This is a genomic window from Janthinobacterium sp. BCJ23 (genome assembly GCF_059617945.1).
In genome coordinates this window covers 55,911-113,581 of record NZ_JCAQAW010000003.1, presented here as the reverse complement: position 1 = coordinate 113,581, position 57,671 = coordinate 55,911, and the positions used below count along the sequence as shown (strand labels likewise).

The 57,671-nt window shown below is 59.6% G+C and carries 45 protein-coding genes and 1 tRNA gene (2 of these 46 cut by a window edge); 42 read left to right on the top strand and 4 right to left on the bottom strand.

Annotated elements, in window-relative coordinates:
* The 38 genes from AC54AG_RS12090 to AC54AG_RS11905 all read left to right on the top strand — a co-directional run.
* Window positions 1–3,082: the 3' portion of a hybrid sensor histidine kinase/response regulator gene (locus tag AC54AG_RS12090; RefSeq protein ID WP_496630452.1), read on the top strand. It extends 1,100 nt beyond the left edge of the window; the window shows 3,082 of its 4,182 coding nt (coding positions 1,101–4,182); its start codon lies beyond the left edge, outside the window; the stop codon is at window positions 3,080–3,082.
* A gap of 86 nt (window positions 3,083–3,168) precedes the next feature.
* Window positions 3,169–3,879, top strand: coding sequence for a response regulator (locus AC54AG_RS12085; protein WP_072454465.1), 711 nt, complete (start codon window positions 3,169–3,171; stop codon window positions 3,877–3,879).
* A 93-nt stretch (window positions 3,880–3,972) separates the two neighbouring features.
* Complete coding sequence (locus AC54AG_RS12080; RefSeq protein WP_496630451.1) at window positions 3,973–5,589, top strand: AMP-binding protein; 1,617 nt, start codon at window positions 3,973–3,975, stop codon at window positions 5,587–5,589.
* Window positions 5,586–7,961, top strand: coding sequence for a bifunctional salicylyl-CoA 5-hydroxylase/oxidoreductase (locus AC54AG_RS12075; protein ID WP_496630449.1), 2,376 nt, complete (start codon window positions 5,586–5,588; stop codon window positions 7,959–7,961). Before AC54AG_RS12080 ends, AC54AG_RS12075 begins: the two co-directional genes overlap by 4 nt.
* Before the next feature lies 1 nt (window position 7,962).
* Window positions 7,963–8,763, top strand: a complete 801-nt coding sequence (locus AC54AG_RS12070) for an SDR family NAD(P)-dependent oxidoreductase (RefSeq protein ID WP_456131744.1) — start codon at window positions 7,963–7,965, stop codon at window positions 8,761–8,763.
* A 13-nt stretch (window positions 8,764–8,776) separates the two neighbouring features.
* A complete protein-coding gene (locus AC54AG_RS12065) occupies window positions 8,777–9,289 on the top strand; it encodes a MarR family winged helix-turn-helix transcriptional regulator (protein WP_034751704.1) in 513 nt (170 codons plus the stop codon).
* A 2-nt stretch (window positions 9,290–9,291) separates the two neighbouring features.
* Window positions 9,292–10,146, top strand: coding sequence for an enoyl-CoA hydratase family protein (locus AC54AG_RS12060; RefSeq protein WP_072454469.1), 855 nt, complete (start codon window positions 9,292–9,294; stop codon window positions 10,144–10,146).
* A gap of 1 nt (window position 10,147) precedes the next feature.
* Window positions 10,148–11,299, top strand: a complete 1,152-nt coding sequence (locus AC54AG_RS12055; RefSeq protein ID WP_072454470.1) for an acyl-CoA dehydrogenase family protein — start codon at window positions 10,148–10,150, stop codon at window positions 11,297–11,299.
* A 35-nt stretch (window positions 11,300–11,334) separates the two neighbouring features.
* On the top strand, window positions 11,335–11,727 hold the full coding sequence (locus tag AC54AG_RS12050; RefSeq protein WP_070303994.1) for a RidA family protein: 393 nt from the start codon (window positions 11,335–11,337) through the stop codon (window positions 11,725–11,727).
* A 123-nt stretch (window positions 11,728–11,850) separates the two neighbouring features.
* A complete protein-coding gene (locus tag AC54AG_RS12045; RefSeq protein ID WP_331777396.1) occupies window positions 11,851–12,585 on the top strand; it encodes a PEP_CTERM-anchored TLD domain-containing protein in 735 nt (244 codons plus the stop codon).
* 65 nt (window positions 12,586–12,650) lie between these two features.
* Window positions 12,651–12,725: transfer RNA gene (locus AC54AG_RS12040), tRNA-Arg, on the top strand.
* Window positions 12,726–12,897: 172 nt separating this feature from the next.
* Window positions 12,898–14,790: an ATP-binding cassette domain-containing protein gene (locus AC54AG_RS12035; RefSeq protein WP_034751693.1), complete on the top strand. Its 1,893-nt coding sequence runs from the start codon at window positions 12,898–12,900 to the stop codon at window positions 14,788–14,790.
* Window positions 14,791–14,941: 151 nt separating this feature from the next.
* Window positions 14,942–15,631: a CAAX prenyl protease-related protein gene (locus tag AC54AG_RS12030; RefSeq protein ID WP_496630448.1), complete on the top strand. Its 690-nt coding sequence runs from the start codon at window positions 14,942–14,944 to the stop codon at window positions 15,629–15,631.
* A gap of 88 nt (window positions 15,632–15,719) precedes the next feature.
* Window positions 15,720–16,943, top strand: coding sequence for an XrtB/PEP-CTERM-associated polysaccharide biosynthesis outer membrane protein EpsL (epsL, locus tag AC54AG_RS12025; protein WP_072454472.1), 1,224 nt, complete (start codon window positions 15,720–15,722; stop codon window positions 16,941–16,943).
* Between the two features lie 8 nt (window positions 16,944–16,951).
* Window positions 16,952–18,334 carry an undecaprenyl-phosphate glucose phosphotransferase gene (locus tag AC54AG_RS12020; RefSeq protein ID WP_034751688.1) on the top strand — a complete coding sequence of 461 codons (1,383 nt, stop codon included), beginning with the start codon at window positions 16,952–16,954 and terminating at the stop codon, window positions 18,332–18,334.
* Window positions 18,335–18,953: 619 nt separating this feature from the next.
* Window positions 18,954–19,937, top strand: coding sequence for an EpsD family peptidyl-prolyl cis-trans isomerase (locus AC54AG_RS12015; protein ID WP_496630446.1), 984 nt, complete (start codon window positions 18,954–18,956; stop codon window positions 19,935–19,937).
* Window positions 19,938–19,992: 55 nt separating this feature from the next.
* Window positions 19,993–20,781 (top strand): polysaccharide export protein EpsE, encoded by a 789-nt coding sequence (gene epsE / locus AC54AG_RS12010; protein ID WP_034751685.1) that lies wholly within the window; start codon window positions 19,993–19,995, stop codon window positions 20,779–20,781.
* Window positions 20,782–20,840: 59 nt separating this feature from the next.
* On the top strand, window positions 20,841–22,250 hold the full coding sequence (gene epsF / locus AC54AG_RS12005; RefSeq protein WP_034751682.1) for a chain length determinant protein EpsF: 1,410 nt from the start codon (window positions 20,841–20,843) through the stop codon (window positions 22,248–22,250).
* Between the two features lie 14 nt (window positions 22,251–22,264).
* On the top strand, window positions 22,265–23,137 hold the full coding sequence (gene epsG, locus AC54AG_RS12000; protein WP_034751679.1) for a chain length determinant protein tyrosine kinase EpsG: 873 nt from the start codon (window positions 22,265–22,267) through the stop codon (window positions 23,135–23,137).
* A complete protein-coding gene (xrtB, locus tag AC54AG_RS11995; protein ID WP_034751676.1) occupies window positions 23,137–24,033 on the top strand; it encodes an exosortase B in 897 nt (298 codons plus the stop codon). The genes epsG and xrtB overlap by 1 nt, the downstream gene beginning before the upstream one ends.
* Entirely contained in the window at window positions 24,030–24,713 is a 684-nt protein-coding gene (gene epsI / locus AC54AG_RS11990) for an exosortase-associated protein EpsI, B-type (RefSeq protein WP_034751674.1), read from the top strand. The genes xrtB and epsI overlap by 4 nt, the downstream gene beginning before the upstream one ends.
* A 118-nt stretch (window positions 24,714–24,831) precedes the next feature.
* Window positions 24,832–26,427, top strand: coding sequence for a hypothetical protein (locus AC54AG_RS11985; protein WP_331777394.1), 1,596 nt, complete (start codon window positions 24,832–24,834; stop codon window positions 26,425–26,427).
* Window positions 26,424–27,692: a lipopolysaccharide biosynthesis protein gene (locus AC54AG_RS11980; protein ID WP_496630444.1), complete on the top strand. Its 1,269-nt coding sequence runs from the start codon at window positions 26,424–26,426 to the stop codon at window positions 27,690–27,692. Before AC54AG_RS11985 ends, AC54AG_RS11980 begins: the two co-directional genes overlap by 4 nt.
* On the top strand, window positions 27,689–28,435 hold the full coding sequence (locus tag AC54AG_RS11975) for a glycosyltransferase family 32 protein (RefSeq protein ID WP_072454473.1): 747 nt from the start codon (window positions 27,689–27,691) through the stop codon (window positions 28,433–28,435). The genes AC54AG_RS11980 and AC54AG_RS11975 overlap by 4 nt, the downstream gene beginning before the upstream one ends.
* 41 nt (window positions 28,436–28,476) lie before the next feature.
* Entirely contained in the window at window positions 28,477–29,670 is a 1,194-nt protein-coding gene (locus AC54AG_RS11970) for an acyltransferase family protein (protein WP_072454474.1), read from the top strand.
* 202 nt (window positions 29,671–29,872) lie between these two features.
* Window positions 29,873–31,015, top strand: coding sequence for an acyltransferase family protein (locus tag AC54AG_RS11965; RefSeq protein ID WP_081368173.1), 1,143 nt, complete (start codon window positions 29,873–29,875; stop codon window positions 31,013–31,015).
* Between the two features lie 412 nt (window positions 31,016–31,427).
* A complete protein-coding gene (locus AC54AG_RS11960) occupies window positions 31,428–33,686 on the top strand; it encodes a DUF4962 domain-containing protein (protein ID WP_072454476.1) in 2,259 nt (752 codons plus the stop codon).
* 266 nt (window positions 33,687–33,952) lie between these two features.
* On the top strand, window positions 33,953–35,176 hold the full coding sequence (locus AC54AG_RS11955; RefSeq protein WP_496630443.1) for a glycosyltransferase: 1,224 nt from the start codon (window positions 33,953–33,955) through the stop codon (window positions 35,174–35,176).
* A gap of 85 nt (window positions 35,177–35,261) precedes the next feature.
* On the top strand, window positions 35,262–36,251 hold the full coding sequence (locus tag AC54AG_RS11950) for a glycosyltransferase family protein (RefSeq protein WP_139143422.1): 990 nt from the start codon (window positions 35,262–35,264) through the stop codon (window positions 36,249–36,251).
* Between the two features lie 52 nt (window positions 36,252–36,303).
* Window positions 36,304–37,647, top strand: coding sequence for a phenylacetate--CoA ligase family protein (locus AC54AG_RS11945; protein WP_490493583.1), 1,344 nt, complete (start codon window positions 36,304–36,306; stop codon window positions 37,645–37,647).
* Between the two features lie 44 nt (window positions 37,648–37,691).
* Window positions 37,692–38,762: a glycosyltransferase family 4 protein gene (locus tag AC54AG_RS11940; protein WP_034751652.1), complete on the top strand. Its 1,071-nt coding sequence runs from the start codon at window positions 37,692–37,694 to the stop codon at window positions 38,760–38,762.
* The gene (locus AC54AG_RS11935) at window positions 38,759–40,768 is read left to right on the top strand and encodes a heparinase II/III family protein (protein WP_496630441.1); all 2,010 of its coding nucleotides are present in this window, start codon (window positions 38,759–38,761) and stop codon (window positions 40,766–40,768) included. Before AC54AG_RS11940 ends, AC54AG_RS11935 begins: the two co-directional genes overlap by 4 nt.
* Window positions 40,769–40,779: 11 nt before the next feature.
* Window positions 40,780–42,090: a nucleotide sugar dehydrogenase gene (locus AC54AG_RS11930; protein WP_070303892.1), complete on the top strand. Its 1,311-nt coding sequence runs from the start codon at window positions 40,780–40,782 to the stop codon at window positions 42,088–42,090.
* A complete protein-coding gene (locus tag AC54AG_RS11925; protein WP_070303891.1) occupies window positions 42,071–43,333 on the top strand; it encodes a glycosyltransferase family 4 protein in 1,263 nt (420 codons plus the stop codon). Before AC54AG_RS11930 ends, AC54AG_RS11925 begins: the two co-directional genes overlap by 20 nt.
* A 112-nt stretch (window positions 43,334–43,445) precedes the next feature.
* Window positions 43,446–44,900, top strand: coding sequence for a mannose-1-phosphate guanylyltransferase/mannose-6-phosphate isomerase (locus AC54AG_RS11920; RefSeq protein ID WP_070303889.1), 1,455 nt, complete (start codon window positions 43,446–43,448; stop codon window positions 44,898–44,900).
* Between the two features lie 180 nt (window positions 44,901–45,080).
* Window positions 45,081–45,638, top strand: coding sequence for an FxDxF family PEP-CTERM protein (locus tag AC54AG_RS11915; protein ID WP_496630440.1), 558 nt, complete (start codon window positions 45,081–45,083; stop codon window positions 45,636–45,638).
* An 87-nt stretch (window positions 45,639–45,725) separates the two neighbouring features.
* Window positions 45,726–46,304, top strand: coding sequence for an FxDxF family PEP-CTERM protein (locus tag AC54AG_RS11910; protein ID WP_034751637.1), 579 nt, complete (start codon window positions 45,726–45,728; stop codon window positions 46,302–46,304).
* Between the two features lie 132 nt (window positions 46,305–46,436).
* Entirely contained in the window at window positions 46,437–47,465 is a 1,029-nt protein-coding gene (locus AC54AG_RS11905) for a TIGR03790 family protein (protein ID WP_425324031.1), read from the top strand.
* 59 nt (window positions 47,466–47,524) lie between these two features.
* Here AC54AG_RS11905 and AC54AG_RS11900 read toward each other — a convergent pair whose 3' ends face one another.
* Window positions 47,525–48,247, bottom strand: a complete 723-nt coding sequence (locus AC54AG_RS11900) for a PEP-CTERM sorting domain-containing protein (protein WP_070303884.1) — start codon at window positions 48,245–48,247, stop codon at window positions 47,525–47,527.
* Between the two features lie 453 nt (window positions 48,248–48,700).
* On the opposite strand from AC54AG_RS11900, the gene AC54AG_RS11895 reads away from it, so the two are divergent.
* The 4 genes from AC54AG_RS11895 (at window position 48,701) to AC54AG_RS11880 (ending at window position 53,913) form a co-directional block, all read left to right on the top strand.
* A complete protein-coding gene (locus AC54AG_RS11895; RefSeq protein ID WP_496630437.1) occupies window positions 48,701–51,694 on the top strand; it encodes an ExeM/NucH family extracellular endonuclease in 2,994 nt (997 codons plus the stop codon).
* 10 nt (window positions 51,695–51,704) lie between these two features.
* Entirely contained in the window at window positions 51,705–52,343 is a 639-nt protein-coding gene (locus tag AC54AG_RS11890; protein WP_496630435.1) for an NF038129 family PEP-CTERM protein, read from the top strand.
* Window positions 52,344–52,531: 188 nt separating this feature from the next.
* Window positions 52,532–53,245 carry a winged helix-turn-helix domain-containing protein gene (locus AC54AG_RS11885; RefSeq protein WP_219329170.1) on the top strand — a complete coding sequence of 238 codons (714 nt, stop codon included), beginning with the start codon at window positions 52,532–52,534 and terminating at the stop codon, window positions 53,243–53,245.
* Window positions 53,242–53,913 (top strand): LuxR C-terminal-related transcriptional regulator, encoded by a 672-nt coding sequence (locus tag AC54AG_RS11880; protein ID WP_219329169.1) that lies wholly within the window; start codon window positions 53,242–53,244, stop codon window positions 53,911–53,913. Before AC54AG_RS11885 ends, AC54AG_RS11880 begins: the two co-directional genes overlap by 4 nt.
* Here AC54AG_RS11880 and AC54AG_RS11875 read toward each other — a convergent pair.
* The 3 genes from AC54AG_RS11875 to AC54AG_RS11865 form a co-directional block, all read right to left on the bottom strand.
* Window positions 53,910–54,326 (bottom strand): protease inhibitor I9 family protein, encoded by a 417-nt coding sequence (locus tag AC54AG_RS11875; RefSeq protein WP_219329168.1) that lies wholly within the window; start codon window positions 54,324–54,326, stop codon window positions 53,910–53,912. The genes AC54AG_RS11880 and AC54AG_RS11875 overlap by 4 nt on opposite strands.
* Before the next feature lie 76 nt (window positions 54,327–54,402).
* The gene (locus AC54AG_RS11870; protein WP_496630432.1) at window positions 54,403–57,555 is read right to left on the bottom strand and encodes a S8 family serine peptidase; all 3,153 of its coding nucleotides are present in this window, start codon (window positions 57,553–57,555) and stop codon (window positions 54,403–54,405) included.
* 44 nt (window positions 57,556–57,599) lie between these two features.
* Window positions 57,600–57,671: the 3' end of an NF038120 family PEP-CTERM protein gene (locus AC54AG_RS11865; RefSeq protein WP_496630430.1), read on the bottom strand. The gene runs 690 nt beyond the window's last position; 72 of the gene's 762 nt are visible here — the last part of the coding sequence; its start codon lies off the right edge, out of view; it ends in the stop codon at window positions 57,600–57,602.

Sequence of the window (57,671 nt, the reverse complement as noted above, 5' to 3'; positions counted from 1 at the left end):
CAAGCTGTGGCTGGCCACCAAGGGCGGCCTGAAACTGTACGACACGCGCGACGGCAGCTCGCGCCTGTTCGACCTGCGCAGCGCGCCCGGCATGTCGCGCGACGAGCAGGTCACGACCCTGTACAAGGCGCCGGACGGCGTGCTGTGGGTGGGCGGCTCGACGGGCTTGCACCGCTTCGATCCCGCCTTGGGGCGTTTCTTCACCATGCGCTTTGCCGCCGGCGACCCGAACAGCGACACCATCCGCAATATCGTCAGCGACCGCAGCGGCATGCTGTGGGTCTCGACGCGCGGCGGCGTGCACCGCTTCGACCCCGTCAGCAAGCGTTTTACCACATACCGCCACGACCCGGCCGACCCGAACAGCCTGTCCGACAACATGGTGCGGCCCGTGCTGGAAGACGGCAAGGGGCGGCTGTGGATAGGTTCCTTCCACGGCCTGGACTTGCTGGACCGCGCCAGTGGCCGCTTCCGCCATTTCCGCCACGACCCGCAAAACCCGCAGAGCCTGAGTCACGACGAAGTGCATTTCCTGCACGAGGACAAGCGCGGTGTGCTGTGGGTGGGCACGGCCAATGGCTTGAACCGCATGGACGTCGACGCCAAGGGCGAGATTCGTTTTCGGCGCTTCCTGCGCAAGGACGGCATGGCCGACGATGCCGTCGCCAGCATCCTCGGCGACGACAACGAGCAGCTGTGGCTGAGCACGAATAGCGGCATCACGCGGCTCGACATGCGCAGCGGACTGTTTCGCAACTACGACAGCGCCGACGGCACGGTGGAAGGCTCGTACTTCGATGGCGCGGCCCTGCGCGCGTCGGACGGCACCATGTATTTCGGCGGCTTCAACGGCATGACGGCGTTCATGCCGCAGGATATCCACGACAACCGCGTGCCGCCGCTGGTGGCCGTCACGGAACTGCAGATCTTCAACAAGCCGGTGGCCATCGGCCGCGGCGAGTTCGCGCACGTGCTCAAGACGGCCATCGACCATACGCGCGAGCTGGTGCTGACCAGCCGCGAAAGCGTCTTTTCGCTGGAATTCGCGGCCCTGCATTTCGCCGCGCCCCAGCGCAATATGTTCGCCTACCGGCTCGAAGGCTTCGACCAGGACTGGGTCATGACGGATGCGGGACGGCGCTTTGCCACCTACACCAACCTCGATGCGGGCAACTATGTGTTTCGCGTCAAGGCGGCCAACAAGGACGGCGTGTGGAACGAGAGCGGCACCACCCTGGCCATCACGATCTTGCCGCCGTTCTGGAAAACCTGGTGGTTCCGCACCCTGATGGCGGCGCTGCTGCTGGGCGCCGTGTATGGTGCCTACCGCCAGCGCGTGCGTACGCTGCGGCGCCAGCAGAACGAGCTGGAAAAACTGGTCGGCGAACGCACGGCCGAGTTGCAGAGCAAGGAAATCGAAGTGCTGGCCCAGTCGGAAAAGCTGGCACAGGTGAACAGCAGCCTGACGAAAAACGAGGAAAGCCTGCGCCAGGCCAAGCGCAAGGCCGAGGATGCGACGCGCCAGAAGTCGGAATTTTTGGCCAACATGAGCCACGAGATGCGCACGCCGCTGGCCGGCGTGATCGGCATGTTGGGTTTTGCCCTGCGCGACGAGCAGCTGCACGACGCCACGCGCGAGCAGATCCTGCGCGGCCAGGCCAATGCCCAGTCGCTGCTGGTGATCATCAACGACTTGCTCGATTTTTCCAAGATCGAGGCGGGCAAGCTGAGTATCGAAAACATCGACTTCGCGCTCGGCGCGGCGATCGAGACGGTCGTCACCCTGTTCGAAGAGCAGGCGGCCGCGCGCAGCATCGGTTTCTCCATCGATTTCGCGCCCGACCTGCCGCCCTTCGTCGTGGGCGACCCGACCCGTTTGCGCCAGGTGCTGGTCAACCTGGTCGGCAATGCCTTCAAGTTCACCCAGCGCGGCGGCGTCAGCGTGTGCGTCGAGCGGGCCGGCGTGGCCAGCGGCAGGGGCGGGCGCCGTGTCAACCTGATCCGCTTTACCGTCAGCGACAGCGGCATCGGCATCGATGCCGATGCGATGGCGCGCCTGTTCCAGAAGTTCGAGCAGGCCGACGCCAGCACCACGCGGCGCTATGGCGGCACGGGCCTGGGCCTGGCCATCTGCCGCCAGCTGGTCGAACTGATGGATGGCGAAATCGAAGTGGCCAGTACGCCGGGGCAGGGCAGCACGTTTGCCTTCACCTTGCCGCTGGCCGATGGCGTGGCGCCGCCGCTGGTGCCGCAGGTGGCACTGGCGCCGCACAGCCACCAGCTGCGCGTGCTGTGCGCGGAAGACTTCCCCACCAACCAGATCATCATCCGCGTGATGCTTGAGGAACTGGGACACCGGGTCGACGTGGTCGCCAACGGCGTGCTGGCCGTGGCGGCCTGCGTGCATACGCGCTATGACTTGATCCTGATGGACGGGCGCATGCCGGAGATGGACGGCGCCACGGCGACGCGATTGATCCGCGTGGGCGGCTGGCCGGACCAGCCCGTGCGTGACCAGGAGCTGATGATCGTGGCCCTGACGGCGAACGCCAGCGAGGAAGACCGCAGCCGCTATCTTGGCGTCGGCATGGATGATTTCCTCAGCAAGCCGGTGGACGAGGCGGCGCTGCATGGCTTGCTGGCGCGCGCCATCGAGCGCCAGCTGCAGCGCGGTTTCATGCTGCCGCGCATGCCGTCGAATGCGCCGCGCGGCGCCGCGCGGGGGCAGGCCGAACTCGACGCCCTGTTCGGCATCGCGCCGGCAGTTCCTGTTCCGGCGCCTTCCCAGTCCATCCGCAGCGGCGAGCTGCAACGGCGCATCCGTGTCGCCTTCGTCGCCGACCTGGAAGGGCGCTTGCGCGAACTCGACGAAGCCCTGGCGGCGCAGGACCGCGATAACGCCGGGCGCCTGCTGCACGGCTTGAAGGGCAGCGCCGCCTATCTCGATGAAACGCAGCTGCACATGCTGTGCACGGAAATGGAAGAGGCGGCGGACGGGGGGCGCTGGACGCAGGTGGCCCTGCATTTGCCGCAATTGCGCGCACTGTTGGCGCAAATAGCCGTTTCGGGTCAAGAAATGTAAAATAGGCAATGCCGGCCATCGGGCGCGCGGCGAAACTGGGTAGAATACGGCCAGGCACCTTGACGTTGCCGCCAATGGAGAAAGCAATGAAAGTACTGGTGGTTGACGATGATGTCGTGTCGCGCATGGTATTGATGCATCTGATCGACAGCTGCGGCGTTCACGATATCGTGGAAGCCGAAGATGGCGCGGCGGCGTGGGAGCAGCTCGAAGGCGGCTTGCGTCCCTCGCTGTGCTTCTGCGACTTGCGCATGCCGCGCCTGTCCGGCATGGAGCTGCTGCAGAAAATCCGCTCCGACAGCGCGCTCGACGCCATGCCGCTGGTGCTCGTCTCGTCGGCCAATGACCAGGACACGGTACGCGACGCCGTGCAGGCCGGCGCCGCCGGCTACATCGTCAAGCCCTTCCAGCCGGAGCAGGTGCGCCAGCATATCGACGCCTGCTTCGACGTTTCCGCCTTGCCGGCCGAGGCGCCGCGCGACACCTTGCAGCGGCTGGGCATCGACAGCGAACGCCTGCTGGCCTACTTGACGGGCTTTCAGGGGCAGATCGGCGCCGCCAGCGAACAGGTCGACGCCTTGCTGGCACGCGGCGAACCGGCCCAGGCGCGCCAGCAGCTGGAACGGCTGCACCTTGGTTGCCGCACCCTGGGGCTGCATGGCGCGGAAGCGGGCATGAGCGCGCTGCTGCAATCGGCGGTGCTTGACGGCGGCCAGATGCAAACGGCCCTGGCCGCGCTGGCGCGCAGCGTGGCACAGCAGGCGCGTTTGCTGCAGCAACAGGACAGAGACGACTGAATCTGCTGTTTTTCGCTTGCCGGAAAAATACTTTAGGTTTAAAGTATCTGCTTCCGGGCCTTGTGCACGCGCCCGCTACCCGCCAGGATGAGCATGAGCAGCGACCCTTCGCCTACCACAGCATCTCCCCAGGACGACTTTGCGCGCACGCATTTGCCGCCGCGCGCACTCTGGCCGCAGCTGTGCCTTGATTTGCCCGAGCTCCAGTATCCGGCGCGCCTCAATTGCGTCGCCGCGCTGCTCGATGCGGCCGTGGTCAACGGCGGCGAGCGTACCGCCATCCTTGCCGACGGCCAGCGCTGGAGCTACGCCGAGCTGGCGCGGCAAGTCGACCGCATCGCCCACGTGCTGCGCAGCGATTTACGCCTGATCCCCGGCAACCGCGTGCTGCTGCGCGGCGCGAATACGCCCATGATGGCCGCCTGCCTGCTCGCCGTGCTGAAAGCCGGCTGCATCGCCGTGCCCACCATGCCGCTGCTGCGCGCACGCGAACTGTCCATCATCCTGTCCAAAGCTGAAGTGAATGCCGTGCTGTGCGCGCAGAGCTTGCGCGCGGAACTCGATGGCGTGCCCTGCTTGCCGCCCATGCTGTGCTTTGGCGCCGCCGACGCGGAACTGGAACGGCGCATGGCGGCCCACGCTGCGCCATTTTCCGCATGCGACACGGCGGCCGAAGACGTCTGTCTGATCAGCTTTACCTCGGGCACGACGGGCGTCCCCAAAGGCACCATGCACATGCACCGCGACCTGCTGGCCATCTGCGACTGTTTTCCCCGCTCCATGCTGCAGGTGCGCGCCGGCGATATCTTCATCGGCACGCCGCCGCTGGCGTTCACCTTCGGCCTCGGTGGCTTGCTGCTGTTCCCCCTGCGCTTTGGCGCGGCCACCGTGCTGCTGGAAAAACTCACGCCCGACGGCCTGCTGCGCGCCATCGGCGCCTATCAAGCCACGATCTGCTTCACGGCGCCCACCTTTTACCGCCAGATGGCACCCCTGGCAGCCAGCCACGACTTGCGCAGCCTGCGCTTGTCCGTGTCGGCCGGCGAAGCGCTGCCGCTGGCCACGCGCGACGCTTGGCAGGCGGCGACCGGGCTGGCCATGACGGACGGCATCGGCGCGACCGAGATGCTGCACATCTTCATTTCCGCCACGGGCGAGGGCATCCGCCGCGGCGCCATCGGCAAGGCCATTCCCGGCTACCAGGCATGCATCGTCGACGATGCGGGCGTGCCGCAGCCGCCCGGCGTGACGGGCCGCCTGGCCGTGAAAGGCCCCACCGGTTGCCGCTATCTGTCCGACCCGCGCCAGCGCGATTACGTGCAGAACGGCTGGAATCTGACGGGCGACACCTTCGAGATGGATGCGGACGGCTATTTTTATTACCGCTCGCGCAGCGACGACATGATCGTCTCGGCCGGCTACAACATCGCCGGCCCGGAAGTGGAAGAGGCGCTGCTGCGCCACCCTGCCGTGGCCGAATGCGGCGTGGTCGGGCGCGCCGATGCCGAGCGTGGCCAGATCGTCGAGGCGCACGTGGTGCTGAAAGACGACAGCCAGGCCAGCGCTGCGCTGGCGGCCGAACTGCAGGACTTCGTGCGCCAGCAGATCGCCCCGTATAAATATCCGCGCACCATCCGCTTCCTGCCTTCGCTGCCGCGCACGGAAACGGGCAAGCTGCAGCGCTTCAAACTTCGCACGGACACCCCATGAATATTGTCTGCATCGGCGGCGGCCCCGCCGGCCTGTATTTCAGTCTGCTCATGAAAAAGCAGAACCCCGATCACCGCATCACCGTCATCGAGCGCAACCGCCCGTACGACACGTTTGGCTGGGGCGTCGTGTTTTCCGACCAGACTCTGGGCAACCTGGCCAACGCGGACGAGCCGACTGCGCGCGCCATCCTGCAGGCGTTCAACCATTGGGACGATATCGAAATCCACTTCAAGGGCCAGACCGTGCGTTCCGGCGGCCATGGCTTTTGCGGCATCGGCCGCAAGCGCCTGCTCAACATCCTGCAGGCGCGCTGCGAGGAGCTTGGCGTACAGCTGGTGTTCGAGACGGAAGTGCAGGACGATCAGGCCATCGCGAAGCAGTACGGCGCCGACCTGGTGATCGCCAGCGATGGCTTGAACAGCCGCATCCGCATGCGCTATGCGGCCAGCTACCAGCCCGAGATCGACCAGCGCCATTGCCGCTTTATCTGGCTGGGCACGCGCAAGAAATTCGAGGCGTTCACGTTTGCCTTCCGCCAGACGCCGCACGGCTGGTTCCAGGCGCATATCTATCAATACGATGGCGACACTTCCACCTTCATCGTCGAGACGCCCGAACACGTGTGGCGCGCCGCGGGCTTGGACAGCATGAGCCAGGAAGCAGGCATCGCCTTTTGCGAAGCCCTGTTTGCCGAGGAACTCGACGGCCAGGGTTTGCTGAGCAATTCGCCGCACTTGCGCGGCTCGGCGCAGTGGATCACCTTCCCGCGCATCGTCTGCCGGCAATGGGTGCACCGGCAGGATGGCGTACCCGTCGTGCTGATGGGCGACGCTGCCCACACGGCCCATTATTCGATCGGCTCCGGCACCAAGCTGGCGCTGGAAGACGCGATCGAGCTGGCGCGCTGCTTCGGCCAGCATGGGGATAGCGACACTGCGCTAGCCGCCTACCAGCAGCTGCGCGCCATCGAAGTGCTGAAAATCCAGAGCGCGGCGCGCAATTCCATGGAGTGGTTTGAAAACGTCGAGCGTTACAGCGCCATGGAAGCGCCGCAGTTCGCCTATTCCATGCTCACGCGCAGCCAGCGCATTTCGCATGAAAACCTGCGCCTGCGCGACCCCGCGTATGTGGCCGATTATGAACAGTGGCTGGCGCGGCGCGCGGGCGAGCAGGCCGGCGTGGAGATGGGGGCCGAAGCCTTGCCGCCCATGCTCACGCCCTTCCGGCTGCGCGGCGTGCTGCTGAAAAACCGCATCGCCGTCTCGCCGATGGCGCAGTACAGCGCCGTCGATGGCGTGGCGGGCGACTACCATTTGATGCACCTGGGCGCGCGCGCCATGGGCGGTGCGGGCCTCGTGTTTGCCGAGATGACGTGCGTGTCGGCCGATGCGCGCATCACGCCCGCCTGTCCCGGCATGTACAGCGAAGCGCACACGCAGGCGTGGCGCCGCATCGTCGATTTCGTGCATGCGAACAGCGATGCGAAGATCGCCCTGCAACTGGGCCACGCGGGCGCGAAAGGCTCGACGCGGCCCATGTGGGACGGCATCGACCTGCCGCTCAGCGAGGGCAACTGGCCCTTGATCTCGGCCTCGGAACAGCAATACCTGGCCGGTGTGTCGCAGGTGGCGCGCGCGGCCACGGAAAGCGACCTGGCGCGCATCGAGCAGGACTTCGTGCGCGCCACCCTGGCCGCGGCCGTCGCCGGTTTCGACTGGCTGGAACTGCATTGCGCGCACGGCTATCTGCTGTCGAGTTTTATCTCGCCGCTGACGAACCGCCGCACGGACGAATATGGCGGCAGTCTGGAAAACCGCTGCCGTTATCCGCTGCGCGTGTTCCGCGCCATGCGCGCCGCCTGGCCGCAGGATAAACCAATGAGCGTGCGCATCTCGGCCCACGACTGGGTCGAAGGCGGCATCACGCCCGACGATGCAGTCGTCATCGCGCGCCTGTTCAAGCAGGCCGGCGCCGATCTGATTGACTGTTCCTCGGGCCAGGTCAGCAAACTCGAACAACCCGTGTACGGGCGCATGTTCCAGGCGCCGTTCGCCGACCGCGTGCGCAACGAGGCGGGCATCGCCAGCATGGCCGTCGGCTCAATCTTCGAAGCCGACCACGCCAACAGCATCATCGCCGCCGGGCGCGCCGACCTGTGCGCCGTGGGCCGCCCGCATCTGGCCAACCCGGCCTGGACCTTGACGGAAATGGCGCGCATCGGCTACAGCGGCGCCGGTGCTGCGTGGCCAAAACAGTACCGGCCTGGCCAGCAGCAGCTGGAACGCAATCTGCAGCGCGAACGCCAGTTGGCCGCCGCCAATACGGGCCTCACCCCGCAACAGGTGGCCGCGCGGCTGCTGGAAGGATGACATGAGCAAGGATCAACTGGATGGCGCATTGGCCGACAAACATGCGCTGGTGACGGGCGCCGGCAGCGGCATTGGCCTCGCTTGCGCGGGCGCCTTGCTGGACGCGGGCGCCAGGGTTACCCTGGCCGGGCGCGATGGCGCGCGGCTGGCGCGCGCGCGCATGCAGCTGGAAGAGGCGGGCCACGCGGGCAGGGTGGCCATCTGCGTGCTCGACGTGGCCGTGGAAGCGTCCGTGCAGGCAGGGTTTGCGCAGGCGGCCGCGCATTTCGGCCGCGTCGATATTCTGGTCAATAACGCGGGCCAGGCGCATGCGGCGCCTTTCGGCAAGACGGACGCCGCCATCTGGCAGCAGATGCTGGCCGTGAACCTGACGGGTGTGTACCACTGCTGCCAGGCGGCCATGCCGGCCATGCTGGAAGCGGGCTGGGGGCGCATCGTCAACGTGGCGTCGACGGCGGGCTTGAAAGGCTATCGCTATGTCAGCGCCTATGTCGCGGCCAAGCATGGCGTGATCGGCCTGACGCGCGCACTGGCGCTGGAAGTGGCGCCGCGCGGCGTCACCGTCAACGCTGTCTGCCCCGGCTACACGGAAACGGACATGGTGGCGCAGGCCGTGCAGAACATCGTGCGCAAGACGGGGCGCGGCGAAGAGGCGGCGCGCGCGGAACTGGCGGCTGGCAATCCGCAGCAGCGGCTGGTGCAGCCGCAGGAAGTGGCCGATGCGGTGGCGTGGCTATGCCTGCCCGCGTCGTCCGCCATGAATGGACAATCGATCGCCGTCGCCGGCGGCGAAGTCATGTAACTGAATGAAGACCATGGATAAAGAACCCGAAAATTTGCACGACGAACCCGTGCTGGACCTGGCCAGCCGGCTGACGCAGGACCACCACCAGTCGCTGAAATTGTGGCTGCGTATGCTCTCGTGTACGGTCAAGATTGAAAACGAGGTGCGCACGCGCTTGCGCGCCACCTTCGGCATCACCTTGCCCCGCTTCGACTTGATGGCGCAGCTCGAGCGCTTTCCCGATGGTTTGCGCATGGGCGAACTGTCCAAGCGCATGATGGTCACGGGCGGCAATATCACGGGCATCACCGACCAGCTGGAGCAGGAAAAACTCGTGGTGCGCGTGGTCGATCCGAAGGACCGCCGCTCGTACAGCGTCAAGCTGACGCCAGCGGGCCGGCGCGCCTTCGACGAGATGGCGCGCGTGCACGAAGGCTGGATCGCCGAACTGCTGCACGGCGTGACGCCCGACGACAAAACCCAGTTGATCGACCTGCTGTCGCACATGAAGCAGCAACTGAATGACACCTCAATAAAGGACTGACCATGCGCCACCTCCCCGGCCAGCCGCAAGACCTGCCAGGCAACCGTGCCAGCCTGGCACATTACGCGGCGCGGCATTTTCTGTTTGCCGTCGACGCAGGCGTTGCCACACTGACCCTGCACCGCCCTGAGCGCAAGAATCCGCTCACTTTTGACTCGTATGCGGAATTGCGCGAGCTGTTTCGCGCGCTCGCGCATGCGGACGACGTCAAGGCCGTCGTGATCACGGGTAGCGGCGACAATTTCTGTTCGGGCGGCGACGTGCACGACATCATCGGCCCGCTGACAAAACTCGACATGCCCGGCCTGCTGGCGTTTACCCGCATGACGGGCGACGTGGTGAAAGCCATGCGCGCCTGTCCGCAGCCCATCATCGCCGCCATCGACGGCATATGCGCGGGCGCCGGCGCCATGCTGGCGCTGGCTTCCGATATCCGCATCGGCACGGCGCGCAGCAAGACGGCCTTCTTGTTTACCCGCGTGGGCCTGGCCGGCTGCGACATGGGCGCCTGCGCCTTGCTGCCGCGCGTGATTGGCCAGGGCCGCGCCGCCGAGCTGCTGTACACGGGACGCTCCCTGGCCGGCGCCGAGGCCGAGCGCTGGGGCTGGCTCAACCGCCTCGTCGAGCCGGAAGAATTGGCAGAGGCCGCGCAGCTGTTCGCCGCCGGCCTGGCCAGCGGCCCCACGTTCGCGCACGGCATGACGAAAAAAATGCTGCAGCAGGAGTGGAACATGGGCGTCGATGAAGCGATCGAGGCGGAAGCGCAGGCGCAGGCCATTTGCATGGCCACCAACGATTTCCACCGCGCCTATCACGCTTTCGTGGCGAAGGAAAAACCACAATTCGAGGGTAACTGACATGCGTGACATGAGCTATCTGGACTGGCCATTTTTCGAGGCGCATCATGCAAAGCTTGAGTCCGAGCTCGATGCGTGGGCGACGCAGCACCTAGACGACGCCCATGATGCCGATGTCGATGCGGCTTGCCGCGTGCTGGTGGCGCAACTGGGGCAGGGAGGCTGGCTCGCGCATGCCACAAGCGCCGATGGCAAGATCGATACGCGTGCCATTTGCCTGATCCGCGAAACCCTGGCGCGCCACGACGGCCTGGCCGATTTCGCCTTTGCCATGCAGGGACTCGGTTCGGGCGCCATCGGCCTGTTCGGCAGCCTGGACAACAAGGCGCGCTATTTGCCGGACGTAGCCAGCGGCAAGCGCATCGCGGCCTTTGCCCTGTCCGAGCCGCAGGCCGGCTCCGACGTGGCGGCCATGGCGTGCGCGGCGCGCCGCGACGGCGACGACTACGTGCTCGATGGCGAAAAGACGTGGATCTCGAACGGCGGCATCGCCGACTTTTACGTGGTGTTTGCCCGCACGGGCGAGGCGCCCGGTGCGCGCGGCATCAGCGCCTTCATCGTCGACGCCGACAATCCCGGCCTGGAAATCGCCGAACGCATCGCCGTGATCGCGCCGCATCCGCTGGCGCGCCTGCGCTTTGCCAATTGTCGCGTGCCCGCGTCGCAGCGCCTGGGCGAAGCGGGGCAGGGCTTCAAGGTGGCGATGGCGACACTCGATGTGTTCCGCACGTCGGTGGCCGCTGCCGCCCTGGGCTTTGCGCGGCGCGCGTTCGACGAAGCGCTGCGCCACGCGACGGCGCGCCAGATGTTCGGCCAGACCCTGGCGGACTTCCAGCTGACGCAGGCAAAACTGGCGCAGATGGCCACCGGCATCGACTCTGCCGCCTTGCTCACCTACCGCGCCGCCTGGCAGCGCGACCAGGGCCGCAAGGTGACGAAGGAAGCGGCGATGGCCAAGCTGACGGCCACGGAAACGGCGCAGCAGGTGATCGATGCGGCCGTGCAGCTGTTCGGCGGCATGGGCGTGGTGAGTGGTCATCCGGTCGAGCGCCTGTACCGCGAAATTCGCGCTTTGCGCATCTACGAGGGCGCCAGCGAAGTACAGCAATTGATTATCGCGCGCGAACTGCTGCGCGAGGCGGGGAACGCATGAGCAGCATGAACCGCATGAACAACGAGGAAAACAATATGCAAGTGTTACAACCAGCGGGCTGGGCCAGGCCGCGTGGCTATGCGAACGGCATCGCCGCCAGCGGGCGCACGGTGTACGTCAGCGGCATGATAGGGTGGGATGCGCAGGGGCAGTTTCATACGGACGATTTTGCGGGGCAGGTGCGCCAGGCCTTGCAAAATATCGTCGCCGTGCTGGCCGAGGCGGGCGCCTTGCCCGAACACATCGTGCGCATGAACTGGTATGTGCTGGACAAGAAGGAATATGTGGCGGCATATCCACAAATTGGTGTTGCCTACAGGGAAATCATCGGCAAGCATTTCCCGGCCATGACGGCGGTGCAGGTGGCGGGACTGATCGAGGACAGAGCGAGAGTTGAGATCGAGGTGACGGCGGTGTTGCCTGGTTGAATTCTTTTTTGTTAATATTGCACTTTTTGCGATAAAATAAGGAATATAAAAACATTATCTGTTATGTTATATTTAGCAACCGGAAAATACACCGGTTCCAAATACTGACAGTCGAGGTAGCAGATGCAAAACAAATTCAGAACGGCAAGTGCCTTCCTGCTGGCGGTGGCTGGCGCGGGTTTCTGCTTGAGTGCGCAGGCCGCCTCTGGGCCTTCGCTGCTGTCTCCTACCTATCAGGGACAGCTGGAAACCTGGCTGGGCGAAGGGCACTTGAAGCTCGATGCGATCTATACCAAGTCGGCAGGCGACACGTCGCTCGACTTTCACAAGGCGTCCGATGGCAAGGGGCGCACTTTTTCCGTCATGGAGGCCACGAATTCATCGGGCAAGACGTGGCTGGTGGGCGGCTATAATCCGCAAAGCTGGAGCTCCACCGATGGCACGCATGTCACCATGGACGACAGCCAGCGTACCGCCTTTCTGTTTAATTTGACGTCAGACTTCATGCTGCCGCAATTGAAGCAGTATTTCAACGGCGACGGTATCGGCAAGGACCAGACCTACAATCAGGCCAACTACGGACCTACTTTTGGCTATGGGCATGATTTGTATGTGCCGCAGGACCTCACGCATGGAGGCAGTTCCTTCCTCTATACCTATAATTATCTGGGCCAGCCATCGACCGGCGTCAGCCTGCTCGACGGTTCCATCTGGCATAGCAATGATGTGACCTTCGGCGCCATCCAGGTATTTTCCATCAGCGCCGTACCGGAACCGGCCACCTATGGGCTGATCCTGGCAGGATTGTTTGTATTGCTGATGCGCCAGCGCGGCAGGGCCACGTCACGCGTTGTGTGAAGTGGCACCGCCCGCTTGCCGCGCTGTCAATGGCAGGCGCTTGCCTGTATAATGCCGCTGCGCGTGTCGCCATCGTACAATGGATAGTACAAGGTCCTCCTAAGACTTAAATGCAGGTTCGATTCCTGCTGGCGACACCACGTTTCCACGCAACGCGCGTCGGCAGCCTGTGATATTCCAGGCGGTAGTTACTGGTCGATGGCGATTGAAGTCCGAGTTATCGGTACAATGCGTGCTTCATTCATCCAATCGGCGACTGTTTTGCACACCACGCGGTGTGCGCGAGACGGCGCCCGAGCACTCTTACTCATTATGGCTGTCATTTCTCTTTCATCGGCGCAACTTGCGTTCGGTCACGTCGCGCTGCTCGATCACGCGGAATTTTCACTGGAAACCTCGGAACGGGTCGGCTTGATCGGCCGCAACGGCACGGGTAAATCGTCGCTATTGAAGGTTATTTCGGGCAAGTTCAAGCTCGATGACGGCTTGTTGGTGATGCAGCAAGGCATCAAGATCGCGTATGTGGAGCAGGAACCGCAATTCGACCCGGAGATGTCCGTGTTCGACGCCGTCGCTTCCGGCATGGGTGAATCGCAGGCGTGGCTGAAGGAGTACGATGCGTTGACCGGTCAGTTTGGCCAGGGCAATGACGACGAACTGATGGAACGCATGCACGACATCCAGGTCAAACTCGATGCGGCCGATGCGTGGAGCTTGCCGAACAAGGTGGAAACTGTGCTCGACCGTTTGAACCTGACGGGCGATATGCTGATGAAAACCCTGTCCGGCGGGATGCAAAAGCGCGTGGCCCTGGCGCGTGCACTGGTGTCGGCGCCCGACGTGCTGCTGCTCGATGAGCCGACCAACCATCTGGACTTCAGCTCCATCCTGTGGCTGGAAGGCTTGTTGCGCGACTTCAAGGGCAGCGTGCTGTTCATTACCCATGACCGCTCCTTCCTCGACAACGTCGCCACGCGCATCATCGAACTCGACCGCGGCCGTTTGCTGTCGTATCCGGGCAACTTCACGGCTTACCAGACCCGCAAGGCGGAGCAGCTGGAAATCGAGGAAGTGGAAAACGCCAAGTTCGACAAGTTCCTGGCGCAGGAAGAAGTGTGGATACGCAAGGGCGTCAAGGCCCGCCGCGTGCGCGACGAAGGCCGCGTGCGCCGCCTGGAAGCGCTGCGCCTGACGCGCAATGCGCGCCGCGAACAGCAGGGGCAAGTGAAACTGGACGTATCGGCCGGCGAACGCTCGGGCAAGATCGTGGCGGACCTGGAAAACGTCTCGAAGATCTATGGCGACAAGGTCATCGTCAAGGATTTCAGCGCCACCATCCTGCGTGGCGACAAGGTCGGCCTGATCGGCGCCAACGGCGCCGGCAAGACCACCTTGCTGAAGATGATCCTGGGTCAGGAAGAGTCGGACACGGGCACCATCCGCCTGGGTACCAAGCTGCAGGTCGCGTATTTCGACCAGATGCGCACGCAGCTGAACGAAGAGGCGAACCTGATGGAAACCATCGCGCCAGGCAGCGACTGGGTCGAGATCAATGGCCAGCGCCGCCACGTGATGACGTATCTGAACGACTTCCTGTTCGCGCCGGAACGTGCCCGCTCGCCCGTCAAGTCGCTGTCTGGTGGCGAGCGCAACCGCTTGCTGCTGGCCCGTCTGTTCGCCAAGCCGGCCAACGTGCTGGTGCTCGATGAGCCGACCAATGACTTGGATATCGATACCCTGGAATTGCTGGAAGAGTTGCTGGAAGAATACACCGGCACCGTCTTCCTCGTCAGCCATGACCGTACCTTCCTCGACAACGTTGTCACGCAAGTGATCGTCGCCGAAGGCGAGGGCAAATGGCGCGAATTCGTCGGTGGCTACACGGATTGGGAGCGCGTGCGCACCTTGCCGATCGCCACGGCGCCCGCCAGCAAGCCGGCCGTGAAGGTCGAAGCCGCCGCGCCGGCCGCCAAGCAGAAAAAGCTCAGCTACAAGGAACAGCGCGAGCTGGAAGAGTTGCCGAAACTGATCGCCAAGCTGGAAGACGAGCAATCGGTGCTGGCCGCCGAACTGTCGCATCCGGACTTCTACAAGAAGACGCCGGCCGAAGGCAAGCGCCTGAACGCGCGCGTGGCCGAGATCGAAGGTGAGCTGCTGGAAGCGTTGGAAAAGTGGGAGCAGATCGAGGCGCGCAGCAATGCCTGATTAGTTTCTTGCATCCTCTGTTGTAATTTAAGTTAGGATTACTTGCCACGGCAACGGTTCCGCTTGATATAATTATATAATTATATTTTTTACATCGGAGGATGCATGTTTGTTATCAAAAACACGTGCTCCGGACCACTGCGTCCGGCGCGTGGTTCCACCTCCGGTGCGCATCAGCATGTTTGACCGCGCCGCCTTGCCCCGCGTAGCGCCGTTCCTGGCCTACCTCTCCTTTATCTTTATCGCCGACATGCTGGGCCGGGCGGGCTATGCCGCGCACGATTTGCGCTGGCTGTATGCCGTCAAGATCGGCGTCGTGCTGGGTATGCTGTTGTACTGGCGCCGCAGCTATACGGAACTGGCCTGGGTGCCATTGGGTGCGCGCGCGCTCGCCGTGGCGCTGGCGACCGGCATTGTTGTTTTTCTGCTGTGGATCAACCTGGACGCAGGCTGGATGACGATCGGCAGCGCCGACGGCTTCGATCCCCGCGATGACGGCCGCATCGAGTGGACGCTGGTGGTGCTGCGCATCGCCGGCGCGGCGCTCGTGGTGCCTGTGATGGAAGAGCTGTTCTGGCGCTCCTTCCTGTTGCGCTGGATCGATGCCCCTGACTTTCTGCGGTTCAACCCGCGCCTGGCGAGTGCGAAGGCCTTTGTTGTCACCGTGGTACTGTTTGGCTTCGAACACAATTTGTGGCTGGCGGGTATCGTTGCGGGCGCCGCCTATAGCTTGCTGTACATGCGCAGCCAATCGCTATGGTCGCCCATCCTCGCCCATGGCGTGACGAATGGCGTGCTGGGCCTCTGGATTGTTTCCGGTGGACACTGGACTTACTGGTAATATTACCAACTAACTGTTTGCTCTTTCAAAGACAATACCCATGTTGAATTCCTTGCCTCATAGCCCAGCGTCTGCCGGGCAACCCAGAATGCAACGCAACCGATTGGCCCTGGCCATGGTGCGCATCTTGCCCACCTCGCTGATGCTGCTTGGCGGCGCGACCTGCAGCGTACCGGCGTGGGCGGCGATCAGCGACACGATTTCCCCCTTCATTGCGACAACTTATTCATATGATAATAACTTGTTCCGGCTGGACGACAGTGCTGCCGGGTTCGACGGTACGCGTTCCGATACTTCGCGCCAGGTGCAAGCGGGATTTCTGGTTAGGCGGCCGATCGGACGGCAACTGTTGACGGGCCAGGTAAAGTGGTCGCGCGTCTATTTCGATCACTTTGATCAGCTCGACTATACGGGCAAAGATTATCTCGCCGATCTGGAATGGCATATCGCCAACCATCTCGAAGGCCATGTCGGCGGCAGTTATTCGCAGACCTTGACGCCGTTCAGCGACTTGCAAAGCACGGAGCGCAACCTGCGTACGATACGCCGTGAATATGTCAATGGCGGCTGGCGCTTCCATCCCAGCTGGCGCGTGCGCGGCGGTTTTTCGCGTGACAAATATACCTATGATTCCATCGCGCAGAAAATTTCGGAGCGCCAGGAAGATGCGTACGAGCTCGGCCTTGATTACCTGCCGGCCAGCGAGAGCCGCATCGGGGTCCAGTTGCGCCATCTCAATGGCACATATCCAAACCGGGCCAGCCTGGCAGCCTTTGGGGTGGAGCAAGGGTATGAACAGGATGAGGTCAAGGCCAATATCTATTGGCGCGTTAGCGGCATTACGCAAGTGCAGTTGCTCGGCGGCTGGGTGAAGCGCAAGAACCAGCTGTTCAGCGGGCGCGATTCCAGTGGCGCCAATGGACGCGTGATCGTGTATTGGGCGCCGCTTGGAAAAGTGCGGTTTACTGGCAGCTTGTGGCATGAGTTTGCCGCTGTGGAAAATTCATTGATTACCAGCAGCTTGAATAACGGCGCCAGCCTGGCGGCGGCATGGGACATTTCCGCGAAGGTCAGGATGGATGCCCAGGTGCGGCGCGAGAAGCGCGATTTTTCCGCCGCAAGCGGCCTGTCCTTGCCTATCGATGTCAGCGATACGACACGGACCGCGACCGTGGGCCTGACTTATGCGCCACGGCCGAATATCCAGCTGGGCGTAAACGCCTTCCGCGATGCACGCAGAGGCGCTCCGCTCATCAATACCAGCAGTTATCACGCCAACGGCATTTCCTTCAATGCCAGTGCCCAGTTCTGAAGAGCATCATGACGGTTAATGATATACCCTTGATTTCGTTTTTCCAGCGCATACTCGACCCATTGATCATCATGGGCACGCTGTATCTGCTGGCCGCCTTGTCAGGTTCGCCATTTACCGGTTACTCGCTGGTATTGATGATCCTTGCATTCTTTATTTCATCATCCGTATTCCAGTATGTCGATCCCTATCGTACCTGGCGCAGCGGTCGCATGCTGGCCTATGCCCGCGATATTTTTGTCAGTTGGGGCATCACGGCCCTGATCCTGGTATTCCTGGGCTCGGCGACAGGACTGGCGTTTCATTTTGACCGCGAGCTGGTACTGGCCTGGTTCCTGTTGACGCCGTTCATATTGCTGCTCAGCCATCTGGCCGCGCGGCGCATGGTGGCCGATCCCGGGCGCGACAGCGAAGTGCGCTCCGTCGTCATCATCGGCGCCAATGACGCCAGCCTGAAGTTTGCCGCTACCGTCGAGCGTAATCCGAACCTGTTCATGAGCGTGCGCGGTTTTTTTGACGACCGCACCGATGACCGCTGGCCCGAGACGATGCGCGAGCCCATGCTGGGCAGGATGGCCGATATCGCTGCCTATGTGCGCGAACACAATATCAAGATGATATTCATCAGCCAGCCTATTTCAGCCCAGCCGCGCATCCGCAAGATGCTCGATGAACTGCAGGATACGACGGCATCCGTGTATTTCTTGCCGGATATTTATATCTTCGATTTGATGCAGGCGCGCTTCGACAATGTGGGCGGCATGCCGGTAATCGCCATCCGCGAGTCGCCGTTTACCGGTTTTAACAGCATGGTCAAGCGGGGCAGCGACATTGTGTTGGGCTTGTTGATCCAGATCATGCTGCTGCCAGTAATGCTGCTCATCGCCATCGCCGTCAAGGTAACGTCGAAGGGGCCGGTGATTTTCCGTCAACGGCGCTATGGCCTGTATGGCGAAGAAATTATCGTCTATAAATTCCGCTCGATGACGGTCAGCGAAGACGGCGACAAGGTGGTGCAGGCAACCAAGAATGATCAGCGTGTGACGCGCATTGGCGCTTTTCTGCGCCGTAGCTCGCTCGATGAATTGCCACAGTTCATTAATGTTTTGCAGGGACGCATGAGTATTGTCGGGCCCCGTCCGCATGCCGTGGCGCACAACGAGCAGTACCGCAAGTTAATCAAGGGCTACATGCTGCGCCACAAGGTCAAGCCCGGCATTACGGGCTGGGCCCAGGTCAACGGTTTGCGCGGCGAGACGGAGACCCTGGACAAAATGGAAGCACGCATCCATTTTGACCTCGATTACCTGCGTAACTGGTCGCTGTGGCTCGATTTGTGGATCATCATGCGAACGGTGAAAGTCGTGCTGAAGCGTGACAATGCGCATTGAGTGACAGGCGGAGGGAAAATGATCTGCAATTTAGTTTGCGCTCAATCAATACGCGATAAAATATGTGTAATAGGTAGCGTTGGGCGCAGTCAGGTATAACCCAGGTGGAAGGAAGCTCGGTGATACGCAAACCGTACACGGCAGAGTGCGCTGGCGATGCATGCTCCTGGCAGCTATGGCTACCCATTGGCGGGCAACCTGCCCCATCACTGTTGCTCAGCGGACGTTGTTTGCGACCTATTGGGCTCTTTAATCGGCCTCATCCTCGCCGTAATACACTGTTAGCGGCCGTAAGCTCAGCCGCTTGTCATCAAGATATATTACGAAGGCCAAGGCGCTATCGCTCTTAAACGATCCACATTGAAGAACATTTTCTTAGTGCAACTTATTTTCTAGTCGACAATGGAAATAGTTGTATTAAAAGCTTCTTAATAGATTTTTAAGCAAATTGTTTCCATTTTGGCTTGCATCTTGTGTATCATATTTACAATATTAATAATTGTTTGCATAGCTTGCTAGTCGCTGGTGGCTTGTGTCATTTTGGTAAAAAATATCTTTTTTGCCATCGCGCTGCGTTGCAGTGAATTGCATTTTAAATAATGAATCCGAAGGAGTAATCTTGAATCATTTTCGCAACTATCGTTTGACCATGCCCAAACCGGCCGCCAACACCCGATTGTTGTGCGCGGTGCTGGTCCTTTTTGCTGCTGCCGGATTGTCCGCTTGCGGAAGTAAGGAAAAAAAGGCCGGTCAGGCATTGGCGAGCGTCAACGGCGAGGAAATCACAGTGCTGCAATTGAATGAAGAATTGCAGCGTGCCAATGTTCCTGCGGTACAGCAGGAAGCGGCAAGCAAGCAATTGCTGGAATCGTTGATTGACCGCCAATTATTGCAGAACGAGGCGATCAAGGACAAGGTCGACCGCGATCCGAAGGTCGTGCAAGCCGTTGAGCGGGCCAAGGCGCTGATCGTTGCCCAAGCCTATATGCAAAAACGTATAGGCACCATCAACAAGCCCTCGCCGGCGGAAGTGGAAGATTACTTTAACAAGAATCCACAGTACTTTACCCAGCGCAAGCAGTTCGACATGCGTGAACTGATTATTGCCTCGGCCGACATGAACGACGACTTGAAAAAAGCGATGGATGCGGCGAAAACGCTGGAAGAGGTTGCGGTATGGCTAGATGCCAACAAGGTCAAATATGCCCGTACGCAACTGTCTCGCACCAGTGCTGATCTCGCTCCTGAATTGAGCAGCAAACTGGCCGGGATGCCAAAAGGCCAGTTGTTCATTATCCGCGAAGGTGATCGCACCCTGCTGATTTCCCTGGCCGACATCAAGGATAACCCGGTGACGCTGGCGCAAGCGGCGCCACAGATCGAGCAGTTCCTTTTCAATAAGAAGAACAAGGAAGCAGCGGACGCCGAGTTGAAGCGTTTGCGCGCCAGCGCCAAGATCGAGTATCTGAACAAGACGGACAAGCCGGCTGCGGCGTCCGCCTCAGCCGCTGTTGCCGCTTCGGCGCCAGCGGTGGCGGCGCCAACGGCACCAGCGGCCGACAGTAGCGACGTGAATGCGCGCGGCGTGGCAGGCCTGAAATAAGAGCGGGCAGGGATCTTTCGGATTAATAGAAGTTTTTAAAAGGATAGAGCAAATCATGAAACGACTTGCGATGTGGGCAGCCGCCGTACTGATGGCTTGCAGTGTTGGTGTGGCAGGGGCCGCCGAAGTGTTGCTCGGCGCTGGCGATGTATTGAAAATTTCCGTGTATGGCAGTCCTGACCTGGGTTTGGAGACGCGTGTCAGCGAGGCCGGCAGCATTACCTTCCCGCTCGTTGGCAGTGTCGCCGTAGGGGGCTTGTCCGTTGCCGCTGCAGAAAAGAAACTGGGGCAGGCACTGGAGAGCGGTGGTTTCCTGCGCAAGGCGCAGGTCAATATCATTGTCACTGCCTTGCAAAGTCAGCAAGTTTCCGTGCTTGGGCAAGTAAATCGCCCGGGCCGTTATCCGATTGAAGGCAAGCGCAGCCTGCTCGATATCCTCGCCATGGCTGGCGGCCAGAACACGGATGGAGGTGATGTCGTTAGCCTGATCCGCAAGCGCGGCGGCACAACCACCAAGGAAACCATTGATATCGTCGACATGATGCGCAGTGCCGATCTGGCCCGCGACTTCGACCTGACCGGCAACGATGTGCTGTACGTCGAACGCGCACCGCGTTTCTACATTTACGGCGAAGTACAGCGTCCCGGGGCATTTCGCCTGGAACGTTCGATGACGGTCTTGCAGGCTCTGTCAGTTGGTGGTGGTTTGACGCAGCGCGGTACCGAACGTGGCGTACGCATCAAGCGCCGTGATGCGGCAGGTGTCATGCAAATACTCGACGCCAAGCATGACGACATCATCCAAATCGATGACGTGGTGTATGTTAAAGAAAGCTGGTTCTAAGTTGAGTGGTGCCGGCGCTATGGCCAGGCTGGCTTTGTTTATTAATATGAGAGTTGACCATGAATTTCCACCAGTTTCTACTCGTCTTGCTTGCCCGCAAACGGATTTTACTATTCACTTTGCTTATCACAGTCGGGGCGACGATGGTGGTGAGCCTGTTGTTGCCCAAGACGTATAAAGGCACGGCATCCCTGCTGATCAACTACAAGGGCGTCGATCCCGTCACGGGTCTGGCATTGCCGATGCAGTTGTTGCCAGGTTATATGGCGACGCAAATCGATATTATCAGCAGCAAGAATGTGGCGCTGAAGGTAGTGGATAATCTGCGTCTGGCGGAAAATCCTGCGGTCGTTGCCCAGTTTAATGAAGCCACGCAAGGTAAGGGTACCGTGCGCGATTGGCTGGCGGATCTGCTGCTGGCGAAGCTCGAAATCGTACCGTCGCGCGAAAGCAGCGTGGTCGATATCAGTTTCAAGGGTAACGATCCGCAGTTTGTCGCCGTTATTGCGAATGCATTTGCCGATGAATACCAGAAAACCAGCATTCAGCTGAAAGTCGATCCCTTGAAAAAGGTGGCTGTGTATTTCAATGAGCAAACGAAGCTGCTGCGCGACAGTCTCGAAGTGGCGCAAAGCCGCTTATCGAAGTACCAGCAGGAACATGGCATCGTCAGCGTCGATAACCGTCTTGACGTCGAATCGAACCGCTTGAATGACCTGTCGGCACAGCTCGTGGCTGCACAAGGCCAGGCGATGGAAGCATCCTCGCGTCAGCGCATGGCCGAGGGCAATGCCGGTTCCGATTCGCCGGACGTGGCGTCGAACCCGTTGGTGCAGAATCTGAAGCTGAGTTTGGCAACGGCCGAATCGAAGCTGGCCGAGATGGCGCAGCGCTTGGGGCGCAATCATCCCCAATATGAAAGCCTGAACGCCGAAGTCGAGCGCATGCGCCGGGAACTGGCGGATGGCACGCGCGTGACGTCCAATTCGGTCAGCAAGAATGCCGGGATCCTGCAACAGCGCGAAGGTGCCGTGCGTGCGGCGCTGGCGGCGCAAAAGGACAAGGTTCTGGAATTGAACCGTACCCGCGACGAAATGGGCGTCTTGCAAAAAGATGTGGAAAGCGCACAGCGCGCCTTCGATATCGCCTCGCAACGCTTCTCGCAAACCCGTATTGAGGGGCAATCGGAGCAATCGGATATCTCCTTGCTCAATCCTGCCGTGGCGCCGATCAGGCCGGCCGGCCCGAAAGTGATGTTGAACACGCTGTTGGCCTTGTTCCTGGGCGGCTTGCTGGGCGTGGGGTTTTCCTTGCTGGCCGAGATGCTGGACCGTCGCGTACGTTCAGAAACCGATTTGAGCGATTTGTTGCAATTGCCTGTACTCGGCTCTATCGACTGGAGCGCGCCGACGCGCCCGCGCTTGAACCGCTTCAAATCGTTGTTGCCTCGCAGCTTGCGTCTTAATTAAGTATTGGAAATAATATGAATCCAGCATTGCAACCGCTAGTATCCGCGGCGCCGCGGACAGCCGATTCCAGCATCGGTGGGCTTTTGCTCGCATCAGGCAAGATCACGCCGGAAAGTGCCGAACGTGTTCTGCGCATGCAAAAGGAATTGGGCATCCGTTTTGGCGAAGCTGCCCAGCGCCTCGGTCTGGTGACGGAGGCGGATATCCAGCAAGTCCTCGCGCGCCAGTTCGACTATCCCTATCTGCAACAGGGGGAGGGCAAGTATTCCGACAAGCTGATCGCTGCTTATCAGCCGTTCAGCCCGCAAGTGGAAACGCTGCGCGCCATCCGCAGCCAGCTGATGCTGCGCTGGATGGCGTTGGGCCGCAAATCGCTGGTGGTGGTTGGCGTCAACGATGGCGACGGCACCAGCCTGTTCGCGGCCAACTTGGCCGTGGTGTTTTCCCAATTGGGCGAACAGACTTTGCTGGTCGACGCGAATCTGCGCAACCCGAGCCAGCACGAGATCTTTGGCCTTGCGGGACGCCAGGGCTTGTCGGATATCCTGGCTGGACGTGCCGAGCGCGATGTGATTACGCGCATTGAATCGTTCGTCGACCTGTCCGTGCTGGGCGCCGGCACCTTGCCGCCGAATCCCCAGGAACTGTTGAGCCGTCCAGCGTTTTCTTCCTTGCGCACGGAACTTGAGTCGTCATATGACGTGGTGCTGTATGACTCGGCGGCATTTTCGCTGGGCTCCGACGCTCTGGCGCTTGCCGCCCGGACCGGCGGCGTCCTGCTGGTGGCACGCAAGAATCACACGCCTGTCGGCGACATCAACGCCATGACCGAGCAGATGCTGCACAGCGGTGCACAGGTGATCGGCTCGGTACTGGTCGATTTCTGATGAATACCAGCACTCGGCTGAACCTGGCATCTGCCTTGCCGCGGCGCGACCAGTTGCTGGAATGGTTGCCTATTGTTATTGGTTTTGCGGCGCTGTATATCCCATCATTTTATACCTTGTTTACTGGTATCTGGATGACCGAAGAGCAGGCGCATGGTCCCATTATCCTGGTACTGTCGGTTTGGCTCATCTGGCGCCAACGCGAGCAGATATTGGCTGCTGCCGAGCATGATCGTGCACCTGTAGCCGGCTGGCTGCTTTTTATCGCCGCGCTGCTGATTTATATCGCCGGTCGCTCGCAGCAGATTCTTGCCTTCGAGATTGGCTCATTCGTCATGCTCACGGCATCCATCCTGGTGCTCAAGCTGGGAGTGGGCGCGCTACGCGCCGCCTGGTTCCCATTCTTCTTCATGCTGTTCATGATTCCGTTGCCAAGCTCGGTCGTCAGTACCTTGACGTTGCCAATGAAGATGGCCGTGTCGTATGTGTGCGAGCATATCCTGTTTTGGGCAGGCTATCCGATAGCACGTACAGGTGTGATCCTGCAAATTGGCCAGTATCAGCTGTTGGTCGCCGATGCTTGCGCTGGACTACAAACCTTGCTCACGCTCGAAGCCTTGGGGTTGTTTTACTTGAACCTCGTGCGCCATACCTCGGCTATCCGCAATATCGGTCTGGCGATCCTGATTATCCCTATTTCCTTTACGGCCAATGTCATGCGCGTCATAGCATTGACGTTGATCACTTATTATTTTGGCGATGCGGCAGGGCAGGGTTTCCTGCATGGTTTCGCGGGCATGGTGCTGTTCGTGAGCGCCTTGGTGCTGATATTGAGCCTTGATTCTTTACTGCAATGGATAGCGCGGCAGTGGAACGCCCGAAAGGTGGCATTATGAAGAAGCGTTCGATAATTGGTCTTACCATGGGTGGCCTGATGCTGATCGCTGCCTTGTGCACCAAGGCGGTCACGCCAACATTGCGTCTATCCGATACCCGTCCAAAAATCATTCTCGGCACGGCGATTCCAACGAAGTTTGGCGATTGGCAGGAAGATGCAAGTCAGGTCGCGGCAGTGGTCAATCCCACCACCGTGGCTGAACTTAATAAAATCTACGCTGAAACGTTGTCGCGCACTTATGTTAATCGGCAAGGTAATCGCATCATGTTGTCGATTGCTTATGGCACCGACCAGCGCGATAACTTGTCCGTACATTTTCCAGAAGGTTGTTATGGCGGCCAGGGCTTTGCAGTCGGCCAAACCAGTCAAGTCGTCTTGCCGACGGTCGCAGGAGGTATTGCGACGTCGCGTACAGTGGCAACGCTTAATTCTCGCGTCGAACCTATTACATATTGGGTTGTCGTTGGCGATAAGGCCGTGCCCAATTCGTGGGAAGTCAAAAAAGTCAAACTCGCTTACGCATTGCAGGGGATGATTCCTGATGCGACATTGATGCGCGTGTCGAGTATCGGCGAGGATATCGAACAAGGCTATCAACTGCAGCAATCATTTATAGATCAATTGTTGCAATCCATGCCCCCCGACTTGCGCGGCCATTTTTCTGGTACCTCGCACTAAGGTAATCCTGGCATAGACGCTGTACGCGATTGGCTGGCATAGCTAATCGCTACAGCAGACAGTACTTCTAACGGTTCACATTATTGAGTCCAGCGTACGCGCTGTGTATGGAACACATATGAGTTTTTCTATCCATAAACTGGGGTTGAGGACAGGTAATGCGCGGAATGCGCAGTCCCAGCGTCGCAAGGCCAGGCAGGGCATGCCTGTCTTTACTGCTGTCCTGTTGGCCCTGGCTGGATTAGCGACGGCGCTTTTGCTTGGAATGGTCATCGCCCTGGGAGCGATTCAGCTAACTATCATGTTGGCTGGCTTGCTAATCTTTATACCGATCCTGCTGTTTGTCGATACTAAAAAACTATTGCCGCTATTGTTTATAGTTGTGTTCTTTGTCTCTGGCACGGCACAATATTTTTTCAATCTGCGTCTGGCGACCTGGATGGCCAGTGGCTTGGCTGCGCTCTTCTTCGCCCGGACGATTCTGGAAAAAACACTGGCCAATCATTTGGTCAAGGATCAGTTCGGTGACAGTTTTTCCGGCGCCACGCGTATTGTTGCTGCAGCCTGGATTTATCTGGCGTTCTATGCGTTTAGTATTTTTATGGGCCATGCGTCCACCGTTCAGTTAATTTCCGTCCTACGCTTCTGTTTGCCCATGTTTGGCGTTCTTTTTGCCATGTACTGGTTTCAATGGTCTGATCGGCGTTTGCTTGTACTGTGGGGAGCGATCGTGGTGATTGCGGTGGCACAGTTGCCATTGGCTCTGTACCAGCATTTTTTTAATATAGCGTCCATGGGCTGGGATAGCGTAGTGGGTTCTTTCGGTGGCAACATGAGCCCAGTACTGGTGCTGTTTACAGTTGTGGCGATGCTCTACGTGCTAGCGCGGTGGGTACAAGGCATCACTCCGGTTTCGCATGTGGTTGGCATGTTCATCATTGGCCTGGCTATTATTCTGCTGGGCGAAGTGAAGGCGGTCTTTATTTGGTTGCCCCTTGGCGTGTTCTGGGTGGTGCGGCGTAAGGTTTTGAAAAATATCCTGGTTTTCGTTATGTTCGTGGCGTTGATGTGCAGTATTAGCTCTGGCATCTTCATGGCTTATCACGCCTTGTACTGGGGGAGCCATACGAAAACCGACACCATGGAAGAAAAGGTCAACAGTGTCGGTGGCTATGTGGTGGATCCCAATGGCATCAATTATGTTACAGGGGAAATTAGTCGCGGCGCGTCGTTGGCGCTGTGGTATCAGGATCCGGTTCCGACTATCCAGGAACGCTTGATTGGTTATGGCCCCAGCGCAAGTTCAACGAGTCAGAACGTTGGGCGTGGCTATGTCGCGGCACGTTATCGTAATTTGCAAATTGGCGCAACTGGACTGGCGAGCTTGCTTTGGGATGTGGGCATACTGGGAACTTTGGTTTATCTTTCCATTTTCATATTGGGGATACGGCAAGGCGCACGGTATGTGGCGCACAGCCAAGCCGGTCCCGAGCGCCTGGCGATGGCTGATGCCAGTACTGTGACCCTGATATTGCTTGTCAGTACGCTGATCTACAATCGGACCATGATTGATGAACCCTCCATACAGTTGCTGTGCTATTTTTCGCTAGGCTGTATCGTTCAATTTTCTCGGTATGGCAAGCCTGCAGCTGATTCGGCGAAGCTGCCTCCCCAGCGCACCCCGGGCCACACCCCGCATGGCGTTCTGGCATGACTGTATCGAGCAAGGTATTTAATAACCTGGTCAAAAATAGCTCCATGATGTTCTTGCTGAATGTAGCTGGAGCCGGAGTGAGCGTTATTACCATTCCTGTCATGCTTGCCATTGTGGGCGTGGAGTCATATGGTCATTTGGTACTTGTGCAATCGATCGCTCTGGCGGTATTTACCGTCTGCGGATTTCAGTACTGGCAAGGCATGCTGGTAGCCATGCCGGGGCATAAAATTGATGCCGCCATCTTGCGTGTTGCCGTTGTAAGAAGCCTACGCTATGAAATGCTCGCGATGGCTGCTGTAATACTGGTGGTGGCGGGGCTGACTCTGTTTTCCTTGCCCCAATTGAAAGAGTTTTCCACTGTAAATTTATTGTTACTATCCCTGGCTGCGGTTTTTCCCGTCATTGGTACCCATACCGCATACTTCCGGTTGGTCAATCAATACAAGGTGTTGATGTATGCGGGTTTCCTGGCCAATTTACTCAAGCTACTTGTATTGGTCGTAGTGTCCCGGTATCAGCCCACGCTGTCGAGTATGGTGCTGGCCTATACACTGCCGGAGGTCATTCGGTGTGTGGTGTTGTTTGTGCTGATTTTTCGCAATCGTAGCGGCATTGACGGTGCCTTGCCCTGCACTGATTTGCGCCCGGCACGCCTGATCGAGGCGGGGAAATGGGGTACCTTGCAGGCGATCTGTGATTTACCTGTGGCGCAACTCGACCGTATCATCATTGGATTGACACTGCCGGGTTACAACCTGGGCGTTTTCAGTATCTTGAAGCGTATCTATTCGCTGGTCAATATGGCCACGGCGCCATTTTATTCGACATCGATTCCCGAGTTTGCTGCCTGTGCCAATGCAGGCGATCTGAAGGGGGCGTTCGAATTGTGGATCAAGACGATGAAGATGCTGTTTGTGGTAACTGCTTCTGCTGGTGCCATCTGTTATTTGAGTAAATTTATCTGGATGCCATTGGTCTTTCCTGTACTGCAAGATTATGTGCTGGAGTTCGCAGTGGTTCTCTTGACGGCTGTGATGGCTGGCACTTTCGTGACAACGCATTCGTTTTACTGGGCGTTGGGAAAGCTGCGCCAATCGACGATTATCTCAGTAGGCACAAATCTTCTGTATTTGTTGGAGTTGTCAATATTGACGATGTATTTTGGCCTGTTTGGTGCGGTACTTTCCTTTCTGATTCACGTCACATTCGTCGCTGCAATCAAAATTATCTTGCTACGAAAAATTGCTCTGAGAAATCAATGATTCCTAAAGTTATACATTACTGTTGGTTTGGCCGTGGTGAGATGAGTGTACTGCACCGTCGCTGTGTTGAGTCATGGAAAAAATATTGTCCAGAATATGAGTTGAAATTATGGAATGAGGACAATGCCAATATCGACAATGATTATTGTCGAGAGGCCATCATTCAAAAAAAATGGGCTTTCGTTGCCGATTGGGTACGTTTTGACGTATTGTCCAAATATGGTGGTATCTACCTCGATACGGATCTGGAGTTGATTACTTCACTCGATCTTGTGCTGAACTTGCATGGATGCCTGATGGCCCGCGAAACCTGCAAGGACGTGGGGGCGGGTTATGGTACCGGGTTTCTCGCATGCGAAGCCGGCAATCCTGTGATGATGACTGCCCGTGAACTGATTTTGGGTGAATTGATAAAACAGCGGCTCTTTGCCACATCACCGGTGGTGCTGAAAAAAGCGGTGGAGCTTGATCTCGGCGGGAATAGCACGCAATTGGATCCAGTTACTTTTTATCCGTTTAATCCATATGATCGCAGTAATTCGCAGAACGCCATGCAGTTGATGTACAGCGATATTACCGCTCAGACTATTGGCATCCATCACTATGGTTTGAAAGCATCATGGGTGGACAGCCGCGTTAAACGGCTGATCTTCAAGATAGTCAAACGCATGGCGCTGCAGCGTCGTTGGGATATTTCCTTTAAGCCATTTGACCACGTAAACAGTATTACTCATACAGCTTAACGACACTAGGCCATATTTCTATATTTGTTCTGAAAGTAATAATGGACGTTGTAAGTTTTTTGCCTGCCGTGGCGAGTCTGCTGCTGGCATTATTTTGTTGTGCTCTCATTGTTAAAAAATGGGGGGCACCACCACTTGCCGGACGCTATGGAGCGATCGACGGCTTGCGTGGTTACCTGGCATTTTTTGTCTTCCTGCACCATGCTTGCATATGGTACTTTTATGTGCGCTACGGTGCATGGAACGTACCGCCATCACCGCTCTATACAAATTTTGGACATGCCAGCGTTGCCATGTTTTTCATGATTACTGGTTTCTTGTTTTATGCAAAACTACTCGCTGCACGTGGTCGGGGAGTAGACTGGGGGAAACTGTATATTTCCCGGATTTTGCGCCTGACACCGCTGTATCTGTTTGCCATGGTGCTCTTGTTTATAACGGTCGCTTGTCTTTCTGGTTTTCGCATGCAGGAAACATTGCCCACGTTATTGAAGCATGCCGCACAATGGTTGATGTTTACCGCGCTGGAGGCGCCAGACCTGAACGGTATTAAAAATACCACTCATATTATGGCCGGCGTCACATGGTCGCTGCCATACGAATGGCTGTTTTATCTTCTGTTACCATTATTGGCCTTACCCCTGCGCATCATGCCGCCGTGGCCGTATTTGCTAGCAAGTATCTTGGTATTTTTGACTGTGCTGGCAGCTGCGATAATAAGGCAGGCCCCTGTACATCACTTTTTGGCATTCTTGGCGGGAATGATTGCTGCCGTGTTAGTTCTTTTACCTACCTTTTGCCGATTTTGTGCAAGCCGGCTTGCAAGCATTCTCACCGTTGTATGTATCGGAACCGCTTGCCTGGCCTTTGCTTCCGCGCATGAAATTGGATCATTATTGCTTCTATCCATCGCCTTTGCCATGATTGCGGGCGGGACCAGCATATTTGGCACGCTGCATACTGCCGTATCACGCACTTTCGGTGAATTCGCATATAGCATTTACTTGCTGCATGGTTTGTTGCTGTTTGTGACGTTTCATTTTGTAATCGGTCGCGAATATGCCATGACATTTTCTCCCTTGTTGCATTGGTCGGTCATCTTGTTGTTGACTCCGTTACTGATATGTATTTGCTTCATGACATTTAAACTCATCGAGCAGCCGGGTATGCGACACGTCAATGCAGTAGCAGCATATTTTCGCCGGGTATCCCGTCATGCCAAATCAAGTGTCTGAGGCGCTTACCGCAAAAGTACGGCCGACGCCCGCTACCAATTGAATCGCGTTTGACCCGTCTTGGACATAGCAGTTGGCCGATAGTGGGTGGCGTGCCGCCCTGATGGCCAACGTATCGTTGCCGATGTCCCTGCTTGCAAGGCTCCGAATGCCTGCAGCTTGAGAGGCGAATTTTTTTAACCTTCGTTAGTCGAGCTAGTCTATGCAGAGAATCCCTTCGAATACGTCAATTTGGCTCAACGTAATGCGTGCGTTGGCTGCCCAAGCTGTTGTTATCGGGCATGCCAATTACCTCTTCTTTGACCATGCGGAAGGCACAGGTGGTGCGCTTGCATGGCTGGTGGGCCTGTGCAGTTCCGGAGCCCACAAAGCGGTCATCATGTTTTTTGTCATGAGTGGTTTCCTGATTGGCGGGCCAGTCATCGAGGCAATGCGATCACAACGCTTCGATTCGTTCAAGTATTTCATCGATAGATTGACCCGATTGTGGATAGTGATCCTTCCCGCCTTATTAATGACAGCCTTGCTCGATGGACTGGCCTTCAGCTACGGTGGAGGAGAAGCTTTGCTGGCCAGCCGCACTCCATTTTTTCCTGAGTGGTGGAGCAGCTTGGAACCGGATTCTATCAAGACATTTGTACTAAATGCATTCTTCATGCAAATGATTATCGGTTTTCAGTATGGGACGAATCTTTCGCTATGGAGTATTTCCAATGAATTCTGGTATTACCTCTTATTGCCGGCGGTCTTCGGTATATTTGTTTTCAAGAGAAATATAAAAGTTTTATGCGTGCTTTTGACTCTTTTTATCGGTTTTCTTTTTATTTATTCGGCAAAACCAAATGATGAGGGGAGGCCGTTGACCTATTTTATGATGTTTGTAATTTGGATGATGGGGGCGGCTGCTTATTGTTTTTACGAAAATATACGGCGGCGTTACCTCGCGGCTTTTTTTCTTGTTGTCGCATTTTTTATGTTTATTGTTTTTAAACGTATTTACCCAGACGCCCTTGGTTATGATTTCGCGCTTGGTTTTTTTACGGTTTTCCTTGTTATGATATCAAAGGATATTCCTGCAAATTATCTGAAAAGAATATCCGATTTTTTTTCCGGCTACAGCTTTTCTTTGTATGCACTACACCTGCCATTGACTTTTTGCCTCATGAGTTTCGATCCTCAGCTGGCGTTGCCACAGCCTATTCGCTACGATACGGTGCTGCGTTTCACGCTGTATCTGTTAGCCATTAATGGTGCATCGATTCTCCTATGGGCCCTAACCGAGCGGCACACGGCTGCGGTGAGACGGTTTGTGTTTGCAAAACTGATAACCCCGCGCGTTGCCTAAGATTGGATATGTGCTCTTTTCATATTTTATGCTCTCAGAGTATGTGGTTAGTCGCTGTGGAATATGTGGTGAAATATGTAAACATTTTCATTAAGTTATCATTTTCCATTCGCCGCATTTAATTTATCTTGAAATATTTCATCAGAAATAAAATTTTCTTATAATGTTTTGTTTGTTGCAATTGTTGTGCTGAAGTTTTTTATTTTATCCCTTGTTATGACTATTGTTGGCTTCGGACAACGCCATAATCTTATATCCGGTGTATAGTTGGGCGATTAAGAAGCAGGTGAAATAGCGCTTAGATGCCAATGCATGAAGATTATGCGGTTTGTATTTTATGCGGCAGCCTGACAGGCCCGATGCGGCGATATCGCTTCCTGTAGCATCCGATTGTTTTTTGTAGGAGCCAATAATGGTTAATCATAAGTTATTTTTTTCGGTTGGCCTTGGGCTGGCGCTGAGTGTGATGGCTGGATCCAGCCAGGCTGATTGGGCCGAGTCGAAAGAGGTGTTCATTGTCCGGCCTGCGCCTGTCGATCGGCAGATACAGGCGCAAAACCCGCCTGCGTTTGCGTGGGCACAATATCCGGGTACAACTGCGCCCCCGTCCTATGTTGTTGAAGTTCAAAAGAGTGGTGTCGTGTTTGCCACTTACACGACCAAGCGTACCTTTTACCTGCCGACGACGGCATTTGGTGCCGGCCAGTACAGCTGGCGCGTGCGTCCCAGTACCAATACCGATTGGTCGACGCCACGCACCTTTTCGATTGATAGCACTTCACAAACGTTCGAAGTACCTGACAACGAGTTAATCAGGAGCAAAGTGCTGGCGCATCCTCGCCCTCGCCAGCAGCGCGCAGATTTCCTGCCGTTGAGTGCATGGACGCCGGCCATGCGCACAGCGCGCGGGGCTGCCCTGACTCGGCTTACGGCACAGGTCAACAGTCTCATGCCGGGTGGCACCCGTGCGCTGGCCGCGCCATCGGATTCACTTTGGCCAGTGACGACAAGCACGCCATCCGCGGCGCGCACGGCGTATGTCACTCAGGTTTCTCAAGCCATAGGTAGCGCAACCAACCAAATGTTGGGTGCGGCACTGTTGTATCAACTGACAGGTGAAAACAAGTATCTGCAGGAAGCACTGACACGTGGTGATCAGTTGGCAGTACTTGATCCTGCGGGCATGACCAGTTATGTCAATCATGATATGGCGACACGCAGCATCATGTTGACATTGGCTAAGTCCGCGGACTTGCTATCGGTCGAGCTGAACAAGGATCCGCAGCGTAAAGCACTCTGGATGGCGGCCATTACTGCGCGGGTCACTCCCATGTATGCTGATCTGATCAAAAATAATTACAGATTAGATCAAACCCCCTTCGATGCTCATGGCGTGATAGCGCTCGGCTATCTGGCAGTGATTTCCACGCTCACGATGGGTGATATCCCTGCTGCAACTACCTGGTTTGATTTCTCTTTCCGTTCCTATGTCAACGCGGTGTATGCCTGGAGTGGTCCCGAGGGCGGCTATGCCAATGGTACCTCCTACGCAATGTTTAATACTGAGTATGCCCTGCAGTTATGGCAGCCGATGGCTGAAGCGACTGGAGTGAATATTTTCACCAAGCCGTGGAGTAATGGTTTTGCGCGTTATCTGATGCATTTCCTGCCGCCAGGTGCGCCAGGACAGGTATTTGGCGATCAGCATGAGGGTGATATCTATAATTTTGTATTGAAGGGTTTTGCATCGCGCTTCAAGACACCTCAGGCTGCCTGGTATGTCAAGAATATCGTTGGCGAAGAGGCCGATCTGACTTTGTTTCAGGCGCCTTATCCTCTGCCTGTTGAAACAGTGACTGAGGCGCCTGTGCCGCCACCCAATGCTGCCCTGTATCCAACTATCGGTTGGGTAGCCATGCATAGTAATCTGGCGGACCGTGCTCGTACGTCCGTGTACTTCAAATCCAGTCCCTATGGTTCCTATAATCATGGCCATGGCGATCAGAACTCGCTGGTGATCGATAGTGGCGGGCGCCGTCTGCTGATTGAGTCCGGATATGAGGACTTTTATTATTCGCCGCTGGTCATGTCTTGGTATCGCCAGACCAAATCGCATAATGCCATTACGTTCAATAATGGCGTAGGCCAGCTAATCAACGATAACGTTAATAACCTGAGCCGAAATGGCAAGATCACGGCATTTTCGACGACCCCGACGTTGGATTATGCAGCCGGTGATGCGACACCAGCTTATGGTGGAGCGTTGACTTCGGCGGTGCGCAAGGTATGGTATTTGCGTGGACAAGACGCGGTGGTGGTGGTGGACAAGCTATCCGCGCCAACAGCGTTGTCCTTCGAATGGAATCTGCATGCGGGCGGACCGATCGCCAAGGAGAGTGCAACCGCCGTGAAGATTACCAAAGTTGATCGTACCCTGTGCATTACTTCATTGGGCGGCGAGGCCAATAGCTACCAGCCACGCTCGGGGCCACCGCCAGCCCCAGGTAAAATCGAAGATCATGGTGCCTTTGTGAAAACGGGTGTTGCGCAGACTGGCGAATTCATTGTTTTGCTCGATGTCGGCTGCAAGCGTCCGAAGACTACTTTAACCACCACGGCCACTGGCAAGCAGTTGGTGGTTGGAGGACAGACGATCATGATTACGAACTAAGAAGTCCCGGTTATAGGCCAAAGATCCTTTATTCGTTGTAAAAAAACCTGCTGCGGCAGGTTTTTTTTTATGTGCGAATGAGGAATGGTAATGCAAGCGAAAGTGGGGAAGAGGCGAGATTTTTTTGTCAATGAAACTAACTTTTTTGTTAATTATTTACCTTGGCGCGGGTATGATATGCCTGTTCTTTGAGATCGATGGCCGCGTAGCTGCCATCGATCTTTCTTCAGCGTCTTTCATTGACGGGCTTATATGGGATGTTTGCCTTGAAATCACACAAAGTATTTCGATTATTGCAACTTGTACCTGAACCCTTGCCAACCTTCCGTGTCGATGTGGCCACCCTTTTCGGTAAATACCTGCCGCTTCATGGCGTGATATGTGACATTGTTGGGCGGGCTGGCAAGGGGGAGCTGGTGGAAGGTGCTTATATGACACAGGTGCGCCCCGCCGAATATTCCGGTCGCTTGCGCCGGGAGTGGGCATTTTTCAAGCTGTGCCTCGGCCGTGTATTGGCGACCAGTAAAAAGCAGTGTGACTTGATCCAGGTGCGAGATATGGTCTCCATCGGTCTGCTGACGATGCTTATGGCCCGTTGCAAGGGTATCCGGTTTGCATATTGGGTATCATTTCTGATGAGTGAAGGACGCATCGCGCGTGCCCGATCCTCAATTGCCGCTGGCAGGGGCAAGCGCTACTACATCGTGTTGCTGAAGGGGCTGGTTGAACGCTTTCTGCTGTACAAATTTGTGCTGAAATGGGCAGACCATGTTTTTGTGCAAAGTGAAGCGATGAAGCAATTGATGGTGGAACGAGGTATTGCTATAGATAAGATCACGGCCGTACCGATGGGTGTCGACATGGAAATGCTGCATGCGGATGCATTGGCGCCACGCCGCCTGGTCGGCTGGGAAGACGTCCCCGTGCTTGCTTATCTCGGCACGCTGGATAGTTCGCGCGAGCTGACTGTGCTGCTCGATGCGCTGCTGCTTCTGCGCCGCCGCCAGCCATCGGCACGCTTGCTATTCATCGGCGATTCGCCGACGGCATCCGATGTGCCCGCCTTGATGGCTTACGCGGCGCGCCTTGGTATTGCCGATGCCATTCATGTGACGGGCTGGCTGCCGTCGCTGCAGGCGCTGGCCCTGCTGCGTGGCGCCGACGTGGCACTTTCCTATGTGCCGCGCGGCGCGCTGTTCGATTACAGTTCGCCAACCAAGCTGCTCGAGTACCTTGCGCTGGGCATGCCTTGCGTGGGCAATGACAGTCCGGATCAGGAAAATGTGTTGCGCGCCAGCGGTGCCGGCTACCTGGCGGCCAGCACCGCCGAGGCGATGGCGGAGCAGATCGGCGTCATTTTTGCCGACCTGCCTGCCGCCCGTCTGCTTGCGGCCGCTGGCCCGGCCTTTATTGACGAACAGCGCAGCTACCGGGTTCTGGCCAGCCGCCTCGCCGCCGTGTACAAAGAAGGCGTTGCTCAAAAGCCATAATATTGTAACAATTCTGTGCACTGCAGCAAAATGCTAGGCGATGTCGCTATGCTATGTGATAATGTTTTTTTGAAAATGTTTTCTGATGATTCAAATAATCCTTTCTCAAGCTGGCGGCTACCAGGACGTTGTCGCCTATCTGCAGCAGCAGGGGGCCCACGTCAGTAACATGGGGCCGGAACGTGGCCGTGGCTCGTCGTTTCGCGGAAAACTGTCGATCCTGGCAGCCATGGTGTCGCCCAAGCTGTGGGGCGTGCGCAAGCTGTGGGGCAGCGATGATATCGTGCTGCTGATCGGTTGGCAGGCGCTCCCCATCCTGGCGATGATACGCTGCGGCCTGGTGAAGCGCCCGCGCAAACTGCTGGTAATGGCGTGTTTCGTCCATTCGGTGCGGGCGCGCCGTGGTCTCAACCTGCTCTGGCGCGCACTGCGCTTCCCCGGAATGGGCTTTATCGCCTTCTCGAAAGGGGAGGGAGATAATTTGATCCAGGCCGTCGGCATGGCGCCGCAAGACGTGTATTTTCACCTGTGGCGGCAGGAACTCTATGGTTTTGGCGGCGCCGCGGCAGCGGTCGAGGGCGACTATGTGTTCGCCGGCGGTTATTCCAACCGCGACTATGACTTGCTGTTGCAGGCCATGGCGGGCGTCAGCGCCCCGCTGGTGGTGGTGGCTGCGGAACGCAATCATGTCGCCGTGCCGGCGCAGTCGCGCATGACCCTGCACCTCGATTTGCCGGAGGCGCAGTTCGAGAGCCTGCTTGCCGCCAGCCGCGTGGTTGCCATGCCCTTGAAAAGCCAGGGCGAGGCCTGCGGGCAAAGCGTGCTGTTGCGGGTGTTACGCAACCGCAAACCGCTGGTGGCGACGCGCCATGAGGCGATCGAGGCCTATCTGGGCAGCGATTATCCGGGCTTCGTCCCGCATGACGATGTCGAGGCCATGCGCGCGACCCTCGAGCGTGCCGTCGAGGACGCCACATTCCGGAAAGCATTGAGCGATGCGATCATGCAAGCCGAATCCCGCCTGGCCAAGGTCGGCAGTCCAGGTGAAGAAATACATCGTTTCCTGCTGAGCTGATGCCTTCCATTCCACTCCTATCGGATACCCCGTTGCGGGAGCCATTGTGACTATGTCTTCAATCAAGAACGAACTGCGCTTCGGCATGCGAGCCATGTTGCGCGATAATTTTTTGTTGCGGCGTGCCATGGACCGCCTCGCTGTACATGAGCGCATGAGCGTCGACGAGCTGTCGCACTATTCCCAGCTGCGCCTGCATGCGAGCATGCGGCACGCCATACGAACGCTGCCGCATTACGCGGCCATGCCGACCGGTTTTACGCCAGCCCAGGCGGCACAGGTATTGCGCGAGCATTTTCCCGTGATCGAGAAGGCGACGCTGCTGGCGCACCGCGCCGCGCTGTACCCGCATCTGGGCCGCAAACGGCCGTGGCAGGCGGCTGGCCAGACCAGTGGCACGACCGGCACGCCGCTGACGATTTTTCGCAGCATGCAGTCGGTGCTGATGGAAAACGCCTTCATCCAGCGCCACTGGAGCTGGTCCGGCTACACGCCCCAGGTGACGCGCGCCACCCTGCGTGGCGACATGGTGGCCGGCATCAACCAGACCAGTCCGCCATTCTGGTTCTGGAACCGCTATAACCGCCAGTTGTTGCTGTCGTCGCGGCACCTGACCGAGGCGCATGCCGATGCGATCATCGATCGCCTGGAACAGGCGGCGCCTGCCATGTTGCAAGCCTATCCATCGACTGCCTACACGCTGGCCGGCTTCTTGCAGCGGCGAGGACGCCGGCTATCCATTCCGTATGTCTTTACGGCATCGGAACCGCTGTATCCGCATCAGCGTGCATTGATCGTCGAGCGCCTGGGCGCCACCATCATGGATATGTATGGCATGGCGGAGCGCGTGGCGTTCGCTACCGAATGCGAACATGGAAACATGCATTTGAACAGTGATTATTCGCATGTTGAAATCCTGGACGAGCATGGCGAGGCAACGGACGGAGAAGGCTTCGTGGTGGGAACGACTTATCATAATCTGGCCATGCCGCTGCTGCGTTACCGGCTCAGCGACCGGACCCGCTGGAAGCCCGGCCGCTGCGATTGCGGCAGGCCCTTTCCCATGATCGAGCCCGTTACCGGCAAATTTGAGGACAGCATCACCGGCAGCGGCGGTGCGGTGATCAGCCCATCGGTCCTGACGTTTGCCTTCAAGGGCGTCGACAACATCCTCAAGTCGCAAGTGGCGCAAGTGGGTGCTGCGCGCTGGGAAGTACGCCTGCTGCCCGGCCCCGCCTTTTCCGACAGCGACAAGCGCAAGCTGCTCGACAATATCCATACCATGGTCGATTCCGGCGTCAGCGTGGATGTGGTACTGAAGGTGGACTTGCCCAATACGGCGGCGGGGAAATTCCGTTGGGTGGTCAATGAGACGAGTGCCCGGGCAAATGGCTAGCGCCCCGCCGGCTGGCGGAAAATGACAAAATTACCGGATTCGACATGAAAAAAATTCTGATGGTCGGCACCAGCCTGAGCACCATGGGCGGCATTGCCGCCGTGGCGCGCGTGTACGAGGGCGCCGGCCTGTTCGAGCGCTATCGTGTGCATTACCTGGCTACGCATTGCGATGGCGGACCCATGGCCAAACTGCGCATCATGCTCTGGGCCTATGCGCGCTTCCTGGGTATGCTGCTGAGCGGACAGGTAGGCCTGATCCACGTGCATGTCGCCTCGCACGCGAGCTTCTGGCGCAAGTCGGGATTTTTCCTGCTGGCCTTCCTGTGCCGCGTGCCCAGCATCCTGCACTTGCATGGCGGCGGCTTTGCCGCTTTTTACGAGCGGCAGTGCGGTCCCTTGCGGCGCGCCTATATCCGCTACATTTTCAATCATGCGTCGCGCGTGCTGGTATTGTCGAGCGGCTGGCAGGCCTGGGTGCGCGGCATGAGCCGCAATCCGCATGTCGAGATCATGTTCAATCCCGTGTCGCTGCCGCCCATTGCCGCGCCATGGTCTGCGCGGCAAGCGGGAAGCGTGTTGTTCCTGGGTAAACTAGGCCAGGCCAAGGGGGTAGATGACCTGCTGCAGGCATGCGCCGAATTGACGCAGCGTTGTCCATCGCTGCACCTGGCCTTAGGCGGCGATGGCGATCGTAGTGCCGTGCAGCAACAGGCCGATGCGCTGGGAGTGGCGCAGCACGTCGACTTGCTGGGCTGGGTACAGGGCGAGCAAAAGACGCGCCTGCTCAATAGTTGCCGCATCTACGTCTTGCCTTCGTATTTTGAAGGCTTGCCGATGAGCATTTTGGAGGCGATGGCCTGCGGCGTGCCCGTGATTGCCACGGCGATCGGCGGCATTCCCGAGGCAATACAAGATGGGGTGGAGGGATACCTGCTCGCGCCCGGCGACGTCAAGGGACTTGCCGAGCGGATCGCACGCTTGCTGGAAGACGATGCGCTGGCGCAAAGAATGGGCGCTGCGGGGCGCAGCAAGGTGGAACGTCAGTTTTCCACGGCGGCGGTCTTGCCGCGCCTGGAACAAATGTATACCGACTTGGGGTTGAATGCCGTATGACATCGTTAGCATGGAAAATCAACCGTTTGAAATTGATGGGCGCCCCCGAAATTGCCTGGCGCGTGCAGCAATTGCTGCAAAAGAAGGCCAGCAAGTTTGGCATCGGCTTGCTGCGCAGCGTGCCGGCGCCGCAATTGAAGCGCATGGGCTTGCCATTCCTGGCCGGCGATGGCCGCGATACCGATAGCGCCGCCTTGCGCGCCGCGGCCGATGCCGTGCTGGCGGGCCGCTGGAATGTGTTTGCCCTGCGTGGTGCGGAATTGGGTTTCCCGCCGCAATGGAACCGCGACCCGAAAACGGGTACGGTGGCACCGCTGACCCTGGGCAAGCAGATCGATTACCGTAGTGAAAAAGTGGTCGGGGATATCAAATACCTGTGGGAACCGAACCGGCACCTGGAACTGGTGGCGCTGGCGCAGGCATGGAAAGTGACGGGCGAGAAGCGCTACGCCGATGGCGCGCGTACCTTGCTGCAATCGTGGTTCGAGCAATGCCCGTATCCCATGGGCGTGCACTGGACCAGTTCGCTCGAGCTGGCGCTGCGCCTGTTGAACTGGGCTTGCGCCTGGGAATTGCTGGGCGGCTTGGCGTCGCCGCTGTTCCAGGGCGAGGCGGGGCAGCGCTTCCAGGGCCAGTGGCTAGCCGCCATCTACCAGCATGCGCATTTTATTTCCGGTTATTTTTCGCGGCACTCGTCGGCGAACAACCATCTGTTCGGCGAATACATGGGCTTGTTTGTGGCCAGTAGCGTGTGGCCTTGCTGGCCGGAAAGTACAAAATGGCAGGCGCTGGCGCGCAAGGGGCTGGAAGAGGAAGCGCTCAAGCAAAATACGCCCGATGGCGTGAACCGCGAGCAAGCCGTCTATTATCAGCACGAAGTGATGGACATGATGCTGCTGTGCCAGAGGATCGGGCAGGCCAACGGCGCGGGCTTTTCCGCAGTGTACTTGCAGCGTCTGGAGCGCCTGGCCGATTTCATCGCCGCGTTGATGGACGTGGACGGCAACGTGCCGATGACGGGCGATGCCGACGATGCGCAGATGGTGCGCCTGGCGCACGACGATGGCTGGCATCGCTACCGTTCGCTGCTGGCCAGCTGTGCCGTGTTGTTTGGCCGCGCCGACTTCAAGCGCAAGGCCGGCCATTTTGACGACAAGAACCGCTGGCTGTTCGGTGTGGCAGGTTTGCGACAGTGGCAGGCGCTCGACGCCAGCGGGGCCGAAGCGCCCGTCATGGCGTTTCCCGACGGCGGCTATTTCCTGCTTGGCAGCGGCTTCGGCACGCCCGATGAGGTGCGCCTGGTGGCCGATTGCGCACCGCTTGGCTATCTGTCCATTGCCGCGCATGGGCATGCCGATGCGCTGGCATTTACCCTCTCCGTGAGCGGGGAAGAGTTGCTCACCGATCCAGGCACCTACGCCTATCACACGCAAAAAAAATGGCGCGACTACTTCCGCAGCACGCCCGCGCATAACACGGTAGCCGTCGACGGCCTGGACCAGTCTGAAATCGGCGGCAATTTCATGTGGCTGAAAAAAGCCAATGCGCGCATGATTGCCCATGAAACGGATTCCGAAGTGCAAGTTTTCGAGGGCGAGCACGATGGCTACGGCCGCCTGGCCGATCCCGTGCTGCACCGGCGTCGTATCGAGTTCAACTTTAATAATAAATGCATTGTTGTAAAAGACATATTACAATGTACAAATGTACATGATATTTCCGTGCATTGGCAGTTCGGCGACCACTGCGTGGTGACCGTTGACGAGGGGCAATTGCGGGCACAGGGATTGCGGTCCGGATTGCACATGCGCTGTTCGCATGGAACGCTGGACGTATTGCGCGGTAGCGATACACCGCCTGGCGGGTGGATATCGCGCCGCTTCGACGAGAAATCACCGATTGCCAGTGCCGCCTGGCGCATGAGGGTGCAGGGAACAACTGAAATCGTGACGCACATCGAGCTGATGCCGCAGGCGTCGCCGGCTGATTCGCCGGCTAATTATTAAGGGAGCATATTTTGAAAATCAGTATTTTTGGCCTCGGCTACGTGGGTGCGGTCTCTGCCGGTTGCCTGGCAACGGATGGGCATGAAGTGATCGGCGTCGATCCGAACAGGACCAAGGTGGAGCTGATCAACCAGGGCACCACGCCCATCATCGAAAAAGACATCGGCGAGATGATCGCCGCCACTGTGAAAAGCGGCCACTTGCGCGCCACGTTCGACGTGCGCGACGCCGTCTTCAGCTCGGACATGTCGCTCATCTGCGTGGGTACGCCTTCGCAGCTCAATGGCAACCTGGACCTCAGCCACGTGCGCAAGGTGTGCCAGGAGATCGGCGCCGCCATCCGCGAAAAAGACAGTTTCCACGTCGTCGTGGCGCGCTCGACCATGCTGCCAGGCTCCATGCGTTCGCTCGTCATTCCTACCCTGGAAGCGGCCTCGGGCAAGGTGGCCGGCGTCGATTTCGGCGTGTGCAACAACCCGGAATTCCTGCGCGAAGGCACGGCCGTCTACGATTACTACAATCCGCCGAAGACGGTGATTGGCGAGTCCGATGAAAAGGCTGGCGCGCTGTTGGTGCAGCTGTATGAAAAGATGGATGCGCCGCTGGTGCGCACGGACGTGGAAACGGCCGAGATGGTCAAGTACACGGACAACACCTGGCACGCCGTCAAGGTGGCGTTCGCCAATGAAATCGGCAACATCTGCAAGGCGGTCGGCATCGATGGCCACAAGGTGATGGAAATCTTCTGCCAGGACACCAAGCTGAACCTGTCGCCGTACTACATGAAGCCGGGCTTCGCCTTCGGCGGCTCCTGCCTGCCGAAAGACGTGCGCGCGCTGACCTACAAGGCGCGCAGCCTGGACCTCGATTTGCCTCTGCTCAATTCCATCTTGCCGTCGAACCAGCGGCAAGTGGAAAAAGGCATCAAGATGATTGTCGACAAGGGCGCGCGCAAGGTGGGCATCCTGGGCTTCTCGTTCAAGGCCGGCACGGACGACTTGCGCGAGTCGCCGCTGGTCGACGTCATCGAGTACCTGCTGGGCAAGGGCTACGAGCTGAAGCTGTACGACAAGAACGTCAACCTGGCCGCCCTGACTGGCGCCAACCAGGATTACATCCTCAACCACATCCCGCACATTTCCAAGCTGATGGTGACGAACATGCAGGACGTGCTCGATTTTGCCGACACCATCGTCATCGGCAATGGCGCGGCCGAATTCAAGACCGTGCCTGGCAGCCTGCAGCCGCACCAGCACATCGTCGACCTGGTGCGCATCAGCAAGGATCAAAGTGGAGAACAATATGACGGCATCTGCTGGTAATCAATTGGCAGGGCAGCCGCGCCGTGTGCTGATCCTGGTGGAAAACCTGCCGTCGCCGTTCGACCGGCGCGTGTGGCAGGAAGCGACCACCCTGCATGCGAACGGCTATGAAGTGTCGATCATCTGCCCGACGGGCAAGGGCTACGAGTCGCGCTACGAAGCCATCGACGGCATCCATATCTACCGCTACAACCTGCCGCTGGAAGCGGAAGGGGCGAAGGGGTACCTGGTCGAATATTCGCTGGCGCTGTTCCACACTTTCCGCCTGGCGTGGAAAGTGCACTTCGCGCGCGGCTTCGACGTCATCCACGCCTGCAATCCGCCCGACCTGCTGTTCCTCATCGGCGGCTTCTTCAAGTTGACGATGGGCAAGCGTTTCCTGTTCGACCACCACGACATCAATCCGGAGCTGTACGAAGCCAAGTTCGGCCGGCGCGATTTCTTTTATAAACTGATGGTGCTGTTCGAGCGCTGGTCGTTCCAGAGCGCCGACGTGTCGATCGCCACTAACGAGTCGTACAAGAAGATCGCCATCGAGCGGGGCGGCATGAAGCCCGAGGATGTCTACGTGGTGCGCAGCGGACCCAAGCTGGACCGCTTGCGCGTGCTGCCGCCCGTGCCGGAACTCAAGAAGGGCCGCACTTACCTGGTCGGCTATGTGGGCGTGATGGGGGCGCAGGAAGGCATCGATCTGCTGCTGCAGGCGGCGCAATACATCGTGCAGACCTTGAAGCGCGAGGATGTGCACTTCGGCCTGGTGGGCGGCGGCACGTCGCTGGAACAGATGAAGCAGATGGCGCAGGACATGGGCATCGCCGACTATGTGACGTTCACGGGACGCGTGCCGGACCAGCAATTGCTGGAAATGCTCAACACGTCCGACGTATGCGTGAACCCGGACGTGGCCAACGACATGAACGACAAGTCGACCATGAACAAGATCATGGAATACATGGCATTGGGAAAACCGATCGTGCAATTCGACCTGGTCGAAGGCAAGGTGTCGGCGCAGCAGGCGTCGCTGTATGCCTTGAAGAACGACCCTATCGACATGGCACGCAAGATCGTCGAATTGCTCGACGACCCGGCCCGCCGCGAGCAGATGGGCGCGTTTGGCCGCCATCGCGTGATCAACGAACTGGAGTGGGAATATGAAGCGCCCAAGCTGCTGGCCGCGTATGCGCGCCTGTTTCCCGCCGCCGCGCCCCCCGTTCCCGTGACCTTGAGCAAGGATGGCGGCTGATGGCGCCGGACAAAAGCGCCGCGCGCGGCGTGCTGGGTGGCATGCTGATCGCCTGAACGATTATAGTGTCGAGCGTGCATGCTCCTCAATAAACTGCTTTTGAAATGAAACCATGAAAATTTACCCAGTCATCCTGTCCGGCGGTTCGGGCACCCGTTTGTGGCCGCTGTCGCGCGCCGTGTTGCCCAAGCAACTGTTGCCGCTGGTAACGGACAAGACCATGTTGCAGGAAACGGCGTTGCGCGTGAGCAGCCTGTCGAACCGCCGTGCCGGCGATAGTGCGCTGGCCGAGTTTGAAGTCATGCCGCCGCTGGTGGTGTGCGGCAATGAGCACCGCTTCATGGTGGCCGAGCAGCTGCGCGAGATCGGCTTGCCGCCGCTGGGTATCTTGCTCGAACCGGTAGGGCGCAACACGGCGCCTGCCGTGGCCGTGGCCGCGCAATACCTGCTGGCCATCGACCCGCATGCGCTGATGCTGGTCTTGCCGGCCGACCATGTCATCACCGACGTGGCCGCGTTTCACCAGTCCATCGCCGAGGCGGCGCTGCTGGCGGCCGACGGCGCGCTGGCCACCTTCGGCATCGTGCCGACGGCGCCGGAAACGGGCTATGGCTATATCCGCAGCGGCGCACCCGTGAGCCCTGGTGCCATCGGTTGCAAGGTCGAGCGTTTCGTGGAAAAGCCGGACCTGGCCACGGCGCAGTCGTTCCTGGCTGCCGGCAATTATTTCTGGAACAGCGGCATGTTCATGTTCCGCGCCGAACGTTATCTGGGAGAACTGGGGCAATTCCAGCCCGCCATGCTGGCCGCCTGCGAGGCGGCCGTGCGCGACGGCTACCGCGACCTCGATTTCTGCCGCCTGGAAGAGAAGGCCTTCGCCGCCTGTCCGTCCGATTCGATCGACTATGCCGTCATGGAGCATACGGCGCATGCGGTGGTGCTGCCGGCCGCCATCGGCTGGAGCGATGTCGGTTCCTGGTCAGCCCTGTGGGAAGTGCAGCACGGGGATGCCAACGGCAACGTGGTGCGCGGCGACGTGTATCTCGACGGCGTGAGCAATTGCCTGGTGCGCGCCGAGCGCCGCATGGTGGCCGTGCTGGGCGTGCAGGACTTGATCGTGGTGGAAACGGACGACGCCATCCTGGTCGCGCACAAGGACCAGGTGCAGCGCGTGAAACAGGTCGTCGATCACTTGAAACAGGCGGGGCGCAGCGAACACGTGCAGCACCGCAAGGTGTACCGCCCATGGGGCAGCTATGAAGGCATCGATATCGGCGAGCGCTTCCAGGTCAAGCGCATCACGGTCAATCCGGGCGGCAAGCTGTCCTTGCAGATGCACCATCACCGCGCCGAGCACTGGGTGGTCGTCAGCGGTACGGCCAGCGTCACCTGCGGCGAGAAGGTGACTTTGCTGACGGAAAACGAATCGACGTACATTCCCATCGGTATGACGCACCGGCTGGAAAACCCGGGTAAATTGCCGCTGCACCTGATCGAAGTGCAATCGGGCAGCTATCTGGGCGAAGACGACATCGTGCGGCTGGAGGATGTCTACCAGCGCGCCTGATGCGCGGTTTTTACGATATCTGCACTGTGAAACTATTGGCTTAAAGAATGATGCTATAAAGTAACTCATCATTAAACAATAGTTAACATAAAAAATTGCTTTATGCTATGATTCTGCCTGGTTTGATTAGATAAATACATGCGGGTGCAATGCTACCCGCAGTTACGTTGGTGGAATCGCATGAAGAAAAATATTTGCTCGGTGCTCGCAACGCTGGCGTTTGCCTGTTCAGCTGTATTCTCGCAGGCAGCTTTTGCCGCGCCGGTGGACATCAGTTCGCTGCCAGGTGCCATGAAGCTGTCCACGGGTGGTTCATTGACGTTCAGCGACAAGTTCAAGAATAATCAGAAAAACAATTTCTTCAATGATTTGTTTACGTTTGACGTGGCGCACGCCAGCGATCTGAGCCTGGTCTTGACGTCGCGCAGCAGCAGCGCCTTGAATGGCCTGAATCTGACGGGTTTTGGCTTGTACAGCAGCGTCAACAATGCGCAATTGCTGGGAGGCGATCAACTGCTGAGCGGCATAGACGACAAGTGGACCTTGTCGTACGCGAATCTGGCAGCCGGTTCCTACTACCTGAAAGTCAGCGGCAATGTCGTGTCGAACACGGGCGCCGCTTTCAGTGCCAACGGCAGCCTGGTGTCGGCCGTGCCTGAGCCTGGCACGTATGCCATGCTGCTCGCTGGCCTGGGTCTGCTGGGCTTCATGGCGCGCCGTCGCCAGAACGCCGGCTGAGCACGGCGAACGACGTCCGTTTGCCCCTCCATTCGCATTTTATCCCGCGGCCAGCCTGAGCTGGCCGCAGCACTCTTGGTGAAAAGTATGAAAAAATTTCTTCAGTCCCTGTTCGTGGCAGCGATGTTTGCCGGCAGCAGCCTGGCGGCCCACGCCGCTCCGGTCGATATCAGCCATGCACCGGTAGATTTGACGCAAGACTTGCTCGATTACTCGAGCGCTGAATTGCTGGGTTCTTTCTCGCTGGCGGCAGGCCAGTTGGCTGGCGCGCAAAATAACTTTTTCAGCGACAAATATACCTTTAGCGTAACGGGTTTCAATGACCTGAGCGCACTGGCGACCTCGCTCAAGCCCAGCGCCAATTCCGGCCTGACCTTGACCGGCTTCAGCCTGCGCAATGCCGGCGGCGTACTGTTTCAGGGTACGCTCGATCTGATCAACTATACGGCGCAAGACCAAGCCTGGAGCCTGGCATCGGGCGGTACGCCGCTGGCGACCGGCAATTACTTCCTGCAGATCGATGGCTATGTGGCTTCGTCCGCTGGTGGCAGCTATAGCGGCAACCTGGCGGTGACGCCGGTGCCGGAACCGGAAACCTACGGCATGCTGCTGGCCGGCCTGGGCCTGGTCGGCTTCGCGGCGCGCCGCCGCAAGCTGCAAGCCTGAGCGCGTCTGTTGCATTGATGAAATGGAGGCTGCGGCCTCCATTTTTTTCGCCTGTCGATTGCTGGGCGCTATAATCATCGGGCATAGCTGGCGGCCGCCACATGGCGGCTTCGATCTTCTTCAACGGCGATATTGACCTTGCATAAATCTCTCTTCCTTTCGCTGGCGCTGGCTGCCGGCATCGCCCATGCCGATGCACCATCCATGCCGCCAGGATTGAATGCGCTGCAATTGGCAGTCGTGATCAATGACGCCGAACCAAACAGTATCGTGGTGGGTGAATATTACCGCCAGGCGCATGGCATCCCGCCTGCGAACGTTGTGCACGTGAATATCCCGAATCGCCCGCGCAAGCTCAGCATGGATCAGTTCGCGCAGTTGAAGGAGCGCATTGACGCGCAATTGAAGCCCCATATCCAGGCCGTGCTGATGGTGTGGAGCGCGCCTTACGCGGTCGAATGCAATTCCATCACTTCCGCCTATACCCTGGGCTACGATGCGGGGCAATGCGCCAAGACGTGTGACGCCGGCAAGCCCAGCACGTATTTCAACAGCAATGTGCCGCAGCCATTTACGCAGATGGGCATGCGCCTGTCCATGTTGCTGCCCATCGATTTTGTGGAAGAGGCCAAGGCTGTGGTGGATCGCGGGACGGTCAGCGGTTTTTCCGTGCCCGCCGCCAGCGCGTATTATCTGACCACCAGCGAAAATGCGCGCAACAGTCGTGCCGCTTTTTTCCCGCCTGCCGGGATCGTTCGCCAGCGCAAGCTGACGGTCAAGAATCTGAAGGCTGATGTGCTCGACGGTGCACAGGACATCATGGTCTACCAGACCGGCATGGCCAAGGTCGCCAAGCTCGATACCTTGCGCTTTCTGCCAGGCGCCCTGGCGGATCACCTGACTTCGTTCGGTGGCGATCTGCAGGGGACGGCGCAAATGAGCAGCCAGCGCTGGCTGGAGGCGGGCGCGACGGCCAGCTACGGTACCGTCAGTGAACCGTGTAACTATTGGCAGAAATTCCCGAATTCGACAGTCTTGTTGCGGCGCTACCTGACGGGCATGACGGCGTTGGAAGCGTACTGGGGAAGTGTGGCGTGGCCGGCACAAGGATTGTTCATCGGCGATCCACTGGCGGCCCCCTACAGGGCATTCCGACGTTAACAGCGCTCGCTTGCGTTGCTGCCAGATAAATAAAAAAAGGCTCTTGCGAGCCTTTTTGATTAGGTTTTAGCCGTGCGTTTTCGGCGTCCCATGAAGGCCACCAGTCCCAGGCCGGCCAGCAGCATGGCATACGTTTCCGGTTCAGGAACGGCCAGTACCGGCGGCAATATGGTGTTGGGAGTAACACCGCGGCCTTCGATGCCGCCGCCAGCACCACCGGAGCCAACGCCACCGCCGCCGGCTGCCGCGGGAGTGGGCGTGTCGGAGGACGTCAGCAGAGACGCATACTGTTCCGGCATCGCCCGTCCCACACCACGGTAGCCTTCGCTGCCGCTAAACGGTTCCAGTCTTTCTTGCGCAACAAAATCGCGCGTACCCGAGCTATAGTCAAAACCATCTTGCTTGATGCCTCTTCCCAAGCCTTTGGTACGCGTACTTGCATCTGTATCGAACTGGCTCAGATCATGGCCGCGACTGTCGAAATGCGGCTTGCGCAATACTTGCGAAGATTCTTCGCCACCGAATTCGGGCGTGGATCCTTTGCCGTCGTTGGTGCGCCAACCCATGCCAATGGCACCATTTGCCAAACGGCACGCGCTATATGTGCTGTTCATGTCTGCCTCGCTGGCGTTGCCGTTGGTGCCGGCATTGTTTGCTTCGCAGCGTTTATTGTCCGCAGCGGCTGGTGCCGCTGTTTGCGCTGTCGCGTAACCTGCGCTCAATGCCAGGGTGGCGGCAATTGTCAGCAGGGATAGGTGGACGACGGGGGTGAATTTTTTCATGGTTTGATCTCGCTAGGGTTTTCATGCCGACAGGGCGCTGCGCGCTCCATGATCTCGACGCAATAAAATTAGCAGTACATTCAAATAGCGCATCGATTGTGCGTGGCGCAGGGCGTGGACTGGGCCCTTTGCATATCTATTTACTGGCGTGTTGCTACTGACTGGGCAAGCTTTATAAACTTGCAAGGAATAAAACTTATTTAATAGAAATATATCATATTTTTGAGCAATTTGCTGTGCTTGCTGAAGTCTGACGGTCAAATGTTGTTGCCTAGCTACTTGGATGAAGGATGGGCGGCTGGACTTTTACTCCATTCGGCTTAACCAAATGTCATCAAGTCGTCATCCCGGGCCTTTAATATGCAAATAACAAGTCTGAAATACTTTTGTTAATTGTGGCGCGCCGGCCGATCATGTGGGGCCGGCGTCATTTATTTACCGACCGGGATCCTCATGCACACCTCGTTTTCCCCCTTGCGCACGCCGCTGCGCCTGACCGTCATGGCCGCCGTGCTGGCCAGCGTGTCCGTGCCAGCCCTGGCTGCTTCCGATATCGTCATCAGCCAGGTGTATGGCGGTGGCGGCAATTCGGGGGCGCTGTACCGCAACGATTTCATCGAAGTCTTCAACCGCGGCGCCAGCCCCGTGAACTTGGGCAATTGGAGCGTGCAATACGCGTCCGCCGCTGGCACGAGCTGGGCCGTGACGGCCTTGCCGGCTATCGATTTGCAACCAGGCCAGTATTTGCTGGTCCAGCAAGCCAAGGGCGCGGGCGGCACGCAGGACTTGCCTACGCCGGACGCCACGGGCAGCCTGGCCATGTCCGGCACGGCGGGCAAGGTGTTGCTGAGTAATAGCAAGACGGCCCAGACGGGCGCCAGCCCCACGGGCGCCGCTATCGTCGACCTCGTCGGTTTCGGCACGGCCAACGGTTTTGAAGGCGCCGTGGCGCCCGCACCATCGAATACCCTGTCGATTGCGCGCGCGAATGGCGGCTGCGGCGACACGGACGACAATAGCGCGGACTTCGCCACCGGCAGCGTGACGCCGCGCAATACGGCTTCGCCGCTGAATGTGTGCGGCGGCCCCGTCGTGCACCAGATTATTACCAGCTGCCCAGCCAGCCTGGCCTTGGCTGTGGGCAATGGCGGCAGCGCCGTGCTGCGCGCATCCGACGTCGATGGCGTCGTGAATGCGGCCACCCTGAGCTCGCCGGCCGTGGCCGGCATCAGCCTGGCCAATTTCAGTGCGGCCGGCGTGGCGGGCGAGAGCGCCAGCGTGGACCTGCTGGTGGCCGCTGGCGTGCCGGTGGGAAATTACCCGGTCATCGTGAATTTCAGCAACGACCAGCAGCAGACGGCGTCGTGCAAGGTTGACGTGGCCGTGCAAGGCCTGGCCGCCATCAGCCATACGATCCCGCAAATCCAGGGCAGCGGAGCCAGCAGCCCCTACGCCAATTCCGTGCAGACGACCGAGGGCGTGGTGACCTTGAAAGTGGGCACCGGCTTCTTTATCCAGGATGCGGCCGGCGACGGCGACCCGTCGACGTCGGACGGCATCTTCGTGTACACGGGCGCGACGGCCACCACCGTGCAGCCGGGCGAACTGGTGCGCGTGACGGGCACGGTGGTCGAATACACGCCATCGGGCGCGAAAAATTCCTATACGGAATTCAAGGACGTGACGGCCATCCTCACGCAAAGCGCGGGCCACAGTGTCGTGCCGGCGAATGTGAGCTTGCCGAACGACAACCTGGCTGCCGTGGAAGGCATGCTCGTGCGCTTCACGCAGCCGTTGACCGTGTCGCAAAACGCCTATCTGGGCGCGCGTGGCGAACTGAGCCTGTCGTCGGGACGGCGCGAAGTGCCGACCAACCGCTACCCGGCCGGCTCCGCCGAGGCGCAAGCCTTGATCGCCGCCAATGCGAACAACCTGATCGTGCTCGATGACGGCATTTTCGTGGCGCCGCCAACGATACCGTATATCGGCCAGGACAACACCGTGCGCAGCGGCGACACGGTGGCCGACCTGACGGGCGTGGTGGACTTTGGCGCCATCGGCGGTGGCGGCGCCGCCTACAAATTACAGCCGACACAGACGCCGCAATTCTCGCGCGACAACCCGCGCACGGGCAGCCCGGAACTGCCGTCCGGCAACGTCAAGGTGGCCAGCGCCAACGTGCTGAATTTCTTTACGACCTTTACGAATGGCAACAATATCTTTGGGCAAACGGGGCAGGGCTGTACCGTGGGCACTTCGACCACCAAGAGCAATTGCCGCGGCGCCGACAATCTGGCCGAGTTTGTGCGCCAGCGTGACAAGATCGTCGCCGAGCTGAAAGCCATCGATGCGGACGTGGTCGGTTTGATGGAAATTCAGAACAATGGCGAAACGGCCGTCACCTACCTGGTCGAGCAGCTCAACGCGGCCATCGGCGGCGTCACGTATGCCGTGGTGCCGAAGCCGGCCGCCACGGGCACGGATGCTATCCGCGTGGCCATGATCTACAAGCCAGCCAAGCTGGGCCTGGCGGGCGGTGCCTTGTCGGACGCCAACGCCATCAACAACCGTCCGCCGATGGCGCAAACCTTCCGCGCAGGCAATGGCGAGAAATTCTCGCTGATCGTCAACCACCTGAAGTCGAAGGGCAGCTGCCCCTCGAGCGGGCTGGACGCGGACCAGAACGATAGCCAGAGCTGCTGGAACGCCACCCGCGTGCAGCAAGCCCAGCGCCTGATCGGCAGCTTCGTACCGCAGGTGGCGGCCGCTGCCGGCGACGCGGACGTGCTGGTCATCGGCGACCTCAATTCCTATGGCGCGGAAGACCCGATCCAGGTCATCACGGGTGCCGGCTTCGTCAATGAACTCGAGCGTTTCGTGCGGCCGTCCGGCATGCCGTATTCGTACGTATTCGGCGGCCAGAGCGGCTACCTCGACCATGCGCTGGCCAGCGCCTCGCTGAGCCCGCAAGTGGCCGGCGTGGCCGAATGGCATCTGAATGCGGATGAGCCGGAAGTGATCGACTACAACATCGACTCGGCCAAGCCGCAAGACCTGTACAACGCCTTGCCGTACCGCGCTTCGGACCATGATCCCGTCGTCATCAGCCTGGACTTGCAGCCCGCCTACCGCGACATCACGGCCGGCGTGGCGCAAGCGAGCTCGGGCCTCACCTACAACCGCGTGACGCAAAAGTACACGGGCACGTTCTCGTTCACCAACACGGGTACGAGCGTTTTGAACGGCCCGTTCCAGGTAGTGTTCGGCGGCTTGCCTGCCGGCGTCAGCCTGGCCAATGCCACGGGCAGCCATGCGGGCGCCGCCTATGTCACTGTCAACGCGGCCAGCCTGGCGCCGGGTGCGACGGCCTCGTTTGCCGTCAGTTTCACCAATCCGTCGAAAGTGACGATCAATTACTCGGCCAGCATTTTCGCCGGCAACTTCTAAGGACACCATCATGTTGACAACGACATTCAACCTCACCCTGCGCCGCGCCGTGCTGGCCGCCGTGCTGGCCGCCAGCTCCAGCCTGGCGTTGGCGGGTCCGCTCGGCTACCACGTGGAAATCGACACGAGCCAGTTCTCGGGCGCCGGTTTCCTCGACTTCGCCTTTATTGCCGGCAACAGCCCGGCGCCGGGCGCCAGCGCCGTGCTCAGCAATTTCTCGGGCGCGTTCGGCGCACTGGAATCGATGGAAGGCAATGTCAGCGGCAGCTTGCCCGGCACCTTGACCTTCGGCAATAGCGGCGCCTACAACGACTGGTTCCACAACGTGACCCTGGGCGGCAAGTTCGGTTTCAATATCGTCTTTGGCGGCGACTTCCTGAACACGGCCGGCAACGCGGGCACGACGTTTGGCGTGGGCTTGCTCGACTACACCGGCATGGCTTACCTGGGCAACGTCAATGGCAACCTGGTGCAGTTCGAGCTGACGCCGATGACTGGTGGCTTGCCCGCCAGCATCGCCGGCAGCACGTATGCGAGCATCGCTTCGATCTCGGCCGTGCCGGAAGCGTCGGAATGGATGATGCTGACGGGCGGCCTGGCGCTGATCGGTTTTGCCCTGCGCCGCCGCCAGCCTGTCGCACGCGCATAATCGTCCCAGACTAAACACAGCGCGCCTGCGGGCCGCTGTGTTTTTTTTCGTCTATTTATTCGCAATAGCTATAAATCAGGAAACTAAATTGTATTAGTCACCGTTTTACGCTTGATGCATAGTAAAAAACTTGTCGGGCAGTCTAGTATTTTTATGACTGCTGCCAACTTTTTTCGGGAGATGCATCGATGCCTGGCCATATCCTGGTGCTGGACCCTGCGCCTGCCATGCAGGCGCTGCTGGCGCATAACCTTGCGGGCGCCGGCTACCGGGTCAGCTGCGCCCTGGATGCGCGCGGCGCGCTGGCGCTGCTGGCGGCCGATCCGCCAGACGTGCTGTTGCTGGAATGGGAACTGCCCGATGCGTCCGGCATTGCGCTGCTGCGCCAGGTGCGCCAGGATGGCGCGCTGTGCGACTTGCCCATCATCATGATCAGCACGCGCGACAGCGAACAGGACAAGGTGCTGGCGCTGGAAAGCGGCGCCGATGATTATCTGTGCAAGCCTTTCGGTCCCCGTGAGATGCTGGCCCGTGTGCATGCGCTGCTGCGCCGGCACGCGCCATCGGCCTTGCGCACAGGCGCAGGCACGGCCGGGGCTGCCGCCTTGCGGCTCGACCCGCACACCCTGCGCGTGACGGCGGGTAAGGTGCCCATCCACCTTGGCCGCGTGGAATTCAAACTGCTGCATTTCCTCATGGACCATCCGGGCAGGGTGCATAGCCGCGCGCAACTGCTGGACCAGGTGTGGGGCCATGCCGCCTATCTCGACGAGCGCACGGTCGACGCCCACGTGGGACGATTGCGCCACGCCTTGCAGCCGGGCGGCTGCGGCCACCGCATTGAAACCGTACGCGGCAGCGGCTACCGCTATCTGGCGTTTGATACCGCCGTGTGCGCATGATGCTGCTGACGGGGCGGGAGCAGGAATACCTGCTGCACGCCATCCTTGGCGCGCATGGCATCGCCGTGCCCGGCGATTTCTTTCTGTGGAGCCAGGGGCCGCTGCAAACGCTGTTGCCGCACGACATATTGATGTGCGCGCAACTGGACGCCGGCGGGGCCGTGCTGCGCAGCGAAGCCTGGCACAGCGCCGCGCCAGATCACGCGCAGCTGCGCGAGCGCCAGGCCCAGCTGGCGCACCTTGCGCTGGCCTGGCGCGCGGGTGGCCATAGGGCGGGCGTCATCGACGGCGTGCTGGTGCATGGCAGCGTGGGCGACGCCGGCGGCAGCTTTTTTGCCTTGTTCGCCGTGAAGCCGGCGGACGCGGCGCGCCAGGCGTATGCGCTGGAGTTGCTGCTGCCCTACCTGCACGTGCACTGGCTGGCGCTGCCAGGTAGCCAGCGTGCATCCGTGACGGGCCCGGCTGCCGCGCGCGCGGCCAGTGCGCGCGAGCTGGAAGTGCTGCATTGGGTGCGCGAGGGGAAAAGCAATGACGAAGTGGGGCAAATTCTCGGCATCAGCGGCACCACCGTGAAAAGCCATTTGCAGCGCATCTATAAATTATTGGGAGTAAGCAACCGCATGCAAGCCGTGTCGCGCGGCATCGCGCTGCGCCTGCTCAGCCACTAGCGCTGGTCCCGCGGCCGGGCCCGACTCTTTTCATTACCGCCGTCTTGCGTGTGTTCGATGCTGCCGGGCGATACCCGCGCCACGTCCGGGCTCGCTTGCAGGCGCGCCACTTCGGCCGGTGTCAGCATGGCGGCAAAGCCGTTGAAGGCCGTCGTGTAGCGGTATTGCACGGGGGCATCTGGCACCAGCGCCAGCACGGCGCGCTGCTGCGCTTCCAGCTGGGCCGTGTAGCGCCGCGCCGCATCGCTGTGGGTATCGAGCCCATGCACGCCGTCCGCTTGCGAGGCCAGCGGCGGGGCGCGCAATTGCACTACGTAGGACTGCCGCGCCGCAGCGGCCTGCGCCGCGACAGGCAGGGCATGCATGCTGGCCATGCCGGCCAGGATGGCAATGCAGAGGCGAAAGGTGGACATGCGCCGATTGTACGCGCGTCGCGCATAAAAAACGCGCCCCGCAGGGCGCGCCGTGTTACTGCGTGGAGCGATAGCGTTACAGCTTGGCGTCCGCCCTCACGTTGCGCTGGCTGGGGACGGCCAGCGGCAACGGGTTGTTGGTCTCTACCGACAGTACGGTGGTGGACGCTGCCGCGCTGTTGCCATCAAGGAAGACTACGCCGCCCAGGTAGCGTTTGCCCGTTTCCAGTCCCGACCAGCTGATGCCGGCCGTGGCGCTGCCGCCCACATATACCTTGGTAGGCAGGGTGGCTTTCAGGTTGCCGCCCTTGTCGGCTGTCGTGACGACGGCCGACGACAGGCCGAAGCCGGTCGAGACGCCATTTGCCAGTTCATAGCCGATCACGCAGACCTTGTAGCTGCCTGCCGCCGGGGTGGTCACGGTGATGGCTTCGTTCGAGCCGGCCGTGGCCGAGGTGGCGACCGTCGCGCCGGCGCTGTTGAGCAGCAGCATGTCGAGGTCATTGCCGGTGCCTTCCGTGGTGTCCCGGTCGAAGATTTCGAAGCGCGCCACGACGGTGCTGGCGGGAATGCTGACATTGACCGCGCGCACGCCGCTGCCGCCCGCCTTGCACGCGTCGGCCATCTGCGCCAGCGTTTCCACGCTGCCCGGCGCGGCCTGGCTGATGGTTTGCTCGCTGCGCGCTACTTCCTTCAGGCCGCCCGTCGCCGCGCCGACCTTGCCAGCAAAGCCGGTGGACAGGGTCAGCGAACGCAGGCCGCTGACTTTGTCGGCCTGCAGCAATGCCGGCGACTGCACCGCGCGGCCCGAGCGGGCCGTGACGGGGCTGCGCACCGTGTGCACGCCGTCGCTCCACACGAGGGCGCCATACTGCCAGGCATTGTCCGGCGCCGTCGTGCGCGTCAGGGTCACGGTGAAGGACTTGGTTTCACCGGGTGCCAGCGCCAGGGTGGCAGGCGCCACCGCCACGCTGTAACCGCTGAGCGAGGCGCTGGCCGTGTAGGTGGCGCTGCTGCTGCCCACGTTGGTGACGCGGCGCGTCACCGTTTGCGTGCCCAGCACGTTGCCGATGGTGATGGACGGCATGTTCAGGTTGTAGCCGGCCAGGGTGCCGCCCGCGCATTCGGCCGTCATGCCGACGCCGCACATGTATTTCTTGTAATCGGCCAGGCTGGCGTCATACACGAGGCCGGGATCGGTTGCCTTGTTCGGCGTCACATGGCCGGCGCCCTGGCCCCATGGCAGGATGCCGCGCGCGTCGCCCGCCTGGATGTCGGGCAGGGTGGCGCTGCCGGTCGTCATCAGGGCCGACTTGATGGCGGCCGGGCTCCAGTCCGGATGCTGCTGGCGCAGCAGGGCGGCCAGGCCGGCCACGTGCGGGCTGGCCATCGAAGTGCCTTGCAGGAAGATGTAGGCTTGCGGCGGTACCAGGCTGCCATCCTGCACGGCGTCGCGCTGGGCGCGCGACAAGGCAGGCGTGCCGCCGGCCAGGATGTCCACGCCAGGCGCGGTGACGTCCGGCTTGAGCAGGTTGGCGTCATACAGGTTCGGGCCGCGTGACGAGAAGTCGGCCACCACGGGGGCGGCGGGGCCGTTGCCGTTGGTGACGAAACGCGAGATGGCGGCCGTGGCCGTGCCCGTTTGCGCCTGGGCATTGATCAGCGCGCCATCGGCGGCGCTCACGTGCACGGCCGGCAGCACGTGCGGGTCGGACACCAGACCGATGCCCGTGTCGACCAGCACCATGCCGGCGCCGCCCGCTTCGAGTACGGCGACGCCCTTGTCGGTGCGTGCCGTGGTGCCGCGCAGGCAGCTGACGACCTTGCCTGCAACCTTGGCCGGGTCCAGCAGGGCCACGCCGCCGTTGTCGCCGGCGCGGTAGCACAGGGCCAGTTTTTGCGCATCGGCGCCGGGCAGGCCCGCGTCTTGCGCGCGGATCAGGGCGGTGGCAGGCAGCGGGTTGTAGTTGAGCGAGGCGCCCGTGTAGCTGGCGCCGTTGCTCAAGGTTACCTTGGCCTGGTTGGCGCGGTTGTGCGTCGAGGCTGCCACGGTGGTGATCCATGGGCTGACGTGGGCCACCGTGTTCGCCGGTCCCGCATTGCCGGCCGAAGCGGCAACGAACACGCCCGCATTCGACGCGTGGAGGAAAGCTTGCTCGACCGGATCGTTGACGGTGCCGCCGCCGCTGATCGAGTAGTTGATCACGTGGACGCCATCCTGCACGGCTTTTTCAATCGCCGCCACGCTGTCGCCGCCGTAGCAGCCGTTCTTCGCACCGGTCGGCTGGGTGGCCAGGTTGTACGACCAGCATACCTTGTAGACGGACAGGCGGGCGCGCGGTGCCACGCCGGAAATGGCGCCCAGCGGCGAGCCGTTCACGGTCACGGGCACGCCCGCATTGCCGCCCGCGGTGGACGAAGTGTGCGTGCCGTGGCCGCCTTCGCCATTCGGGTCGCCGATGGAATCGCGCGGCGAGGTGAATTCGCTCCAGTGCTGGATCTTGTCCGTCTCGGTCAGGCGCACGGCGTTGAAGTATTGCGCGCCCAGCAATTTGTTGTTGCAGTGGTCGGACGTAAAGCCTTCGCCTGCCTGGCAGCTGCCTTTCCAGGCGGCCGGCGGCGCGCCGTAGGCCAGGGTGGCGTTCGGGTCGAAGGTCGGGGCGCCGTTGGCGTCGACCTTGTCCGCATACGACAGGTTTTCCGGCCACACGCCGCCATCGACGATGCCGATGATGATGTCTTCGCCCGCATGCTGCTTGCCGCCCAGCTGGCTCCACAGGCCGCCCGGCTGGTCCAGGCCCAGGAAGGTCGGCGTGTAGTTCGTTTGCAGGGCGCGCGGCTCGTCGGGGGCGATGCTGGCCACTTCGCCGCTCGCCTGCAGCTGGCGCACTTCGGCGTCCGTCAGCAGGGCGGAAAAACCGTTGAGGACGATCTTGTACTGGTATTGCACGGGCGCGGCGGCAACGAGCGCCTGTACCCGGGCCTGTTTCTGTTCAAGGTAGTCGCCATACAGCTGCACTTGCGTGCTGGCCAGGTCGAGGCGGCCACCGGCGGCAGGCTGGGTGGCGCCCAGGCCTTCCACCGAGCCGGTGTAGGAAGCGATCGGTTTGTCGGTCAGTTGCACGATGTAGGGGCGGCGCAGGTCGTCGGCGTGGGCCTGGAAGCTGAGGCTGGCAAACAGGCTCAGCACGGCGAGCGAAATGGGACGCAAGGCGGGACGGAATGTCATGTAGGGTTTCCTGTATCGGTATCGGAGTCAAAAAGAGGCGGCAATCAGGCTTGCTTGCTGCGGCGGCGCGCAGCGAATCCGACACCGGCCAGGCCCAGCAGCATCATCGCGTAGGT

What these genes read in the sequence shown, in the direction of transcription:
- AC54AG_RS11965 (WP_081368173.1), top strand. Translation starts at nt 29,873, where the DNA reads ATGCAGAGAATCCCTTCGAATACGTCAATTTGGCTCAACGTAATGCGT.
- AC54AG_RS11875 (WP_219329168.1), bottom strand. Translation starts at nt 54,326, where the DNA reads ATGTCCACCTTTCGCCTCTGCATTGCCATCCTGGCCGGCATGGCCAGC.
- AC54AG_RS11895 (WP_496630437.1), top strand. Translation starts at nt 48,701, where the DNA reads ATGCACACCTCGTTTTCCCCCTTGCGCACGCCGCTGCGCCTGACCGTC.
- AC54AG_RS11885 (WP_219329170.1), top strand. Translation starts at nt 52,532, where the DNA reads ATGCCTGGCCATATCCTGGTGCTGGACCCTGCGCCTGCCATGCAGGCG.
- AC54AG_RS11945 (WP_490493583.1), top strand. Translation starts at nt 36,304, where the DNA reads ATGTCTTCAATCAAGAACGAACTGCGCTTCGGCATGCGAGCCATGTTG.
- AC54AG_RS11970 (WP_072454474.1), top strand. Translation starts at nt 28,477, where the DNA reads ATGGACGTTGTAAGTTTTTTGCCTGCCGTGGCGAGTCTGCTGCTGGCA.
- AC54AG_RS11975 (WP_072454473.1), top strand. Translation starts at nt 27,689, where the DNA reads ATGATTCCTAAAGTTATACATTACTGTTGGTTTGGCCGTGGTGAGATG.
- xrtB (WP_034751676.1), top strand. Translation starts at nt 23,137, where the DNA reads ATGAATACCAGCACTCGGCTGAACCTGGCATCTGCCTTGCCGCGGCGC.
- AC54AG_RS11890 (WP_496630435.1), top strand. Translation starts at nt 51,705, where the DNA reads ATGTTGACAACGACATTCAACCTCACCCTGCGCCGCGCCGTGCTGGCC.
- epsI (WP_034751674.1), top strand. Translation starts at nt 24,030, where the DNA reads ATGAAGAAGCGTTCGATAATTGGTCTTACCATGGGTGGCCTGATGCTG.
- AC54AG_RS12060 (WP_072454469.1), top strand. Translation starts at nt 9,292, where the DNA reads ATGCGCCACCTCCCCGGCCAGCCGCAAGACCTGCCAGGCAACCGTGCC.
- AC54AG_RS12085 (WP_072454465.1), top strand. Translation starts at nt 3,169, where the DNA reads ATGAAAGTACTGGTGGTTGACGATGATGTCGTGTCGCGCATGGTATTG.
- AC54AG_RS11950 (WP_139143422.1), top strand. Translation starts at nt 35,262, where the DNA reads ATGATTCAAATAATCCTTTCTCAAGCTGGCGGCTACCAGGACGTTGTC.
- epsE (WP_034751685.1), top strand. Translation starts at nt 19,993, where the DNA reads ATGAAACGACTTGCGATGTGGGCAGCCGCCGTACTGATGGCTTGCAGT.
- AC54AG_RS12080 (WP_496630451.1), top strand. Translation starts at nt 3,973, where the DNA reads ATGAGCAGCGACCCTTCGCCTACCACAGCATCTCCCCAGGACGACTTT.
- AC54AG_RS11870 (WP_496630432.1), bottom strand. Translation starts at nt 57,555, where the DNA reads ATGACATTCCGTCCCGCCTTGCGTCCCATTTCGCTCGCCGTGCTGAGC.
- AC54AG_RS11900 (WP_070303884.1), bottom strand. Translation starts at nt 48,247, where the DNA reads ATGAAAAAATTCACCCCCGTCGTCCACCTATCCCTGCTGACAATTGCC.
- AC54AG_RS12055 (WP_072454470.1), top strand. Translation starts at nt 10,148, where the DNA reads ATGCGTGACATGAGCTATCTGGACTGGCCATTTTTCGAGGCGCATCAT.
- AC54AG_RS11925 (WP_070303891.1), top strand. Translation starts at nt 42,071, where the DNA reads ATGACGGCATCTGCTGGTAATCAATTGGCAGGGCAGCCGCGCCGTGTG.
- epsL (WP_072454472.1), top strand. Translation starts at nt 15,720, where the DNA reads ATGCAACGCAACCGATTGGCCCTGGCCATGGTGCGCATCTTGCCCACC.
- epsF (WP_034751682.1), top strand. Translation starts at nt 20,841, where the DNA reads ATGAATTTCCACCAGTTTCTACTCGTCTTGCTTGCCCGCAAACGGATT.
- AC54AG_RS12075 (WP_496630449.1), top strand. Translation starts at nt 5,586, where the DNA reads ATGAATATTGTCTGCATCGGCGGCGGCCCCGCCGGCCTGTATTTCAGT.
- AC54AG_RS11985 (WP_331777394.1), top strand. Translation starts at nt 24,832, where the DNA reads ATGAGTTTTTCTATCCATAAACTGGGGTTGAGGACAGGTAATGCGCGG.
- epsG (WP_034751679.1), top strand. Translation starts at nt 22,265, where the DNA reads ATGAATCCAGCATTGCAACCGCTAGTATCCGCGGCGCCGCGGACAGCC.
- AC54AG_RS12045 (WP_331777396.1), top strand. Translation starts at nt 11,851, where the DNA reads ATGCAAAACAAATTCAGAACGGCAAGTGCCTTCCTGCTGGCGGTGGCT.
- AC54AG_RS11915 (WP_496630440.1), top strand. Translation starts at nt 45,081, where the DNA reads ATGAAGAAAAATATTTGCTCGGTGCTCGCAACGCTGGCGTTTGCCTGT.
- AC54AG_RS11940 (WP_034751652.1), top strand. Translation starts at nt 37,692, where the DNA reads ATGAAAAAAATTCTGATGGTCGGCACCAGCCTGAGCACCATGGGCGGC.
- AC54AG_RS11920 (WP_070303889.1), top strand. Translation starts at nt 43,446, where the DNA reads ATGAAAATTTACCCAGTCATCCTGTCCGGCGGTTCGGGCACCCGTTTG.
- AC54AG_RS11980 (WP_496630444.1), top strand. Translation starts at nt 26,424, where the DNA reads ATGACTGTATCGAGCAAGGTATTTAATAACCTGGTCAAAAATAGCTCC.
- AC54AG_RS12065 (WP_034751704.1), top strand. Translation starts at nt 8,777, where the DNA reads ATGGATAAAGAACCCGAAAATTTGCACGACGAACCCGTGCTGGACCTG.
- AC54AG_RS11960 (WP_072454476.1), top strand. Translation starts at nt 31,428, where the DNA reads ATGGTTAATCATAAGTTATTTTTTTCGGTTGGCCTTGGGCTGGCGCTG.
- AC54AG_RS11910 (WP_034751637.1), top strand. Translation starts at nt 45,726, where the DNA reads ATGAAAAAATTTCTTCAGTCCCTGTTCGTGGCAGCGATGTTTGCCGGC.
- AC54AG_RS12050 (WP_070303994.1), top strand. Translation starts at nt 11,335, where the DNA reads ATGCAAGTGTTACAACCAGCGGGCTGGGCCAGGCCGCGTGGCTATGCG.
- AC54AG_RS11935 (WP_496630441.1), top strand. Translation starts at nt 38,759, where the DNA reads ATGACATCGTTAGCATGGAAAATCAACCGTTTGAAATTGATGGGCGCC.
- AC54AG_RS12070 (WP_456131744.1), top strand. Translation starts at nt 7,963, where the DNA reads ATGAGCAAGGATCAACTGGATGGCGCATTGGCCGACAAACATGCGCTG.
- AC54AG_RS12035 (WP_034751693.1), top strand. Translation starts at nt 12,898, where the DNA reads ATGGCTGTCATTTCTCTTTCATCGGCGCAACTTGCGTTCGGTCACGTC.
- AC54AG_RS11880 (WP_219329169.1), top strand. Translation starts at nt 53,242, where the DNA reads ATGATGCTGCTGACGGGGCGGGAGCAGGAATACCTGCTGCACGCCATC.
- AC54AG_RS12020 (WP_034751688.1), top strand. Translation starts at nt 16,952, where the DNA reads ATGACGGTTAATGATATACCCTTGATTTCGTTTTTCCAGCGCATACTC.